This is a genomic window from Actinokineospora fastidiosa (assembly GCF_014648415.1).
GTDB lineage: Bacteria > Actinomycetota > Actinomycetes > Mycobacteriales > Pseudonocardiaceae > Actinokineospora > Actinokineospora fastidiosa.
The window spans coordinates 226820-282780 of sequence record NZ_BMRB01000006.1 but is presented as its reverse complement, the minus strand read 5'-3'; the positions used below and the strand labels follow the sequence as shown (position 1 = coordinate 282780).

The 55961-nt window shown below is 71.8% G+C and carries 60 protein-coding genes (2 of these 60 running past the window's edge); 37 read left to right on the top strand and 23 right to left on the bottom strand.

From position 1 onward, the window contains the following. From prfA to prmC, 3 genes are all read left to right on the top strand, one after another. A protein-coding gene (gene prfA, locus IEY98_RS27505; RefSeq protein WP_189213559.1) for a peptide chain release factor 1 crosses the window boundary here: on the top strand, positions 1-105 show its final stretch. Its footprint begins 975 nt before the window's first position; 105 of the gene's 1080 nt are visible here — the last part of the coding sequence; the start codon falls outside the window, past its left edge; the stop codon is at positions 103-105. Positions 106-200: 95 nt separating this feature from the next. After that, positions 201-1619 carry an alpha/beta hydrolase family protein gene (locus tag IEY98_RS27500; protein ID WP_229787569.1) on the top strand — a complete coding sequence of 473 codons (1419 nt, stop codon included), beginning with the start codon at positions 201-203 and terminating at the stop codon, positions 1617-1619. Between the two features lie 79 nt (positions 1620-1698). Next, positions 1699-2562: a peptide chain release factor N(5)-glutamine methyltransferase gene (prmC, locus tag IEY98_RS27495; RefSeq protein WP_189213558.1), complete on the top strand. Its 864-nt coding sequence runs from the start codon at positions 1699-1701 to the stop codon at positions 2560-2562. Here prmC and IEY98_RS27490 read toward each other — a convergent pair. Continuing rightward, on the bottom strand, positions 2559-3278 hold the full coding sequence (locus IEY98_RS27490; RefSeq protein WP_189213557.1) for a serine/threonine kinase C-terminal domain-containing protein: 720 nt from the start codon (positions 3276-3278) through the stop codon (positions 2559-2561). The two genes, prmC and IEY98_RS27490, sit on opposite strands and share 4 nt — an antisense overlap. 79 nt (positions 3279-3357) lie before the next feature. Between IEY98_RS27490 and IEY98_RS27485 the strand changes: the two genes are divergently transcribed. Genes IEY98_RS27485 through IEY98_RS27475 form a run of 3 tightly spaced genes read left to right on the top strand, consistent with a single transcriptional unit; the run spans position 3358 to position 5989 of the window. Beyond that, positions 3358-4152 carry a tetratricopeptide repeat protein gene (locus tag IEY98_RS27485; RefSeq protein WP_189213556.1) on the top strand — a complete coding sequence of 265 codons (795 nt, stop codon included), beginning with the start codon at positions 3358-3360 and terminating at the stop codon, positions 4150-4152. A 10-nt stretch (positions 4153-4162) separates the two neighbouring features. Then, entirely contained in the window at positions 4163-4813 is a 651-nt protein-coding gene (locus IEY98_RS27480; protein ID WP_189213555.1) for an L-threonylcarbamoyladenylate synthase, read from the top strand. Positions 4814-4843: 30 nt separating this feature from the next. Then, positions 4844-5989: a glycosyltransferase family 4 protein gene (locus tag IEY98_RS27475; RefSeq protein ID WP_189213554.1), complete on the top strand. Its 1146-nt coding sequence runs from the start codon at positions 4844-4846 to the stop codon at positions 5987-5989. On the opposite strand, the gene IEY98_RS27470 is transcribed toward IEY98_RS27475, so the two are convergent. Beyond that, positions 5990-6718 carry a class I SAM-dependent methyltransferase gene (locus tag IEY98_RS27470; RefSeq protein WP_189213553.1) on the bottom strand — a complete coding sequence of 243 codons (729 nt, stop codon included), beginning with the start codon at positions 6716-6718 and terminating at the stop codon, positions 5990-5992. A gap of 305 nt (positions 6719-7023) precedes the next feature. Here IEY98_RS27470 and IEY98_RS27465 point away from each other — a divergent pair, with 305 nt between their 5' ends. The 10 genes from IEY98_RS27465 (at position 7024) to IEY98_RS27420 (ending at position 15228) form a co-directional block, all read left to right on the top strand. Then, entirely contained in the window at positions 7024-7440 is a 417-nt protein-coding gene (locus IEY98_RS27465) for a Cg1360 family ATP-synthase-associated protein (protein WP_229787567.1), read from the top strand. A 211-nt stretch (positions 7441-7651) separates the two neighbouring features. Next, positions 7652-8434, top strand: coding sequence for a F0F1 ATP synthase subunit A (atpB, locus tag IEY98_RS27460; protein ID WP_189213551.1), 783 nt, complete (start codon positions 7652-7654; stop codon positions 8432-8434). Between the two features lie 80 nt (positions 8435-8514). Then, the gene (locus IEY98_RS27455; protein WP_189213550.1) at positions 8515-8757 is read left to right on the top strand and encodes an ATP synthase subunit C-like protein; all 243 of its coding nucleotides are present in this window, start codon (positions 8515-8517) and stop codon (positions 8755-8757) included. A 47-nt stretch (positions 8758-8804) separates the two neighbouring features. Beyond that, entirely contained in the window at positions 8805-9338 is a 534-nt protein-coding gene (locus tag IEY98_RS27450) for a F0F1 ATP synthase subunit B (protein WP_189213613.1), read from the top strand. Positions 9339-9353: 15 nt separating this feature from the next. After that, entirely contained in the window at positions 9354-10169 is an 816-nt protein-coding gene (locus IEY98_RS27445; protein ID WP_189213549.1) for a F0F1 ATP synthase subunit delta, read from the top strand. Between the two features lie 41 nt (positions 10170-10210). Next, on the top strand, positions 10211-11857 hold the full coding sequence (gene atpA, locus IEY98_RS27440) for a F0F1 ATP synthase subunit alpha (protein ID WP_189213548.1): 1647 nt from the start codon (positions 10211-10213) through the stop codon (positions 11855-11857). A 6-nt stretch (positions 11858-11863) separates the two neighbouring features. Further along, positions 11864-12814: a F0F1 ATP synthase subunit gamma gene (locus IEY98_RS27435; protein ID WP_189213547.1), complete on the top strand. Its 951-nt coding sequence runs from the start codon at positions 11864-11866 to the stop codon at positions 12812-12814. Positions 12815-12817: 3 nt separating this feature from the next. Beyond that, positions 12818-14251 carry a F0F1 ATP synthase subunit beta gene (gene atpD / locus IEY98_RS27430; protein WP_189213546.1) on the top strand — a complete coding sequence of 478 codons (1434 nt, stop codon included), beginning with the start codon at positions 12818-12820 and terminating at the stop codon, positions 14249-14251. Positions 14252-14400: 149 nt separating this feature from the next. Next, positions 14401-14766, top strand: a complete 366-nt coding sequence (locus tag IEY98_RS27425) for a F0F1 ATP synthase subunit epsilon (protein ID WP_189213545.1) — start codon at positions 14401-14403, stop codon at positions 14764-14766. Positions 14767-14796: 30 nt separating this feature from the next. Next, positions 14797-15228, top strand: a complete 432-nt coding sequence (locus IEY98_RS27420) for a DUF2550 domain-containing protein (RefSeq protein WP_229787565.1) — start codon at positions 14797-14799, stop codon at positions 15226-15228. Between the two features lie 23 nt (positions 15229-15251). Here the strand turns inward: IEY98_RS27420 and IEY98_RS27415 are convergent, their stop codons facing one another. From IEY98_RS27415 to IEY98_RS27400, 4 genes are all read right to left on the bottom strand, one after another. Continuing rightward, a complete protein-coding gene (locus tag IEY98_RS27415; protein ID WP_189213544.1) occupies positions 15252-16190 on the bottom strand; it encodes an ATP-grasp domain-containing protein in 939 nt (312 codons plus the stop codon). Between the two features lies 1 nt (position 16191). Beyond that, positions 16192-16431 carry a hypothetical protein gene (locus IEY98_RS27410; RefSeq protein ID WP_189213543.1) on the bottom strand — a complete coding sequence of 80 codons (240 nt, stop codon included), beginning with the start codon at positions 16429-16431 and terminating at the stop codon, positions 16192-16194. A gap of 231 nt (positions 16432-16662) precedes the next feature. Beyond that, entirely contained in the window at positions 16663-17655 is a 993-nt protein-coding gene (locus IEY98_RS27405) for a toll/interleukin-1 receptor domain-containing protein (protein ID WP_189213542.1), read from the bottom strand. Positions 17656-17839: 184 nt separating this feature from the next. Continuing rightward, entirely contained in the window at positions 17840-18412 is a 573-nt protein-coding gene (locus IEY98_RS27400) for a cob(I)yrinic acid a,c-diamide adenosyltransferase (RefSeq protein WP_189213541.1), read from the bottom strand. A 43-nt stretch (positions 18413-18455) separates the two neighbouring features. Here IEY98_RS27400 and murA point away from each other — a divergent pair, with 43 nt between their 5' ends. Further along, complete coding sequence (gene murA, locus IEY98_RS27395) at positions 18456-19742, top strand: UDP-N-acetylglucosamine 1-carboxyvinyltransferase (RefSeq protein ID WP_189213540.1); 1287 nt, start codon at positions 18456-18458, stop codon at positions 19740-19742. Here the strand turns inward: murA and IEY98_RS27390 are convergent. After that, a complete protein-coding gene (locus IEY98_RS27390) occupies positions 19721-20365 on the bottom strand; it encodes a response regulator (RefSeq protein ID WP_189213539.1) in 645 nt (214 codons plus the stop codon). The genes murA and IEY98_RS27390 overlap by 22 nt on opposite strands. After that, the gene (locus IEY98_RS27385) at positions 20362-21507 is read right to left on the bottom strand and encodes a sensor histidine kinase (RefSeq protein WP_189213538.1); all 1146 of its coding nucleotides are present in this window, start codon (positions 21505-21507) and stop codon (positions 20362-20364) included. The genes IEY98_RS27390 and IEY98_RS27385 overlap by 4 nt, the downstream gene beginning before the upstream one ends. Positions 21508-21634: 127 nt before the next feature. Between IEY98_RS27385 and IEY98_RS27380 the strand changes: the two genes are divergently transcribed. The 3 genes from IEY98_RS27380 (at position 21635) to IEY98_RS27370 (ending at position 24020) form a co-directional block, all read left to right on the top strand. Then, positions 21635-22198, top strand: coding sequence for a hypothetical protein (locus tag IEY98_RS27380; RefSeq protein WP_229787563.1), 564 nt, complete (start codon positions 21635-21637; stop codon positions 22196-22198). Further along, complete coding sequence (locus tag IEY98_RS27375) at positions 22195-22386, top strand: hypothetical protein (RefSeq protein WP_189213537.1); 192 nt, start codon at positions 22195-22197, stop codon at positions 22384-22386. Before IEY98_RS27380 ends, IEY98_RS27375 begins: the two co-directional genes overlap by 4 nt. 155 nt (positions 22387-22541) lie before the next feature. Continuing rightward, on the top strand, positions 22542-24020 hold the full coding sequence (locus IEY98_RS27370) for a chitinase (RefSeq protein ID WP_189213536.1): 1479 nt from the start codon (positions 22542-22544) through the stop codon (positions 24018-24020). A gap of 69 nt (positions 24021-24089) precedes the next feature. Here IEY98_RS27370 and IEY98_RS27365 read toward each other — a convergent pair whose 3' ends face one another. The 7 genes from IEY98_RS27365 to IEY98_RS27335 all read right to left on the bottom strand — a co-directional run bounded on the left by IEY98_RS27365 (position 24090) and on the right by IEY98_RS27335 (position 31449). Beyond that, on the bottom strand, positions 24090-24857 hold the full coding sequence (locus IEY98_RS27365) for an enoyl-CoA hydratase-related protein (protein WP_189213535.1): 768 nt from the start codon (positions 24855-24857) through the stop codon (positions 24090-24092). A gap of 102 nt (positions 24858-24959) precedes the next feature. Beyond that, on the bottom strand, positions 24960-26156 hold the full coding sequence (locus IEY98_RS27360; RefSeq protein WP_189213534.1) for a lipase family protein: 1197 nt from the start codon (positions 26154-26156) through the stop codon (positions 24960-24962). A gap of 187 nt (positions 26157-26343) precedes the next feature. Then, positions 26344-27108 (bottom strand): ectoine/hydroxyectoine ABC transporter ATP-binding protein EhuA, encoded by a 765-nt coding sequence (ehuA, locus tag IEY98_RS27355; protein WP_189213533.1) that lies wholly within the window; start codon positions 27106-27108, stop codon positions 26344-26346. Between the two features lie 4 nt (positions 27109-27112). Then, a complete protein-coding gene (gene ehuD / locus IEY98_RS27350; RefSeq protein WP_189213532.1) occupies positions 27113-27763 on the bottom strand; it encodes an ectoine/hydroxyectoine ABC transporter permease subunit EhuD in 651 nt (216 codons plus the stop codon). Continuing rightward, positions 27760-28446, bottom strand: coding sequence for an ectoine/hydroxyectoine ABC transporter permease subunit EhuC (gene ehuC, locus IEY98_RS27345; RefSeq protein ID WP_189213531.1), 687 nt, complete (start codon positions 28444-28446; stop codon positions 27760-27762). The genes ehuD and ehuC overlap by 4 nt, the downstream gene beginning before the upstream one ends. A 4-nt stretch (positions 28447-28450) precedes the next feature. Then, positions 28451-29332 (bottom strand): ectoine/hydroxyectoine ABC transporter substrate-binding protein EhuB, encoded by an 882-nt coding sequence (ehuB, locus tag IEY98_RS27340; protein ID WP_229787561.1) that lies wholly within the window; start codon positions 29330-29332, stop codon positions 28451-28453. A gap of 92 nt (positions 29333-29424) precedes the next feature. Next, entirely contained in the window at positions 29425-31449 is a 2025-nt protein-coding gene (locus IEY98_RS27335; protein ID WP_189213529.1) for an ethylmalonyl-CoA mutase, read from the bottom strand. 234 nt (positions 31450-31683) lie between these two features. On the opposite strand from IEY98_RS27335, the gene IEY98_RS27330 reads away from it, so the two are divergent. Then, the gene (locus IEY98_RS27330) at positions 31684-31974 is read left to right on the top strand and encodes a hypothetical protein (protein ID WP_229787559.1); all 291 of its coding nucleotides are present in this window, start codon (positions 31684-31686) and stop codon (positions 31972-31974) included. A 1287-nt stretch (positions 31975-33261) separates the two neighbouring features. On the opposite strand, the gene ggt is transcribed toward IEY98_RS27330, so the two are convergent. Then, positions 33262-35034 (bottom strand): gamma-glutamyltransferase, encoded by a 1773-nt coding sequence (gene ggt / locus IEY98_RS27325; RefSeq protein ID WP_189213527.1) that lies wholly within the window; start codon positions 35032-35034, stop codon positions 33262-33264. Positions 35035-35758: 724 nt separating this feature from the next. Further along, complete coding sequence (locus IEY98_RS27320; protein WP_189213526.1) at positions 35759-36304, bottom strand: NUDIX domain-containing protein; 546 nt, start codon at positions 36302-36304, stop codon at positions 35759-35761. Positions 36305-36320: 16 nt separating this feature from the next. On the opposite strand from IEY98_RS27320, the gene nucS reads away from it, so the two are divergent. The 8 genes from nucS to IEY98_RS27280 all read left to right on the top strand — a co-directional run bounded on the left by nucS (position 36321) and on the right by IEY98_RS27280 (position 44152). After that, positions 36321-36980 carry an endonuclease NucS gene (gene nucS, locus IEY98_RS27315; protein ID WP_189213525.1) on the top strand — a complete coding sequence of 220 codons (660 nt, stop codon included), beginning with the start codon at positions 36321-36323 and terminating at the stop codon, positions 36978-36980. A 64-nt stretch (positions 36981-37044) separates the two neighbouring features. Then, positions 37045-38718 (top strand): sodium:solute symporter family protein, encoded by a 1674-nt coding sequence (locus IEY98_RS27310; protein WP_189213524.1) that lies wholly within the window; start codon positions 37045-37047, stop codon positions 38716-38718. Between the two features lie 10 nt (positions 38719-38728). Next, a complete protein-coding gene (locus IEY98_RS27305; RefSeq protein WP_189213523.1) occupies positions 38729-39010 on the top strand; it encodes a hypothetical protein in 282 nt (93 codons plus the stop codon). Between the two features lie 91 nt (positions 39011-39101). Continuing rightward, positions 39102-40103 carry a dihydroxyacetone kinase subunit DhaK gene (dhaK, locus tag IEY98_RS27300; protein WP_189213522.1) on the top strand — a complete coding sequence of 334 codons (1002 nt, stop codon included), beginning with the start codon at positions 39102-39104 and terminating at the stop codon, positions 40101-40103. After that, positions 40103-40699, top strand: coding sequence for a dihydroxyacetone kinase subunit DhaL (gene dhaL, locus IEY98_RS27295; protein ID WP_189213521.1), 597 nt, complete (start codon positions 40103-40105; stop codon positions 40697-40699). Before dhaK ends, dhaL begins: the two co-directional genes overlap by 1 nt. Then, complete coding sequence (gene dhaM / locus IEY98_RS27290) at positions 40696-41358, top strand: dihydroxyacetone kinase phosphoryl donor subunit DhaM (RefSeq protein ID WP_189213520.1); 663 nt, start codon at positions 40696-40698, stop codon at positions 41356-41358. Before dhaL ends, dhaM begins: the two co-directional genes overlap by 4 nt. A 45-nt stretch (positions 41359-41403) precedes the next feature. After that, positions 41404-42276 (top strand): aminoglycoside phosphotransferase family protein, encoded by an 873-nt coding sequence (locus tag IEY98_RS27285; protein ID WP_189213519.1) that lies wholly within the window; start codon positions 41404-41406, stop codon positions 42274-42276. A gap of 97 nt (positions 42277-42373) precedes the next feature. Further along, entirely contained in the window at positions 42374-44152 is a 1779-nt protein-coding gene (locus IEY98_RS27280) for a 3-hydroxyacyl-CoA dehydrogenase family protein (protein ID WP_189213518.1), read from the top strand. Between the two features lie 4 nt (positions 44153-44156). Here IEY98_RS27280 and IEY98_RS27275 read toward each other — a convergent pair whose 3' ends face one another. Next, on the bottom strand, positions 44157-44357 hold the full coding sequence (locus tag IEY98_RS27275) for an FmdB family zinc ribbon protein (protein WP_189213517.1): 201 nt from the start codon (positions 44355-44357) through the stop codon (positions 44157-44159). 35 nt (positions 44358-44392) lie between these two features. Between IEY98_RS27275 and IEY98_RS27270 the strand changes: the two genes are divergently transcribed. Genes IEY98_RS27270 through IEY98_RS27255 form a run of 4 tightly spaced genes read left to right on the top strand, consistent with a single transcriptional unit; the run spans position 44393 to position 46849 of the window. After that, complete coding sequence (locus IEY98_RS27270) at positions 44393-44671, top strand: Rv1322 family protein (protein WP_189213516.1); 279 nt, start codon at positions 44393-44395, stop codon at positions 44669-44671. 18 nt (positions 44672-44689) lie between these two features. Next, entirely contained in the window at positions 44690-45373 is a 684-nt protein-coding gene (locus tag IEY98_RS27265; RefSeq protein WP_189213515.1) for a hypothetical protein, read from the top strand. A gap of 4 nt (positions 45374-45377) precedes the next feature. Beyond that, positions 45378-46082 carry an alpha/beta fold hydrolase gene (locus IEY98_RS27260; RefSeq protein ID WP_229787557.1) on the top strand — a complete coding sequence of 235 codons (705 nt, stop codon included), beginning with the start codon at positions 45378-45380 and terminating at the stop codon, positions 46080-46082. Beyond that, positions 46079-46849: a class I SAM-dependent methyltransferase gene (locus IEY98_RS27255; protein ID WP_229787555.1), complete on the top strand. Its 771-nt coding sequence runs from the start codon at positions 46079-46081 to the stop codon at positions 46847-46849. Before IEY98_RS27260 ends, IEY98_RS27255 begins: the two co-directional genes overlap by 4 nt. Positions 46850-47441: 592 nt before the next feature. Here IEY98_RS27255 and IEY98_RS27250 read toward each other — a convergent pair. After that, positions 47442-48521: an adenylate/guanylate cyclase domain-containing protein gene (locus IEY98_RS27250; protein ID WP_189213513.1), complete on the bottom strand. Its 1080-nt coding sequence runs from the start codon at positions 48519-48521 to the stop codon at positions 47442-47444. Continuing rightward, positions 48518-48970 carry a universal stress protein gene (locus IEY98_RS27245; protein ID WP_189213512.1) on the bottom strand — a complete coding sequence of 151 codons (453 nt, stop codon included), beginning with the start codon at positions 48968-48970 and terminating at the stop codon, positions 48518-48520. The genes IEY98_RS27250 and IEY98_RS27245 overlap by 4 nt, the downstream gene beginning before the upstream one ends. Before the next feature lie 84 nt (positions 48971-49054). Here IEY98_RS27245 and IEY98_RS27240 point away from each other — a divergent pair, with 84 nt between their 5' ends. Further along, a complete protein-coding gene (locus IEY98_RS27240; RefSeq protein ID WP_189213511.1) occupies positions 49055-49489 on the top strand; it encodes a nucleoside deaminase in 435 nt (144 codons plus the stop codon). 169 nt (positions 49490-49658) lie between these two features. Here the strand turns inward: IEY98_RS27240 and IEY98_RS27235 are convergent, their stop codons facing one another. Next, entirely contained in the window at positions 49659-50816 is a 1158-nt protein-coding gene (locus tag IEY98_RS27235) for a coiled-coil domain-containing protein (protein WP_189213510.1), read from the bottom strand. A 39-nt stretch (positions 50817-50855) separates the two neighbouring features. Beyond that, complete coding sequence (gene ccrA, locus IEY98_RS27230; RefSeq protein ID WP_189213609.1) at positions 50856-52163, bottom strand: crotonyl-CoA carboxylase/reductase; 1308 nt, start codon at positions 52161-52163, stop codon at positions 50856-50858. A gap of 199 nt (positions 52164-52362) precedes the next feature. Between ccrA and IEY98_RS27225 the strand changes: the two genes are divergently transcribed. Together IEY98_RS27225 and IEY98_RS27220 are read left to right on the top strand one after the other, a co-directional pair. After that, on the top strand, positions 52363-52734 hold the full coding sequence (locus IEY98_RS27225) for an SPW repeat protein (protein ID WP_189213509.1): 372 nt from the start codon (positions 52363-52365) through the stop codon (positions 52732-52734). A 69-nt stretch (positions 52735-52803) separates the two neighbouring features. Next, entirely contained in the window at positions 52804-54267 is a 1464-nt protein-coding gene (locus tag IEY98_RS27220) for a peptide MFS transporter (protein ID WP_189213508.1), read from the top strand. Between the two features lie 51 nt (positions 54268-54318). Here the strand turns inward: IEY98_RS27220 and IEY98_RS27215 are convergent, their stop codons facing one another. Continuing rightward, a complete protein-coding gene (locus tag IEY98_RS27215) occupies positions 54319-55578 on the bottom strand; it encodes a M64 family metallopeptidase (protein WP_189213507.1) in 1260 nt (419 codons plus the stop codon). 138 nt (positions 55579-55716) lie between these two features. Here IEY98_RS27215 and IEY98_RS27210 point away from each other — a divergent pair, with 138 nt between their 5' ends. Next, a protein-coding gene (locus tag IEY98_RS27210) for a LysR family transcriptional regulator (protein WP_189213506.1) crosses the window boundary here: on the top strand, positions 55717-55961 show its 5' end (the start). It continues 691 nt past the right edge of the window; the window shows 245 of its 936 coding nt (coding positions 1-245); its start codon is at positions 55717-55719; its stop codon lies beyond the right edge, outside the window.

Here is a 55961-nt window from a genome sequence, read left to right as displayed (position 1 = left end):
GCCCACAACCTCGACGCGGTGCTGGAAGGCGACCTCGACGGCGTCCTGGACGCGCTGATCGCCGCCGACCGCGCCGAACGCATGGCCGCGCAACAAAGCGGCTAGGCCCGCCTTGTGCGGGCGGTGACAAGTTCCGACACCGGCCTTGAACTGCGGGAACGCTGATCAATACGGTCGGCCTCGACCCAGGAGGCTGTTCCGTGATCCGTGCCCGCGTCATCGCCGCGCTTGTCCCGCTCGTGACGGCGCTCGTGCCCGCGCAGGCCGCGGCGGCCGACGCGCCCGGCAGCGTCGTCCGGATCGCGCCGCTGGCCGCCGACCGGCTGCCCGCCGCCGCGGCGAGCGGCTACTTCGTCGAGTACACCTCCACCGGCGCCGTGGGCGCCCCGGTCGCCGTCACCGGCACGGTCTACCTGCCGGAGGGGAGCGCGCCCGCGGGCGGCTGGCCGGTCATGTCGTGGGCGCACGGGACCACCGGGCTCGGCGACGCCTGCGCGCCGTCGGCGCGGCCGCTGGGCGGCATGGACGCCTACCTGTCGGCGTGGCTGGACGCGGGCTACGCGGTCACGGCGACCGACTACACCGGCCTCGGCACGCCGGGCGGGCACCCGTACCTCGACGGCAAGGCCCAGGCCTACGGCGTGGTCGACATCGTGCGGGCCGCGCGGTCGGTGACGCCGGAGCTGTCGCCGCACTGGCTGGCGGTCGGCCTGTCGCAGGGCGGGCACGCCGCCGTGCACACCGCCCACCTGGCCACCCGCTACGCGCCCGAGCTGGACTACCGGGGCGCGGTGGGCGTCGGGGTGCCGTCGAACCTCAGCGGGTTCGTCTCGCTCATCGGGCCGGCGTTCCCGCCGTCGCTGATCTCCGGCGGCACCAAGGTCCTCGTCGCGTACATCCTCGCCGGGCTGCGCGTGGCCGATCCGGCCTTCGACCTCGACTCCTACCTGACCCCGCTGGGCCGCGAGGTCGTCGCCGACGCGGGCGAGCTGTGCGGCGCGGCGATGGGCGAGCGGATGGCGTCGGTGAGCCTCGCCGACATGCTCACCAAGGACCTGGGCGCGCCGTTCGCGCAGGCGTGGGGCGCGGTCTTCGACGTCCCCGTCACCGGCTACGACCGGCCCCTGCTGATCGCCCAGGGGACCGAGGACCAGACGGTGCCGCAGTCGCTGACCGAGCAGCTGGTGCGGGACCTGCGCGACAACGCCCAGCCGGTGACCTACAAGACCTACCCCGCGGGCCACGGCGCGAGCCTCACCGCCGCCCTGGCGGACTCCCTCGCCTTCGCCGAGACCCTGTTCGAGGACGTCGAACCGCCCGCCGACACCACCGCGCCCACCGCGACGCTCGACCGCGTTCCGCTGTTCCTCGTCGGCGGCGCCCCGGTCACCGGCACCGCCGCCGACGACCGCGCCGTCACCGCCGTCACCCTCACCTTCACCGACCTGGTCACCGGCCGCCAGAGCACCCGCCAGGCCACCTGCGCCGACGCCTGCGCCACCTGGACGACCCCGACGACCGGCCTGCGCGGCCTCCACGCGGTAACCGCCACGGCCAGCGACGCCGCGGGCAACACCAGCGGGCCGACCCCGCGGGCGCTCGCCCTGATCTTCAGCTGACCGCGGGACGCCCGGTCGTGCCCGCACCCGGCGGGCACGTCGACGGCGTGCCGCCCGGCGGTCGTGCGAAGCTGAGCGCATGAACCGTCAGCCGCTTCGTCTGGCGATCCTCGACGCCGAGCGGATTCTGGCGCAGGCGGGGGTGGGGTCGCCTCGGGTCGACGCCGAGTTGTTGGCCGCCCATGTGCTGGGCGTCGAGCGCGGCAGGCTGCCGCTCGTGCCGCTGGTCGACCGGGCGGTGGTCGAGGCGATCGGCAGGCTGGTCGCGCGGCGGGCGCGGCGGGAGCCGCTGCAGCACCTCATCGGGAGCGCGGCGATGGGGGCCGTCGACCTGGCGGTGGGGCCGGGCGTGTTCGTCCCCCGGCCGGAGACCGAGCTGCTGCTGGAATGGGGGCTGAAGGCCACGGCGGGCAGGCAGGCGCCCGTCGTCGTCGACCTGTGCACCGGGTCCGGGGCGCTGGCGCTCTCCTACGCCGCCGCCCGCCCCGACGCGACCGTCCACGCCGTCGAGCGCGACCCGGCGGCCCTCTCCTGGGCCCGCCGCAACGCCGACGCGCGGGTGGCGGCCGGGGACACGCCGATCCGGCTGATCGCCGCCGACGTCACCGACCCCGACCTGCTCACCGACCTCGACGGGCGCGTCGACCTGGTCCTGTGCAACCCGCCCTACGTGCCCGAGGGCACCGAGGTCCCGCCCGAGGTCGCGGACCACGACCCGCACGACGCCGTCTTCTCCGGCGCCGACGGCCTCGACGTCATCCGCCCGGTGGTCGCCCTGGCCGCGCGCCTGCTCGCCCCCGGCGGCGGCGTGGCGATCGAGCACGACGACACCCACGCCGAGCAGGTGCCCGCCCTGCTCGCGGCGCGCTCGGTGCTCCGCGACGTCGCCGAGCACCGCGATCTCGCGGGCAGGCCCCGGTTCGCCACCGCCGTGCGGGCCTAGGGCGTGCTGTTGGCCATCATCGTGCGGTAGATGGGCTCCGTCTCGGCCCAGCGCTCCGCCGGAGCCGCCGCGTAGATGAAGAACTCGATCCCGTCGACCCGCCAGTACAGCGACTTCGCGTGCCGCGTGCCGCCATCGATCGCGTGCGCGAACTCCCACTCCACCGCGGCCATCCCCCGGTAGGTCACCGCGTCGAGCCGGATGGCGCGGTAGCCCGGCTTGGCAGCGCCGAACGCGCGGGCGTAGTCCACATGGGACTCGTTCAGCGACGCGGACGGCGGCGGCGCGCCGCCGTAGCGCACGAAGCGGCCGGGGTCGGCCGGGTCGGTGGCCTGCACCGAGCCGGGGCCGGTGGACCGGGTGATCGTCCAGCCCTGCGGGACCGTGGTCACCAGCCCGCCGGGGCCCACCACCCGCTGGTACCCCGCCGGGATCGGCAGCGCCACCATCGACGGGCTGGGTGTGGACAGCATCGGTCTGGGGAACTCCCCGCTAGACCGACCGGTCGGGCCGGAGGGTGACGGCGGCCCCGGCCGGTAGGAGTACGTCGTGCGCGGCTGCCCCGTCGCCTCCGGCACGGGCGGCGCGGCCAGCAGCATGGCGCCGAGCACCGCGCTCACCGCGATGTAGGCCGTGACTAGGACGGATGCCAGCCTGCGTGAGCTGAGCTGGAATCCGGTGCGCGGCGATCGGGGGCTCGTGAGGTCTCCTGTCATCGGATGTCGTGCAGGCGGCGAGGCCTACCGAGAGTAGCGTGCCGACCCGGGTGATCCAATGCTACGGACTTGGCAGGACGTGATCGAGAAGTGGCGGCTGGCGCCCGCCGCCGACCCGGCGGCGGCCGACGGCCACGCCGCCCGGGGCCGCGCCGCGCTGCTCGCGGGCGAGCTGGACGAGGCGCTGCGGGAGTTCCGCGGCGCGGGCGAGCTGCGCGTGCACCCGCACGACGAGGTGGGCGTCGGCGACGTCCTGCTCGCGCGCGGCCGCTGGCGTGCCGCGCTGCGCCGCTACCAGCGCGCCGCGAGGGTCGCGCCGGACGACCCGCTGGTCCTGTTGGGCCGCTCCCAGGCCCTGGTCGCCGCGGGCCTGGCGCGGGAGGCGGCCAGCGAGCTGGAGGCGCGCTTCGCCGACACCGACGACCCGGTCCTGCGCTACTACCTGGCCAGCACCTGGTGCTCGGTCGCCGACCAGGCCCGCACCCGCACCGCGGACGACGTCCTGGTCTTCACCAGCGCCGAGCAGCTGACCGAGTGCGAGCGCGCCGCCCGGCGCATGCTCGACCTCGACGTCGACGACCCGGAGCTGCGCCGCGGCGCGCGGCGGCTGCACGCCGAGGTCGTCGCGGCCCGCCGGTGGCGGTGGGAGCCGGAGGGCATCGCGGTGAGCCTGGCCGTGCTCGCGGTGTCGCTCGGCCTGCTCCTGGTCGCCATGGGCGGCCTGTCGGGCAACCCGGCGGTGGTCGTGGCCGGGGTGCTCGTCGGCGCGGTCCTGCTGGGCGCGATCGTGCTGCGCTTCCGCCGCCAGAACTGGCGCGTCCTGGCCGAGCGCCACGCCAAGGGGCGGCGGATCACCGGACCGGCAGAGGGATAGGGTCATCGCCGTGAGCATGGTCTTCGACTGTTCGGTCGCCGACGAGCGTGCGGACGGGCTCGCCGCGGCCGCCAGCGCGGTGCGCGCGGGACAACTGGTCGTGATCCCCACCGACACCGTCTACGGCATCGGCTGCGACGCCTTCTCAGCCGACTCCGTGGTGTCGCTGCTCGGCGCGAAGGGCCGCGGCCCGGACATGCCGGTCGGCGTGCTCGTCGGGTCGTGGTCGACCCTCGACGGGCTCGTGCTCTCCGTGCCCCCGCAGGCCAGGACCCTGGTCGAGGCGTTCTGGCCGGGCGACCTGTCCATCGTGCTGCCGCACGCGCCGTCGCTGTCCTGGGACCTCGGCCGCACCGGCGGCACGGTGATGCTGCGGATGCCGCTGCACCCGGTCGCGCTCGAACTGCTGCGCGAGGTCGGCCCGATGGCCGTCTCCAGCGCCAACCGCACCGGCCACCCGGCGCCCAACAACGCCCAGGACGCGCTCGACCAGCTGGGCGGGGCCGTCACCGTCTACCTCGACGGCGGGCCGTGCGGGGACCCGGTGCCGTCCACCATCGTCGACCTCACCGGGGACGAGCCGGTGATCCTGCGCGAGGGCGCGGTCAGCGTCGCCGAGGTCGCCGACGCGCTCGGCACCGAGGTGCGGACCGCGCGCTGACCACGCCCGAGCTGGAGAAGCGAGCCTGACATGCCGCCCAGTGGCTACGCAGCCGCAGGCCTGCCGGTCCGGGAGTACCTGCTGGTCGCGCTGATCAGCGCGGTGATCACCTTCCTGTCGACGGGCCTCGTGCGCGTCTTCGCCATCCGCATCGGCGCGGTGGCCTACCCCCGCTCCCGCGACGTGCACGTCGTGCCGATCCCGCGCATGGGCGGGCTGGCCATGTACCTGGGCGTCTGCGGCGGCATGCTGCTGGCCCACCAGCTGCCCCTGCTGCGCCGCGCGTTCGACTTCACCCTCGATCCCGTCGCGGTGCTCGTCGGCGGCGGCATCATCGTCCTGCTCGGCATGCTCGACGACCGCTTCGAGCTGGACTCGCTGACCAAGCTGGCCGGGCAGACCACCTGCGCGGGCATCCTGGTCCTGTTCGGCATCCAGTGGTTCATCTTCTGGGTGCCGTGGGGCGGAGCCGAGGGCTCGGTGCTGGTGCTCGACCAGAACCAGGGCGGCCTGCTGACCATCCTGCTGGCCGTCACCCTGGTCAACGCGATGAACTTCGTCGACGGCCTGGACGGTCTGGCCGCGGGCATCGGCATGATCGCCGCGGCCGCGACCCTGGCGTTCAGCCTCCACCTGCTCGACCAGTCCGGCGGCGACGTCAACAACTACCCGCCCGCCATCATCGCGGCCACGCTCGCGGGCGCGTGCCTGGGCTTCCTGCCGCACAACTTCCAGCCAGCCCGGATCTTCATGGGCGACACCGGGTCCATGCTCATCGGCCTGCTGCTCGCCGCGGCGTCCACCTCCGCGTCCGGCCGGGCGAACCCGTCGCTGTGGGGCGCGACCGAGACCCTGGCCGTGCTCTCCCCGCTGGTCATCGTCGCCGCGGTGCTGTTCGTGCCGATCCTGGACCTGCTGATGGCCATCGTCCGGCGCACCTGGCGCGGGGAGAGCCCGTTCGCGCCGGACAAGATGCACCTGCACCACCGGCTCATCGCCTTCGGCCACTCCCAGCGCCGCGCCGTCCTGCTCATCTACCTGTGGGTGGGCGTCATCGCCTTCGGCGCGGTGGCGGTCACGGTGTTCGACGTGCTGGCCGTGACGCTGGGCCTGATCGGCGCGGTCGTGGTGGCCGCGGCCGTGTCGTTCCTGCCGTCCGTGCGCCGCTCGAAGTAGCTACACCGCGTAGACCGAGACCAGGACGGTCGCGGGCGCGCGGACCGGCTCGCGCTCCCAGCCGCCGTAGCGGGCGACGCGGCGCAGGCCCGCGAGCCGGGCCATGAGGTCCAGCTCGGCTGGCCAGATGTAGCGGCCGGACTCCGACGCCGTGCGCACGCCGCCCTCGTCGTGGACGGCGAAGGACGCGGACACGCCCTGGGTCTCGAAGTCGGCAGCGGTCGTGTAGTAGGCGACAGCCGACCCCGAGAGCGTGCGCATGGTCATCGTCGGGTTCGCCTGGCGGTACAGCACGTTCGGGTCGAAGTGCTCGACCACGACCCGCCCGCCGTCGGCCAGCTGCTCGGCCGCCCTCGTCAGCGCCGCGATCTGGCCGTCCTGGGTGGGGACGGCGAACAGCGTGTTGACGGCGAACAGCACCACGTCGAAGTCCCGGCCGACGGTCTCGGTGGTGAAGTCGCCGAGCACCGCGTCGATCGTGTCGCCGCCCGGGCGCTCCTTGAGCACGGCGAGCATCTCGGGGTTGTTGTCGATGCCGTGCACCCGCACGCCTCGGCCGGACAGCGGGATCGCCACCCGGCCGGTGCCCACGCCCATCTCCAGCACCCGCCCGCCCGGTCGAGCCTCGGCGGCCAGGAAGCCGACCATCGCGTCGACCCGGGGGCCCGCCGGGTAGAGCAGGTCGTAGAAACCCGCCATCCCGGCGTTCGGGTGCACCTCTTCAGGCATGGCTGCTCCCTGCGAGTGGTCGCCACGGCGGAGATCACCTCAAAGTCTCCCCATCGGGAGGCCCCCGGCCAACCGGCAACTACCTCCGTACTGCCGGTAAGCCCCCATCCGGTGACGGCCACCGAACGCGATGCGATCAACACATAGCGCTGAATCGGTGAATTAATCTTCCGGCCTGTCGCGCAGGGTGCCGACCTGCTCGGCGATTTCCCGCGTTCGGCCCAGCCGCCGCATGTCGAGTGGAGCCGTTTAGACTGGGCGGCACGATGACCGAGAACTCCGCGCGTAATCCTCACACAGAGGCGTTGCTCACATTGGCGGCGGCGATGTTCCGCTACTCCATTTGGCCGTCGCTGGGCGTCGGCGTCGTGGGCGTGGTCGTGTTCGGCCTGATCAATGGGATGCCCGGAGTGCTGGGCGCGGCGATCGGCGCCGCGCTGGCGATCGGGTCCTCGATGCTCACGTTGTTCCTGATGCGCAAATCCGCGGGCGCGGGACCGCACATCGGGATGGCGGCGTCCTTGGGCGGCTTCATCCTGAAACTGCTGCTCCTGCTGCTGATCATGGCCGCGCTCAAGGACGTCGAGGCGCTGCACCGGGAGTCGCTGGGGATCACCATGGTCGCGGTGGTCGTCGTGGCGGCGGCCGCGGACGCGATGGCGTTCCGCGCCACCAAGCTCCCGACCATCATTCCCGCAGGTGAGAGCACGTCCGACAGTTAAGCAGTACGTCTGTCCCGGCTTCGGGTGTCCCCTGATAGGGTGCCGGTGAGGGCGGCGGCGCGGCCGTGGTCCCGGGTGGGTTGGTCAGGCCCCGGGATGAACCGGCAGCCGCCTGAAGACAGGCTGAGTTCATCAGGTACTTTACGTCCTGATCGTGACGATTCCCCCGGCGGACGCGACGCCGGCCGGGAGAACCGGAAGGAGCCCACAGTTGGGCAGGCTGGTGTTGGCGCAGGGCGAGGAGTTCAACCCGCCCGGTGTCCGGGACTTTTTCCTCCCGCCGATCTTCGGCGCGGTCACGAAGCCGATGGTGCTGGTGGTGCTCTCCGTCATCATCATCGCGGGCTTCTTCCTCTTGGCCACGCGCAACATGAAGATCGTCCCGAGCAAGTTCCAGTTCGCCGCCGAGTCGGTCTACGACTTCGGGCGCAACAGCATCGCCCGGGAGCAGATCGGTTCCAAGGATTTCAGGCCGTTCGTACCCCTGATTCTCACGTTGTTCACCTTCATCCTGGTGAACAACATCTTCGGCGTCATCCCGGTCATCCAGTTCCCGACGTTCTCGCACATCGCGTTCCCGCTGGCCCTAGCGGTTCTCGTGGTCTACCCGGTCTACCACTTCGTGGGCTTCCGGCGGCACGGCTTCAAGGGCTACCTGAAGAACCAGCTCTTCCCCGCGGGCGCGCCGAAGGCCGTCTACCTGCTGCTGACGCCGATCGAGTTCTTCCAGAAGTTCTTCATGAACCCGATCACGCTGGCGGTCCGGGTCTTCGGCGCCATGTTCGCCGGTCACCTGATCCTGCTGGTGTTCACCCTCGGTGGTGAGTTCCTGCTGCTGCACGCCGACTGGCCGCTCAAGCCGGTGTCGATCATCTCCTGGGTCTTCGCCATCGCGATGACCTTCCTGGAGGCGTTCATCCAGGTGCTGCAGGCCTACATCTTCGCGCTGCTGTCGGCCGTGTACATCGGCCAGGCACTGGCGTCGGACCACTGAGAAAGACCACTGAGGACACTCAGTAGAAGCCCCCGATCCGCGGGACACCCGCGGACCGAGTTGGAAAGGGATATACAGACGTGAGCGCAGTCGTTCTCGCCCAGCAGGCCGAAAGCATCAACTCCGGTCTCGCCGCCATCGGCTACGGCCTCGGCGCCATCGGCCCGGGTATCGGTGTCGGTCTGATCTGGGCGGCCGTCATCAACGGCACCGCTCGTCAGCCGGAGGCCCAGAGCAAGCTCATGGGCATCGCCTGGACCACGTTCGTCCTCACCGAGGTGCTCGCACTGATCGGTCTGGTCGTCTTCTTCATCGCTGGCTGACCAGGTCTGATCCGGCGTAGGGAGACATCATGAACCTGACGGCAGAGCTGATTCTGGCCGAGGGAGAGCTGAACCCGGTTCTTCCGCACACGTCCGAGATCATCCTCGGCATCGTGGCCTTCCTCCTGCTGCTGTTCGTCATCTCCAAGTTCGTGGCGCCGCGCTTCGAGAAGCTCTACGCCGAGCGGACCGAGAAGATCGAGGGCGGCATCAAGAAGGCGGAGCAGGCCCAGGCCGATGCCGAGGCCGCGCTGCAGCAGTACCAGGCGCAGCTGGCCGAGGCCCGGGCGGAGTCGGCGCGCATCCGCGACGACGCGCGGGCCGAGGCCGAGCAGATCAAGGAAGAGCTGCGCGCGCAGGCCCAGGAAGAGGCGGCGCGCATCGTCGCCCAGGGCGAGGCGCGGCTGGCAGCGCAGCGCGCGCAGATCGTCGCCGAGCTGCGGGCCGACCTCGGGCGGCAGGCCGTCGCGCTGGCCGGTCGGATCGTCGGCGAGTCCCTGGAGGACGAGGCGCGGCGCCGGGGCACCGTCGACCGCTTCCTGTCCGAGCTGGACTCGGTCTCCGCTCCCGCGAACAAGTAAGAGGGGCACACACCGATGGCACTGCAAGCTGCGAGCCGGGAAGCCCTGGCCGCCGTCGAGCTGAAGCTGCTCGACACCCTTGAGGGCGCCGCCGTCGACGACCTCGGCGAGCAGCTGTTCGCGGTCGTCGGCCTGCTCGACCGGGAGATCGGCCTGCGCAGGGCGCTGGCCGACCACTCCACCGACCCCGCGGACCGGGAGCGGCTGGTCCGCGGGCTGCTGGGCGGCAAGATCGGCGACGGCGCGCTCGACGTCGTGGTCGCCGCGGTGGTCGCGCGCTGGTCGAGCCCCCGGGGCCTGGTCGACGGGCTGGAGGCGCTGGGCACCACCGCGCTGCTGGTCCGCGCCGAGCGCGCGGGGCGCCTGGACGCCGTCGAGGACGAGCTGTTCCGGCTCGGCCGCATCATCGCGGGCCAGACGGAGCTGGAGCAGGTGCTCTCGGACCGGGGCGCGGACAAGGCGGGCAAGCTCGCCCTGATCCACGGGCTGATCGAGGGGAAGACCGACGCCACCACGGTGGCGCTGGTGGACAACCTGATCGGCCAGCCGCGCGGGCGGGACGTCGTGTCCGGGCTCGAGGCGCTGGCCGCCGAGGCGGCCAAGCGGCGCGAGCGCTCGGTCGCGCACGTCGTCTCGGCCACGGTGCTGTCGGCGGAGCAGCAGGACCGGCTCTCCACCGCGCTGCAGCGGATCTACGCCCGGCCCATCGCGCTGCACCTCGAGGTCGACCCCGGCCTGCAGGGCGGGATGGTCGTGCGGGTCGGCGACGAGGTCATCGACGGCAGCGTTGCGGGCAGGCTCGACGCACTGCGGCGCCGGTTCGCCGCCTAAGAACTTTCCACCCAGATACGAAGCGAGAGCAGGAATCCTCAATGGCGGAGCTGACGATCTCGTCGGACGAGATCCGCAATGCGATCGAAAACTACGTCTCCAGCTACTCCCCGGATGTCAACCGGGAGGAAGTCGGCGTCGTGGCCGACACCGGCGACGGCATCGCCCACGTGGAGGGCCTGCCCTCGGCCATGGCCAACGAGCTGCTGGAGTTCCCCGGCGGCGTGCTCGGTGTCGCGCTGAACCTCGACGCGCGCGAGATCGGCGCCGCCATCCTCGGTGACTACGACAAGATCGAGGAGGGCCAGGAGGTCAAGCGCACCGGCCGGGTCCTCTCGGTCCCGGTCGGCGACGGCTTCCTCGGCCGCGTGGTGGACCCGCTGGGCAACCCGATCGACGGGCTCGGCGAGATCACCGCGGAGGCCAGCCGCGCCCTGGAGCTGCAGGCGCCCACCGTGGTGCAGCGCCAGCCGGTCGGCGAGCCGATGCAGACCGGCATCAAGGCCATCGACTCGATGACCCCGATCGGCCGCGGCCAGCGCCAGCTGATCATCGGCGACCGCAAGACCGGCAAGACCGCGGTCTGCGTCGACACGATCATCAACCAGAAGAAGGCGTGGGCCACCGGCGACCCGAAGCAGCAGGTGCGCTGCATCTACGTCGCGGTCGGCCAGAAGGGCTCCACCATCGCGGGCGTCAAGTCCGCGCTGGAGGACGCGGGCGCGATGGAGTACACCACCATCGTCGCCGCCCCGGCGTCGGACTCCGCTGGCTTCAAGTGGCTGGCCCCCTACACCGGCTCGGCCATCGGCCAGCACTGGATGTACCAGGGCAAGCACGTCCTGATCATCTTCGACGACCTCACCAAGCAGGCCGAGGCCTACCGCGCGATCTCGCTGCTGCTGCGCCGCCCGCCGGGCCGCGAGGCCTACCCCGGTGACGTCTTCTACCTGCACTCGCGCCTGCTGGAGCGCTGCGCGAAGCTCTCCGACGAGGAGGGCGCGGGCTCGATGACCGGTCTGCCGATCATCGAGACCAAGGCCAACGACATCTCGGCCTACATCCCCACCAACGTCATCTCCATCACCGACGGCCAGTGCTTCCTGGAGTCGGACCTGTTCAACGCCGGTCAGCGCCCGGCCGTCAACGTCGGCACCTCGGTGTCGCGAGTCGGCGGCGCCGCGCAGACCAAGGCGATGAAGAGCATCTCCGGCACCCTGCGCCTCGAGCTGGCCCAGTACCGCGAGCTGGAGGCGTTCGCCGCCTTCGCCTCCGACCTGGACGCCACCTCCAAGGCCCAGCTGGAGCGCGGCACCCGCATGATGGAGCTGCTGAAGCAGGGCCAGTACCAGCCGATGCCGGTCGAGGAGCAGGTCGTCTCCATCTACGTCGGCACCAAGGGCTACCTGGACTCGGTCCCGGTCGCCGACGTGCGCCGGTTCGAGGCGGAGCTGCTGGAGAACCTGCGGCACCGCAACGCGGGCATCCTCGACGAGATCAAGACCACCGGCAAGCTGACCTCGGAGAACGAGGAGCGCATGGTGGCCGCGATCGAGGAGTTCAAGAAGGGCTTCCGCGCCTCCGACGGCTCGTCCGTCGTGGTGAACGAGGCGGAGGCCGAGGCCATGGACGCGGGCGCGGTCGGCCAGGAGACCGTCAAGGTCGCCAAGACCGCGCCGAAGAAGTGACCCGATATGGCCCAACTCCGTGAACTCCGCGCGCGGATCAAGTCCGCGCAGTCGTTCAAGAAGATCTTCAAGGCGCAGGAGCTGATCGCCACCTCGCGGATCGGCAAGGCGCAGGCGCGGGTGGAGCAGTCCAAGCCCTACGCCGACGAGATCACCAAGGTGCTGAGCCTGCTCGCCAGCGGCGTGGCCAACGTGGACACGCCGCTGCTGACCGAGCGCGCGCAGCCCAAGCGGGCGGGCGTCATCGTGGTCACCAGCGACCGCGGCCTCTGCGGCGGTTACAACGCCAACGTGCTGCGTGCCGCCGAGGAGCTGCAGTCGCTGCTGCGCGAGCAGGGCAAGACCCCGGTGGTCTACGTCGTCGGCCGCAAGGGCCTGAACTTCTACAAGTTCCGGCAGCGCAAGGTGGCAGCGTCGTGGACGGGCTTCTCCGAGAAGCCGTCCTACGCCGAGGCGGCCGAGGCCGGACGCACCGTCGTGGAGGCGTTCCTCGCGGGCGCCGACGATGACGGCGAGAACCCGGGTCCCGACGGCGTGCTGGGTGTCGACGAGCTGCACATCGTCTACACCGAGTTCGTGTCGATGCTGTCGCAGAAGCCGATCGCCAAGCGGATCGCGCCGCTGGCGCTGGAGTACTCCTCCGAGGAGGAGGCCGCGGCCGCGCGCGCCGAGCTGAGGTCGGCGTACTCGTTCGAGCCGGGTCCGGAGAAGCTGCTGGACGACCTGCTCCCGAAGTACATCAACACCCGCATCTACGCGGCGCTGCTGGAGTCGGCGGCGTCGGAGTCGGCGGCGCGGCGGACGGCGATGAAGGCCGCGACGGACAACGCCGACGAGCTGGTGCGCAGCTTCACCCGCGTGGCAAACCAGGTTCGCCAGGCGCAGATCACCCAGGAGATCAGCGAGATCGTCGGCGGTGTGGAGGCTCTTGCCGCTGCCGCAGGAAGTGATGACTAAGCCATGACTGCCATTCAGGAAACCAAGAACGCCGTCGGGCGAGTCGTGCGGGTGATCGGCCCCGTCGTCGACGTGGAGTTCCCCCGGGACTCCGTCCCCGAGCTCTTCAACGCCCTCAAGGCCGAGGTCACCTTCGAGGCGCTGAAGAAGACGCTGACCCTGGAGGTCGCCCAGCACCTGGGTGACAACATGGTCCGCACCATCTGCATGCAGCCGCAGGACGGCCTCGTGCGCGGCGCGCCGGTGGTCGACACCGGCGAGGCCATCTCGGTGCCGGTCGGCGACGCGGTCAAGGGCCACGTGTTCAACGCCCTGGGCGAGTGCCTGGACAAGCCGGGCCACGCCGCGGACGCCGAGCGCTGGGCCATCCACCGCAAGCCCCCGGCGTTCGACCAGCTCGAGGGCAAGACCAAGATGCTGGAGACCGGCATCAAGGTCATCGACCTGCTCACCCCGTACGTCGAGGGCGGCAAGATCGGCCTGTTCGGCGGCGCTGGCGTCGGCAAGACGGTGCTCATCCAGGAGATGATCACCCGTATCGCCCGCAACTTCGGTGGCACCTCGGTGTTCGCCGGGGTCGGCGAGCGCACCCGTGAGGGCACCGACCTCTTCCTGGAGATGGAGGAGATGGGCGTTCTCCCGGACACCGCGCTGGTGTTCGGCCAGATGGACGAGCCGCCGGGCACGCGTATGCGCGTCGCCCTGTCCGCGCTGACCATGGCGGAGTACTTCCGCGATGTGCAGAACCAGGACGTGCTGCTGTTCATCGACAACATCTTCCGGTTCACCCAGGCCGGTTCCGAGGTGTCGACCCTGCTGGGCCGCATGCCGTCGGCCGTCGGTTACCAGCCGACGCTGGCCGACGAGATGGGCGAGCTGCAGGAGCGCATCACCTCGACCCGTGGTCGGTCCATCACGTCGATGCAGGCGATCTACGTGCCCGCCGACGACTACACCGACCCGGCCCCGGCGACGACCTTCGCGCACCTGGACGCCACGACCGAGCTCTCGCGTCCGATCTCGCAGAAGGGCATCTACCCGGCGGTCGACCCGCTGTCCTCGTCCTCCCGCATCCTCGACCCGGCCGTGGTCGGCGAGGAGCACTACCGGGTGGCCCAGGAGGTCAAGCGGATCCTGCAGAAGTACAAGGAGCTGCAGGACATCATCGCGATCCTCGGTATGGACGAGCTGTCCGAAGAGGACAAGGTGACGGTCAACCGGGCGCGGCGCATCGAGCGCTTCCTGTCGCAGAACTTCTTCGTCGCGCAGAAGTTCACCGGCGAGGAGGGCTCGTTCGTCAAGGTCGCCGACACCATCGAGGCCTTCGACAAGGTCGCCAAGGGCGACTACGACCACGTGCCGGAGCAGGCGTTCCTGTCCATCGGTGGGCTGGACGACCTGGAGCGCAAGTACCAGCAGCTGACCGGCAAGAAGTAAGACTCTCGCCGTCTGGGGGCCGGTGTCCGTTGTGGACACCGGCCCCTGGTCACTGGGAGTGCACGGCCCGGGACCGACCCGGGTGGCCTCGGACGGGTGTCCGGGCGCCGACTAGACTCCGCGTTAACCGCGAGCCGAAGGAGAGACGCGTGGCTGAGATGTCCGTCCAGCTGGTCGCCGTGGAACGCCGCCTGTGGTCGGGCTCCGCGTCGTTCGTCGTCGCGCAGACCACCGAGGGCGAGATCGGCCTGATGGCCGGGCACGAGCCGGTGCTGGGCCAGCTGGTCGAGGGTGGCGTCGTCAAGATCACGACGACCGCGGGCGAGACCGTCATCGCGGCCGTGCACGGCGGCTTCCTGTCGGTCAACGCCGACAACGTCAGCATCCTGGCCGAGTCGGCCGAGCTGTCCGGCGAGATCGACGTCGCCGCCGCCCGCCGTGACCTGCAGGCCGAGGACGCCGACGAACGCGCCCGAGCCGCCGCCCGCCTCCGCGCCGCGGACTCAGCGGCCTGATGCGACGCTGACGAGCGGGGGGAGCGGCCGGTGAACGTCAGCGACGTGGTGGTCCTGGCCCTGGCCGCGGTCATGCTCGCCCTCCTCCTGCTCGTCTTCCGCCGCGTGCGCCTGCTCCGCATGGGCGGCGTCCACGTCTCGGTCCGCACCCGCGTGGACGACACCGGCAAGGGCTGGCACCTCGGCGTGGGCCGCTACCAGGGCGACGAGTTCGCCTGGTTCCGCGCCTTCAGCCTCCGCGCGGGCCCCAACCTGGTGATCCGCAGGGACCGCCTGGAGATCGCCGACCGCCGCGACCCGCAGCGCGCCGAGATCCCCCTGATGCCCTTGGGCGCCCGAGTCCTCCACGTGGCGCTGGGCGAGACCCGCTACGAGATCGCGATGGGGCCGGACACCCTGACCGGCTTCCTGTCCTGGCTGGAAAGCGCCCCGCCCGGGCGACGGCTGCCCTGGGCTTCGTAGACCTCCCTTGCCTCCGGCGGTGTTCAGGCCGCGGTGTGTTCGGTGATGAGGAAATCGAGGAAGTGCTGGGTGAGCGGTTCGCCGATGAGAGGTTCCAGGAAGAGGAACTGACCCTGCGGGTTGACCTCCAGCCACACGGCTTCGCCCTGCGGCGTGAGTTTGAGGTCGATGACGCCCATGCGCAGCCCGAGGTGGCGCAGGACGCGGAGGACAAGGTCGGCGATGTCGTCGGGCACCGGCCACCGGGAGATCGGGACGTTGAGGTTGGGCCGCCAGTCCAGATCGCCGGTCTCGATGAGGGCAGCGTGCATGCGCTCGCCGAAGCAGTTGAGGCGGATGTGGCGGGTTCCGGGGATGTATTCCTGGTAGATGGCAGGGCACACGCCGAACGACGCGTCGGGGATGGCCGCCGGGTCGTCGATGTGCTGGGTGAACACCAGGGGGCCGCTCGCGCCCACCACCGGTTTGACGATCACGCGTCCCACCTCGCGGACGAAGGCCACCACCTCGTCGCGGGACTGGGACACCAGGGTCTGCGGCACCCGGAAACCCGCTCGTGCGGCGACGGTGAGCTGGTAGAGCTTGTCGGCGGCGCGGTCAGTGGCTTCCGGCGCTGACACCCACCGGCCGTGGAAGCCCGCGGCCAGCGCCCCGGCGAGCGCGCCTCGGCAGTCGTTGTTGACGAGCGCGCGCTGGTGGTCGTCAGCGGCGTGCACGCTCGCCCGCTGATCGGCGCGAACCCGGCGCCACCACAGGACGGACACCTCGTCCAGGGGCAGCGACACGCCGTCGGCGGTCCGCACGATCGCCGACGGCGTGCCGTGGGAGCGCCAGGTCACACTCGCCCGCCCACTGAGGTGGTCGCACTCGACGATGTGGAAGTCGGTGATCCCCCGGCTCCGCGCCGCGTGCTGGACGGCGATGGTGTGCAGGTCGTCCCGGATCGTGATCGTCAAGATCACGTCACATCATGCCGCAGTCGTCGGTGCACCCGGCCGAACACGTCTCGCACGCGGTGCCGCGCAGGTTGGCGGCGTCGATCTTGACCCCGGTGGTCTGGCGGACGGCGTCCTCCCACGCCCGCAGGTCCTCGGGGCTCTCCAGCGGGATGAACGAGTCGGGCTGCGCGCGGAGGACCACCGGCGGCGCCATCTGCTTGACCTCGCGCTTGTCCGGAACCGGGTCGCCGAGCGTGAACGTCATGGTGTGTCCCCTTTCCTCGGGGGCGCCCGACGCGCCCGCCTCCCGCCATGAAGCGCCTGAGCGCAGGCGTCAGCCAGGGCCGAAGGTCCCACCGGGCCGCGAGATCAGCCGATCGGGGCGGCACTTCGCCCCGACTGGACTACCGCTCCGGCCCCGGGCTTCCACAGCACCGGGGTCCCGTCCTGGCTGGAAAGCGCTCCGCCCGGGCGACGGCAGCCCTGGGCGTCGTAGCTAGACCTTCCATCTTCTCTCGCGCCACGACTGCACGCCGGGCGGCAGGGCCGAATCCGGCCCGATCCCCCGGCCGTCCAGCAGTCTCTCGACGTTGTCGATGAACCCGGTGGCGAAGCGGCGCTCCCACGCGCGGATGGCGGGCCAGGTGAGGCCGAGCACCGGGTTCGTGGCGAGCGCGAGCGCGGTGCCCGCGGCGAAGAACCTGCCCCGCACCGAGGTGAAGCTGACTTTGAGGGTCGAGTTGCCCGCGGTGCCGTCGACTACCGCCGCCCGCACCTCTTTGCCGAGGACCGTGAACACGACTTCCGCCGCATCGCGGTCCACTCTGAGCTGGGGATACCGCAGTTGTTGGACTGCGCTGACCAGCTTGGAGAAGGTCTGCCGAGGCAGGGCGGGGAGCGTCCGCTCGAACCTGCGGACGTCGGTGAGCTGCTTCTTGAGGGCTGTGGGCTCCTCGGCCCTCGGGCTCCGGGAGGGAAGCACGCCGTGGTTGTCGAGCGCGTGCAGTAGTTGGTGGAAGTCGTGCTTCCAGTGCCGGTCGGTGAGCGAGATGCCCTGCGAACGCGAGAGCGACCGCAGGCTCTCGGGCAGTTCGTGCTCGGCGGGCATCGTGGCGCCGTCGACCAGGACCGGAACCAGCGTGGTTCCTTTCCTGAGGGCGGTCTCCAACTCCAGCCGGACGAGGTCGTCCGGGTCATCCAGACGGCGTCGGCCCTTCTCATCAACCGCGTGAAGCCACTGCCTGCCCAGAACGGCGATGACAGCATCTGCCGACGAGAGTGCTTCGATGATCTGCCGGACGTAGTCCTGCGCCGAGCGGTTCGAGTCCGTGTAGCGGTAGACGCGGTCGGGCCCGAAGTAGTCGCGGAGGTCTTCGACAAGCCGCCCGACCCAAGGGGTGGAGTCGGTCTGGCGGTAGGACACGAAGATGCCGAAAGACGACCGGGCTCGGTTTCCCGGGACCCCGGCTGCCTCGAACTCCTCCTGCACGTCACCCTCCGGTCGCGGTCGGGGAGCCACAGATGGAACGCCGGGCAGGCTGCTCGCCACGGACCGGCTCCGTGCGGCCAAGATCCACTTGGGTATCGCGGGATCTCGGGTCCTGTTACAGGCGGTGCGGTCGCCTCGCGGTCACGACCGGCCGGGTGTGGCGGCGACGACCACTAGGCCCGCGCTACCGCCCCGCACCCGGCTTCCACAGCACGTCCCCGTCCGGGTTGGCCACGCGGCCCAGCACGAACAGCAGGTCGGACAGCCGGTTCAGGTACTTCGCCGCCAGCACGTTCGTCGTGTCCGGCTCGGCCTCCACCAGCGCCCAGGCGCCGCGCTCGGCTCGGCGGGTCACCGTCCGCGCCTGGTGGAGGAAAGCGGCGGCGGCCGTGCCCCCGGGCAGGATGAACGAGTTCAGCTTCGGCAACCGCCCGTTGAACTCGTCGATCCACCCCTCCAACCGGGCGATGTAGGCCTCGGTGATCCGCAGCGGCTCGTACGGCGGGTCGGGGACCACCGGCGTGCACAGGTCCGCCCCCACGTCGAACATGTCGTTCTGCACCGCGCCCAGGACGGCCGCGACGTCGTCGGCGGGCGAGCCGACCGCCAACACCAGGCCGATCGCGGCGTTCGCCTCGTCGACGTCGGCGTACGCGGCCAGGCGGGGGGACGTCTTGGGGACGCGGGTGCCGTCGCCGAGGGCGGTGGTGCCGTTGTCGCCGACCTTGGTGTAGACGCGGGTGATGTGGACGGACATACCCACAGCCTAGGGTCTGGAGCGGTCAAGGCATGATGCTCGCGTGACTGAGCATTTCCAGGTGCACGGCGGCGCCCGGCTCGTCGGCGAGGTCGAGGTCGTCGGGGCGAAGAACAGCGTGCTGAAGCTGATGGCCGCCGCGCTGCTCGCCGAGGGCACCACGACGGTGACCAACTGCCCGGAGATCCTCGACGTCCCCCTGATGGCCGACGTGCTGCGCAGCCTCGGCTGCGAGGTGTCCATCAGCGGGGACACCGTGGCCATCACCACCCCGGCCGAGCTCGACCACCGCGCGGACTCGCCGTCGATGGGCAAGCTGCGGGCCAGCGTGTGCGTGCTGGGGCCGCTGGTCGGCCGGTGCAAGCGGGCCGTGGTGGCGCTGCCGGGCGGGGACGCGATCGGGTCGCGTCCGCTGGACATGCACCAGAACGGGCTGCGCCAGCTCGGCGCGCGCACCGAGATCGAGCACGGCTGCGTCGTCGCCGAGGCCGAGGGCCTGCACGGCGCGCAGATCTGGCTGGACTTCCCGAGCGTGGGCGCCACCGAGAACATCCTCATGGCCGCCGTGCTGGCCGACGGCACCACGGTGATCGACAACGCCGCGCGCGAGCCGGAGATCGTCGACCTGTGCGTGATGCTGCAGCAGATGGGCGCCAAGATCGAGGGCGCTGGCACGTCCACGCTGACCGTGCACGGCGTCCCGTCGCTGCGGCCCACCGAGCACCGCGTGGTCGGCGACCGGATCGTGGGCGCGACCTGGGCGTTCGCCGCGGCCATGACGCGCGGCGACATCACCGTGCGCGGGGTCGACCCGCACCACCTCGACCTGGTGCTGGAGAAGCTGCGCACGGCGGGCGCGGAGGTGACGCTGCTCGACCACGGCTTCCGCGTGGTGCAGAACGACCGGCCGACGGCGGTGGACTTCGTGACGCTGCCCTACCCGGGCTTCGCCACCGACCTGCAGCCCTTCGCCATCGCGCTGAGCGCCATCTCCGACGGCACGTCGATGATCACCGAGAACCTCTTCGAGGCGCGGTTCCGTTTCGTCGAGGAGATGGTCCGCCTGGGCGCGGACGCGCGCACCGACGGCCACCACGCCGTGGTCCGGGGCGTGCCGATGCTGTCCAGCGCGCCGGTGTGGGCCTCGGACATCCGCGCGGGCGTCGGGCTGGTGCTCGCGGGCCTGTGCGCGGACGGTGTCACCGAGGTGTGGGACGTCTTCCACATCGACCGCGGCTACCCGCGGTTCGTGGAGAACATGGTGCGCCTCGGCGCGGACGTCCGGCGGGTGGAGACCGACCCGGACCGTCACACCAGCCCGGCCTCCTGAGCCAGCACCGCGGCCTGCACCCGTGAGCGCAGGTCGAGCTTGGTCAGCACCCGGGAGACGTGCGTCTTCACCGTCGCCTCGCCGATGCCCAGCTTGCGGCCGATCTGCTGGTTCGACAGGCCCTCGCCGAGGCCGACCAGGACGTCGCGCTCGCGGTCGGTCAGCAGGTCGAGGCCCGGCGGCGGCTCGGGCACGCGCGGCGCGGCCTCGGCGAAGGCGCGGATGAGGCGGCGGGTGACGCTCGGCTCGATGACGCCGTCGCCGCCCGCCACCAGCCGCACCGACTCGATCAGGCGGGCGGAGTCCACGGACTTGAGCAGGAAGCCCGCCGCGCCCGCGCGCAGCGCGCCGTAGACGTACTCGTCCATGTCGAACGTCGTGAGCACGAGCACGGCGCAGACGCCATCGCCGACCAGCCGCCGGGTCGCCTCGATGCCGTCGACCTCGGGCATGCGCACGTCCATGAGCACCACGTCCGGGCGCAGCGCGCGGGCCTTGCGGACGGCGGCGGCCCCGTCGCCCGCCTCGGCGACGACCTCGATGCCCTCGGCGCCGTCGAGGATCAGGCACAGGCCCGCCCGGATGGCGGCGTGGTCGTCGGCGACCAGGACGCGGATGCTCACGACTCCTCCAGCGGCAGGTCGGCCCGCACGTGCCAGCGGCCGCCGCGCGGACCGGCCGACAGCGCGCCGCCGACCGCGGCGGCGCGCTCGGTCATGGACAGCAGCCCGGTGCCGTCGCCGCGCTCGCGAGGCGTGGGGACGTCGTTGACCACCTCGACGACCAGCCTGCCGTCGGCCTGCCGGACGTTCACCTCCGCGCGCGAGCCGCCGTGCTTGACCGCGTTGGTCAGCGCCTCCTGCACGATCCGGTACGCCGAGAGGTCCACCGCCGCGGGCAGCTCGCCCACCTCGGCGGAGGCCGCCACGTCGAGGCCCGCCGCGCGCGCGGACCCGACCAGCTGGGCCAGGTCGCGCAGCCGGGCGGGCGCGGTCAGCGCGTCCGGGGACTCCGAGCGCAGCAGGCCGATCATGGCGCGCATCTCGGTCAGCGCCGCGACGCTGTTCTCCCTGACCGAGCGCAGGACCGCGCGCGCGGTCGCGTCGCCGTCCGCCCTGCTCAGCAGGGCCTCGGACTGGATGGCGACCGCGGAGACGTGCCCGGCGATGACGTCGTGCAGGTCGCGGGCCATGGCGGCGCGCTCGCGCTGGACGGCCGCGGCCCGGTCGAGTTCGACGATGTGGGCGAGCTGGTCGGCGCGGGCGCGCTCGGCCTCGGCGGCCTCGCGCTGGCGGCGCACGTTGGTCGCCCACCACACGGGCAGCATCGGGATGGGCGCGAAGGTGAGGAAGTACAGCGTGGAGTCGCGCAGGTCCTTGCCGATGGTCAGCGACACCGCCGCGGCGACCGCGACGCAGGCGAAGGCCGCGCCGAGCAGCACCCGGCTGGCCCGCCGGGGTCCGTTGAGGACGGCGGAGTAGAGCAGGTCGCCCGCGGCCAGCAGCGCGGGCAGGGACAGGCCCATCGCGGCGTCGAGCAGCAGCAGGGGCTGGCCCGCGATCAGCGCGGGCACCGGGTGGGTGTCCCTGGCCAGGTGCAGGGCGCAGAGCGCGGCGAGCACCAGCAGCCGGGCCCAGTGCGGGGCGGGCAGGACCGCCGCGTCGAGCACCAGCGGCACGTCCACGGCCAGCAGGACGCTGCCGAACCCGAACCAGATGACGGCGTGCCACACCGGCAGCTGCCACGGTCGTCTCCTGCGCTCCACCCGGCTATCACAGCACAGCGGCGGCGGCGCGGGCGTCCGTCGTTGGTCGGACGTCCGTCGAAGTGATGACCCCGGGATCGCCAGGTCGTCCGACGCGAGGAAAGGGGAGCGCCAGCACGCTGGGAGCGTGGAATGGATCGCGGAGAACCGCATGGTCGCGCTCATCGCGGCGTGCGAGGTCGGCTTCTGGGTGGTGCTGGGCGCGGGCCTGCTCGCCCGGTACGTGCTCAAGTGGCGCAGGACCAGCGTCGTGCTGCTGCTCTGCACGCCGGTGCTCGACGTCGTGCTGCTCGTGGCCGCGGCCGTCGACATCGGCGGGGGCGGCGAGGCGGGGCTCCAGCACGCGCTGGGCACGATCTACCTCGGGTTCAGCGTCGTGTTCGGACCCGGCCTGATCCGCTGGGCGGACGCGCGGGTGGCGCACCGCTTCGCAGGCGGGCCGCCGCCGAGGAAGGTGCCCAAGTCCGGCCCGGTGCGGCTGGCCCACGAGTGGCGCGAGTGGGGGAAGTGCGTTGCGGCGTGCGCGATCGCCGCCGCGGCGATCCTGTTCCTGTCCTACGTCGTCGGCACGCCGGACCGCACGGAGGCGCTCTGGCGCGACTGCCTGCCCCGGCTGGAGCTGCTCATCGGGGTGTGGTTCGTTCTCGGTCCACTGTGGAAGCTGCTCGACCGGAGGAAGGTGTCCGCGTGAGGGAAGTGCTGGGGATCCTGGTGTGCGTCCAGGCGGTGGGCGGGGGCGTCTCCGCGGTGCTCGACGGCTCGCGCAGCTGGTTCATCCAGCGGCACGTGGTGCCCGAGGCGCTGCAGGTGCCGGTGAGCGTGGCGATGCTCGTCGTCGGGCTCGCCCTGCTGTGGTCCAGCCGCAAGCGCGCGTCGTGACCGGGGGTGGTCCAGGGCGGCGGACCGCGCCGTTGCCTCGTTCCTCGAGGTAATCGACCCGGGACCGGGTTGGGGCGATTCGCCCGGATGGCTTGACACCGCGCAATGGTCTAGTCCATTTTGAGGGCACCCTGCATGCCCTCTGGAGGCAAGCCATGACGTCCCAAGCCAAGCGGGCGCTCGCCGCACTGGTCGCCGCGCTGACGGTGTGCGCCGGGCTGGTGCTGTCGTTCTCCGGCAGCGCCGCCGCGGCCAACCTGCTCGTCAACCCCGGGTTCGAGACCGGGAACCTCACCGGATGGACCTGTTCGGGCTCGGCGTCGGCCACCTCGGCGGACAAGAAGAGCGGGAGCTACGCGGTCAGCGCGGCCCCCGGCGGGCAGGACAACGCCCGCTGCTCCCAGTCCGTCACCGTCCAGCCCGGCCAGCGCTACACCCTGACCGCGTGGGTCAAGGGCTCCTACACCTACCTCGGCGCGTCCGGCACCGGCACGACCGACGTCAGCACCTGGACGGCGTCGACGGCCTGGACCCAGCTGACGACCTCGTTCACCGCGGGCGCCTCGACCCGCCAGGTGACCGTGTACGTGCACGGCTGGTACGGCCAGCCCGCCTACCTCGCCGACGACATCAGCCTCGACGGCCCCGGCAACCCGCCCACCACCACGCCGACGACGCCGACCACGTCGACGACGACCACCACAACCACCACGACGACGACCACCCCGGTGCCGCCGACGGGCCTGCCCCGGCACGTGCTCACCGGCTACTGGCACAACTTCGACAACGGCGCGCGGGTGCTGAAGATCTCCGACGTGCCGACGACCTACGACATCATCGCCGTGTCCTTCGCCGACGCCGTGCCCGGCGTGCAGGGCGCGGTCGACTTCACCCTCGACCCCACCCTGGCGAGCAAGCTCGGCGGCTACACCGACGCGCAGTTCAAGGCCGACATCCGCGCCGCCCAGGCGCGCGGGCAGAAGGTGATCATCTCCGTCGGCGGCGAGAAGGGCACGATCTGGGTCGGCTCGTCCTCGGCGGCCACGGCGTTCGCCAACTCCGTCATCGCGCTGATCAACGAGTACGGCTTCGACGGCGTCGACATCGACCTGGAGAACGGCATCCAGCCGACCTACATGGCCCCGGCGCTGCGCCAGATCCACGCCGCGGGCGGCCGGATCATCACGATGGCCCCGCAGACGATCGACATGCAGTCCACCCAGGGCGGCTACTTCCAGCTCGCGCTCGCGGTCAAGGACATCCTGACGATCGTGAACATGCAGTACTACAACTCGGGCACGATGATGGGCTGCGACCAGGGCGTCTACGCCCAGGGCTCGGTCGACTTCCTGACCGCGCTGGCCTGCATCCAGCTGCAGAACGGCCTGCGCCCCGACCAGGTCGGCCTCGGCCTGCCGTCCTCGACGCGCGCCGCGGGCGGGGGCTACCAGTCGCCCGCCAACGTCAACCGCGCGCTGGACTGCCTGACCAAGGGCACCAACTGCGGCGCCTTCCGCCCATCGACCACCTATCCCTCGCTGCGCGGGGCGATGACGTGGTCGATCAACTGGGACGCCTCCAACGGGTACGCGTTCGCCAACTCGGTGGCCGCGCACCTGGACACCCTGCCGTAAGAGAAGAGGCGGTCCCGGGGGACGTGCGCGGCGGTGCGAGGGCGTCCGCCGCGCACGTCCCTGGGTGTTCTAGTCCGGCCAGACCGGCGCGCGCTTCTCCAGGAAGGCGGCCATGCCCTCCTTGGCGCCCGGCAGCTGGGCGGCCTCGGCCATGACGTCGAGCGCGATGTCGTAGGCGTCGTCCTCGGGCCGGTCGAGCTGGGCGTAGAGGGTGCGCTTGCCGAGCGCCTTGCTGGCCCGGCTGCCCCGGGTGGCGCGGCGCAGCAGCTCGTCGACGGCGGCGTCGAGGTCGGCGTCCGGGACGACCCGGTTGACCAGGCCCCAGTCGGCGGCGGTCGCGGCGTCGATCGGGTCGCCGGTGAGGGCGAGCTCCATCAGGCGCTTGCGCCCCACGGCGCGGGCCACGGGGACGGCGGGGGTGTGGCAGAACCAGCCGCCCTTGCCGCCGGGCAGCGCGAACCCGGCGCTCCGCGCGGCGACGGCCAGGTCGCAGGACGCGACGAGCTGGCAGCCCGCGGCCGTGGCCAGGCCGTGGACCCGCGCGATGACGATCTGCGGGATGTCCTGGATGGTCCGCATGACCTCGGTGCACAGCCGCAGGAGGTCGCGGACGCCGACCTGGTCGCGCGCGGCCACGTCGGCGAAGTCGTGCCCCGCGGAGAAGACCGGCCCTGCGCCGCCGACGACGACCCCGGTGGCGTCGGACTCGCCCGCCTGCTGGAAGGCGTCGAGCAACTCGGCGAGGTGGTCGGCGGACAACGCGTTGCGCCGCGACGGCCGGTTCATGGTGATGCGGACGGTGTCGTCGGTGCGGTCGACCAGGATGTGCTGGTACATGCGCTCGACCGTATCGCTTGATCGGCGAATCGCCCATCACCTGCGTACGCATGGGGGAGGAGTGATCGCCGTCGGCGAACCACTCCTCCACCCGGACGGCCGCTAGAGGATCGGGGCGGCCCAGCAGTTGTTCGGAGCCGGGAGACCGGCGAAGCGGCCCTCCAGCCAGGCGAAGGTGGCCGGGTAGGCGGCGACGGCGCCGCCGACGTGGGTGGGCGCGAGGTTGGGGTCGAACTTGACCCGCGCGCCCTTGCCGCACCAGTCGAGGACGACCTTCTTGCCCACGCCGTACGGGATGACGTCGTCGAGCCTGCTGTGGGAGACGAACACCGGGACCGACGGCTTGACGCGGCCCATCAGCTGCTCGTCGACCATCGCCTTGAACTGCGGGTTGTCCTCGAGGAGGTCGGTCAGCGGCTCGCCGTCGGCGGTCAGCGACGCCGAGCGGGTGAAGGCGTACCTGCCGACGGCCTGGATCGTGCAGTGGTCCTCGAGTTCGGCGAACAGGGCTCGGCCCCGGTCGTTGAGGAACGGGTCCATGTCGATGCCGTAACCAGCGGACAGCCCGACCGCCGCGTAGCCGAGGAAGGCCGCGTACAGCCCGCCGTCGAGGTTGACGCCGACCTTCTGCAGGTCGGCGGGGATGGCGCTGGCGGCGACCCCCTTGAGCTTGAGCTCCGGGGCGTAGTCGGCGGCCAGCTCGGCCGCTGCGGCCGCGGCGCCGCCGCCCTGGGAGTAGCCCGCGATGGCGACCGGGCCGTTGTCGGGCAGGTCCGCATCGGGCAGGCGCTGCGCTGCGCGGATCGAGTCCAGGACGGCGCGGCCGGAGACGACGCGGTTGACGTAGGTGTGGACGCCGGGCGTGCCCAGGCCCTCGTAGTCGGTGATCGCCACGCCGTAGCCGCGCAGGAGCAGGCCCTGCAGGAAGGGGCCCTCGTACTCGCTGCCCATCGCCAGCTGCCGCGACGGCGCGCAGTGGTCGCCGAGGCCCTGGGTGCCGACGGCGTAGCCGATGACCGGGCGCTCGCCCGCGCCCTTCCACTCCCCGCGCGGGGTGATCACCGTGCCGGTGATCGCGATCGGGGAGCCGTCGCGGTCGGTGGTGCGGTACATGACCCGGTTGACCTCGGCGTCGACCTTCAGCAGCTTCAGCGGGTCGAGGTAGAAGTCGGCGGGCTCGGCGCGGATGACGTCGCCGTCGCGGGCGGGCAGGGTCGCGGGCGGGTCGTAGAACGAGCCTGCCGCGGCGACGGGCGCGGCCACGACGCCCGCGGCGACGGCCGTGGCCAGCGCGAGCATGCCCAGCCGAGCGCGGTGTGCCCGAGCGTGGTGTGCCCGAGCGTGGTGTGCCCGAGGAAGTGCCACTGTGAACTCCCTGGTTACGGTACCGAAGGCTACCGAGCAGTAGCATTAGCTCGGTCACAGTGACCTGTCCCGCCCGCCGGTGTCAATGCCGGTTGTCGCCGGGGACAACCGCGGTTGTCGCTCAGGACCGGTCGAGGACCGCCTGCAGGAACTCCCGGGTCCTCGGCTCGCGCGGGTCGGTGAACAGCTGCTCGGGCGGGGCGTCCTCGATGACCCGGCCGTGGTCGAACATCATCACCCGGTCGGACACCTGCCGGGCGAAGCCCATCTCGTGGGTCACGCACAGGAAGGTGATGTCGGTGGTGCGCGCGATGTCGCCGAGCAGGTCGAGCACGCCCGCCACCAGCTCCGGGTCCAGCGCCGAGGTCACCTCGTCGAGCAGCAGCACGTCCGGGCGCATCGCCAGCGCCCGCGCGATCGCCACGCGCTGCTGCTGGCCGCCGGAGAGCCGGGAGGGGTGCTCGTCGCAGCGGTCGCCGAGGCCGACCAGCTCCAGCAGGTCCCGCGCGCGGGCCTCGGCCTCGGCGGGGGACAGGCCCAGCACGTGCACCGGGGCCTCGGTGATGTTGCGCAGCACGCTCATGTTCGGGAACAGGTTGAACTGCTGGAACACCATGCCGATCCGCCGCCGGGCGGCGGCCAGGTGCTTGTCGTCGGCGGGCACGAGCCGGTCGCCGCGCCGCATGTGCGACAGCGGCTCCCCGCCGACGGTGATGACGCCCTCGCTGACCCGCTCCAGCGTCATCAGCAGCCGCAGGATCGTCGTCTTCCCCGACCCGCTCGGCCCGATCAGCGTCACGAACTCGCCGGGGGCGACGGTGAAGTCCAGCTGGTCCAGCACGACGTTGTCGCCGAAGCGCTTGACCACGCCGTCGAAACGGACCATCGGCTCAGGTGTGTGCGACACGGCGCTCCAGTTTCCTCACCAGCAGGGACGCGGGGTAGCTCAGCAGCAGGAACAGCAGGCCCGCGATGGTGTAGACCTCGACGTACTTGTAGGCGTACGCGCCTTCCTCCTTGGCCGCGTTGACCAGGTCGAACACGCCGATCGCCAGCAGCAGCGGCGTCTCCTTGAACATCGAGATCGTGTAGTTGCCCAGCGCGGGCACCACGCGCGGCACCGCCTGCGGCAGCACCACCGACGTCCACACGCGACGCTTGGGCAGGCTCAGCGCCGTCGCCGCCTCCCACTGTCCCTTCGGGACCGCGTCGATGCCCGCCCGGTACACCTCGGCGGTGTAGCAGGCGTAGTGGATGCCGATGACCACGACGCCCGTGACGAACGGCGACATCCGCACGCCGATCGCCGACGGGAACAGGAAGTAGACCGCGAAGATCTGCACCAGCAGCGGCGTGCTGCGGACGAACTCGATGAACGCCTGCATCACCACGCCCACCTTGGGCACGCGGCGGACCAGCGCGAACACCAGGCCCAGCGCGTAGGCCACCAGCGAGCCGAGGACGGTGATCTCCAGCGTGGTCAGCAGGCCGCGCAGGATCCCGGGCATCGCGCCCGCGACGAACTCCCAGTCCCAGTTCATGCCGTGGTCCCCACCTTCATCGGGGTCCGGCCCACCCGGCGGGCGGTCAGCCGCTCCAGCAACCGCATGACCAGGGTGATCACCAGGGCCAGCACCAGGTACATGACCAGCTCGACGCCGTAGATGAAGGCCAGGTCCGGGCCGAAGTTCGGCACCAGCGACTGGCCGCGCTGGGTGATCTCCTGGACCTGGATGAACGACAGCAGGGCGGTGCCCTTCAACAGCTGGATGAACAGGTTGTTGAACGGCGGAACCATCTCCACAAGCGCTTGCGGCAGCACCACCCGGCGCATGCGCTGGGCAGGGCTGAAGTTGAGCGCCACCGCGCCCTCGACCTGCGCCTTCGGCACCGACTGGACGGCGCCGCGGACGATCTCCGCGCCGTAGGCGCCGTGGTTGAGCCCCAGCACCAGCACGCCTGCGAACAGCGGCACCAGCTGGAAGCCGAGCAGGATCGGCAGCGCGTAGAACAGCCAGAACAGCTGGACGACCTCGGACGTGCCGCGGAAGATCTCGACGTAGGTGCGGCTGATCCCGCGCACCACGCGCGAGCGCGACAGCATCGCCAGCCCGGCGATCAGCGACAGCACGATCGTCAGCGCGATACCGCCCAGCGTGGCCACCACCGTGAACGGCAGCCCTTGGAACAGGACCTCGACTATGCGCGAGTGGTTGTCGGACACGAGATCAGGCGGCGCACAGCTTCTCGGTCGTCAGCTCGGGGCCGGGCAGGTTGTCCGCCCCGAAGCCGAAGGGCTCGACGATGCGCAGCCACTCGCCGTTCTCGTGCAGCTTCCTGAGCTCGGCGTTGAACGCGTCGCGCAGCGCGGTGTCGCCGCTGCGGAAGACGAACCCGCCCGCCGAGACGACCTCCTGGCCGTCCTTTGTGGGCACGAAGCCCGGGGTGACCTCGACGGCCACGCCCTCGTTCTTCTTGACCAGGTCCTTCAGCGAGATGTCGGTCAGCGCGGCGGCGTAGACACGGCCGTCGGCGACCGCGCGCAGCAGGGTGTCCTGGCTGTCGAGGGTCTGGATGTCGGTGACCCCGGCCTCCTCGGCGTAGCCCTTCTCCACCGCTGCGGAGAGGACCGCGAGGGACACGCCCTCGGCCTTGACGCTCGCGAAGTCGGTGACGCCCTTGGGGTTGCCCTTCGGCACGAGCAGCGCGGTCAGCGCGGTGTAGTCCGGGATGGAGAACGCGACCTGGCCGCAGCGCTCGGGCGTGATGTTCATGCCCGCGGCGACCATGTCGAACTGGCGCGCGTTGATCCCCGGGATCAGGCCGTCGAACTTGCTGGCGACGGCCTCGACCTCGGGAATCCCCAACGCCTTGAACACCGCGCGGGCCACCTCCGGCGCCTCGCCGGTGACCCGGCCGCTGGCGTCGGTGTAGCCGTAGGGCGCCTCGTTGGCGATGCCGATCCGGATCTTCCCGTTCTGGCGGGCGGTCTCCAGCGTGTTGCCGGGCTCGGCGACCTGGCTGCACGCCGCGAGCGCCGGTACCGTCAGGGCCCCCGCCAACGCCGTTCTCCGGAAGAAGTCCCGCCGCGTCCAGCCCTGATCGACCACCGTTCGCCCCTTTTCGTGCATGCCTGCCAGTTCCGTGTGAGGGCACCGAACGTAACGGCATACTCCGATCGGGTCAACCGAATCGGCACAAATCAGGCGTTGACCAGGCCGTTCGCCTCCCGGATGACGGTCACGATCTCGGCCATGATCTGCGTCATCTCGTAGTCCTTGGGCGTGAAGACGCGCGCGACACCCTGATCGAGCAACACCTTCGCGTCGTCCGGCGGCACGATTCCCCCGACCACCACGGGGATGTCGCCCGCGCCCGCGGCGCGCAGCCCCTCGACGACCGCGGGAACTGCCTCCAGGTGCGAGCCGGACAGGATCGAGAGTCCCACCACGTGCACGCCTTCCTGCACGGCGGCGGCCACGATCTGATCGGCCGTGAGCCGGATTCCCTGGTACACGACCTCGAACCCGGTGTCCCGCGCGCGCACCGCGATCTGCTCGGCGCCGTTGGAATGCCCGTCGAGGCCGGGCTTTCCGACGAGCATGCGCAGCCGCTCGCCCAGTTCCTCGCCGGTGGCCTTGACCCGCTCCCGCACCTCGCCGAGCGCGGCGCCCGCCTCGCCGGAGGCCGAGACGCCGGAGACGCCCGTGGGGGCGCGGTATTCGCCGAACACCTCGCGCAGGGCGGCCGACCACTCGCCGGTGGTCACGCCCGCGCGGGCGCAGGCCAGCGTGGCGTCCATCAGGTTGGCGTCGGTCTTGGCGGCGTCGCGCAGCGCGGCAAGGGATTCGGCGACGGCGTTACCGTCCCTTTCGGACCGCCACGCGGCGATCGCGTCGACGGCCTCGCGCTCGGCGACCGGGTCGACGGTCTCGATCGCCTTGACGCCGCCGGACTGCAGCGGGCTGGGCTCGGTGTTCTCGAACCGGTTGACCCCGACGATGACCTCCTCGCCCGCCTCGATCCGCCTGCGGCGGTCGGCGAGGGAGGACACCATCTGGGTCTTCATGTAGCCGTTCTCGACGGCGACCACCGCGCCGCCCATCGCCTGCACGCGGTCGATCTCGGCCTTCGCGCCCTGCACGATCTCGTCCACTTTGGCCTGGATGACCGGCGAGCCGTCGAAGATGTCCTCGTACTCCAGCAGGTCGGTCTCGTAGGCGAGGACCTGCTGCATGCGCAGTGCCCACTGCTGGTCCCACGGGCGGGGCAGGCCAAGCGCCTCGTTCCACGCGGGCAGCTGGATGGCGCGGGCGCGCGCCTTGCGCGACAGCGAGACGGCCAGCATCTCCAGCACGATGCGCTGGACGTTGTTCTCGGGCTGGGCCTCGGTCAGGCCGAGGGAGTTCACCTGGACGCCGTAGCGGAACCGGCGCTGCTTGGGGTCGGCGATGCCGTAGCGGTCGCGGGTGATCTCGTCCCACAGCTCGGTGAACGCCCGCATCTTGCACATCTCCTCGACGAAGCGGACGCCCGCGTTGACGAAGAAGGAGATGCGCGCGACGACCTCGCCGAAGCGCTCCTCGGGCACCTGCCCGGAGTTCTTGACCGCGTCGAGCACGGCGATGGCCGTGCACATGGAGTAGGCGACCTCCTGGACCGGGGTCGCGCCGACCTCCTGCAGGTGGTAGCTGCAGATGTTGATCGGGTTCCACTTGGGCACGTTCGCCACGGTCCAGGCCACCATGTCGGTGATCAGCCGCAGGCTGGGGCCGGGCGGGAAGACGTAGGTGCCCCGGGACAGGTACTCCTTGATGATGTCGTTCTGGGTGGTGCCCGCCAGCGTGGCGACGACCTCGTGCCAGTCGCGCCCCTCCGCCTCGGCCTGCTCCTGCGCGACGGTCACGTAGAGCGACAACAGCCACATGGCGGTCGCGTTGATCGTCATCGAGGTGTTGGCGCTGTTCAGCGGGATGCCGTCGAACAGCGTCCGCATGTCGCCGATGTGGCTGACCGGCACCCCGACCTTGCCGACCTCACCCCGGGCGAGCTCGTGGTCCGGGTCGTAGCCGGTCTGGGTGGGCAGGTCGAAGGCCACGGAGAGCCCCGTCTGCCCCTTGGCCAGGTTCCGCCGGTACAGCTCGTTGGACTTCCGCGCCGACGAGTGGCCCGCATAGGTCCGCATGACCCACGGACGGTCTCGCTCGCGATCAGTGGGGTACGGCACCGGTTAACCTCCGTTTACGCGCCCTTTCGGCGAAGCGTACTGGCCAGTAACGCGACTCCAGCGGTGCAATTGCTCACAGGATCGGTCGAGACGCCTCCAGCATCGGCGCTCGCCCCCCGCCTCGCCACTTCGCTCGTCGGGTCGCGCCCGGTGAGGTGCTCTGGGCGAGCGACCCCCAGTCGGACGGGTGTCGCCCTCTCCCTTCCCGGGGTCGGAACGCGCATCATGGGGTCTGTGAACCTGCCCGGCCCGTATCTGACCCTGGTGTCGTTGCTCGTCATCGGCCTACTGGGTCTGGTCCTGCGCTGGGCGTTCGCCGGAGACCGCAACCGCGACTACGGGATGCTGCGCGAGGTGGCGAAGGTCCCCAGCCAACGCGCCGCCGAGGTCGTCTCCGAACGCCTCCGCCTAGCAGGCGTCCGAACCACCACCGTCCCCTCCCCGGACGGCGAGTCGCTCAGCATCATGGTCTTCCCCGCCGACGAACACCGCGCCATCACCACCCTGCTCGACGACACGCCGTAGTCGTGTCTCGGGCGAGCCGTGGCGGGTCCGCCGGCGCTCGATGACCGAGTCAGCAGGTCGCCGGTGATCCCAGGGATGCGAGAGAACTGGCGATGGCCGCAGGGGTGAGTGGGGCAACTCCCACACGCAGAAACCACTGCCAGTCCCCGTGCAGATCCGGGACCCCGCCAGCGCCCCGACACGACCACCCCGGACCAGCACACCGACGAGAGCGATTCAGCGCCAGGACCCCGCCCTCCCGGCCCGAGAGCCACCGGCCCACCCTCACCCCCGGCGACCACCGCCAGCTCTCTCGCACCCGTGGGACTGCCCGCCAACGGGCCAGCCAGGACGCGCGCGGGCACCCGGACCAGCAAGGCGGCCGACGCACGTCTCCCGCCCACCTCGCACCCCAGGAGGCCGCCGCCCGCCCACGTCGCACCAGCTCCGGCGAGCACCGCCAGCCGCGCCCTACGGGCCCACCTGCACTCCCGGCGTGTGCTGCCAGCCGCGTCCCACAGGCCCACTTGCACTCCCGGCGAGTGCCGCCAGCCCTCTCATACCCATGGGACCGCGAGCCAACGGGCTGGTGCGCGTCCCGGCCTACTCGCACCCCGGGAGACCACCGCCAGGCCACGCCCCCATCGGCCCACTTGCACCCCTGAGATCGTCTCCGCTGCTGGGGCCTGGGGAAGTGGGTGGGCTGGTGAGGCCGAGGGGGCGGTGGGGCGGTGATCCCAGGGTGGGAGAGAGCTGCGGCGGATGGGCTTGGGCTGGATTGGCCGGGGTGTGGGCGGGGTGCTGGGTGCCGTGGTGGGCTGGGGAGTGGGGTGCTGGGGGCCGGGGAGTGGGATGCCCGCCGTGGCGGTTAGGGGGAATGGGATGCCGGGGCCGTGGTGGGCCGGGGAGTGGGACGCTGGCCGTGGCGGGCAGGGGGAATGGGATGCCGGGGCCGTGGTGGGCCGGGGAGTGGGACGCTGGCCGTGGCGGGCAGGGGGAATGGGGTGCCGGGGCCGTGGTGGGCCGGGGAGTGGGACGCTGGCCGTGGCGGGCAGGGGGAATGGGGTGCCGGGGCCGTGGTGGGCCGGGGAGTGGGGTGCTGGGGGCGGGAGTGGAATGCCGCGGCCATGGTGGGCCGGGGGTGTGGGGGCGAGTGCCCGAGGTGTGGGGCGGAGTGCTTGGGGGTGTTGTGGGCCGGGGTCGGGGTATGGGCTGGCGGTGGCCTCCTGGGGTGCGAGTGGGCTGGTGGGGCGAGGGGTGGGCCGGTGGTGGTCCATGGGGGGAGGGCGGACCACCACCGGAGTTGGGTTAGGGGTGGGGGGTTACCACTCCTGCATGGGTTCCGCCTCGGCGGGTGGGTTCGCCTACTGCTTGGGTTTGGGTGGGGGTGAACTCCAGGGCGGCGGCTGCGCCGATGGTGGGTTGTGCGGTGAAGACGTGGCCTAGGGCGGTGAGGTCGCCTGCGGTGGCGATGAAGGCGGGCTCGGCGACGGTGGTGGGGGTGTTGCGTTGGGAGGCCCGGGGGGCGGCCACGGCGTCGCGCAGGGGCATGTTGAAGTCGATGCGGTTGACCAGGATCTGCAGGACCGTGGTGATGATCGTGGAGCCGCCGGGGGAGCCCAGGGCCAGGAACGGCTTGCCGTCGCGCAGGACGATGGTGGGGGACATGCTGGAGCGGGGGCGCTTGCCGGGGGCGGCCAGGTTGGGGTCGGGGGCGTCGCCCTGGGTGGGGGTGAAGTTGAAGTCGGTCAGCTCGTTGTTGAGCAGGAAGCCGCGGCCGGGGACGACGATGCCGCTGCCGCCCACCTGCTCGATCGTGTTCGTGTAGGAGACGATGTTGCCGCGGGCGTCGGACACCACGAAGTGGTTGGTGTGGGCCTCGTTCTCGCTGGACGCGGTGCCGGGCGGCGGCGGGACGCACTCGTGGTCGCCGTACGGGTTGCCGGGGGCGGCCGGGGCCGGGAGCACGCGGATGGGGTCGATCAGGCACGAGCGGGACTTGCCGTAGGACTCCGACAGCAGCGCCCGCTGGGGCACGGCGACGTACGCCGGGTCGCCGATGTAGCGGTTGCGGTCGGCGTAGGCGAGCTTGCTGGCCTCCAAGTAGTAGTGCAGCGCCTGCGACCGGTCGAGCGAGCCGAGGTCAAACGGCTCCAGGGTGTTCAGCGCCATGCCCACCGTCATGCCGCCGCTGGACGACGGAGCCATCCCGTACACGTCGTATCCGCGGTAGTTCACGTGCGTCGGCTTGCGGTCGATCGTGCGGTAGTGCCGCAGGTCGCTCAGCGTCATCAGACCCGCTGGCGGGTCGATGGTGGCGTCGCGGGCCAGCGGCGGGTGCTGCACGGCGTCGACTACGTCGCGGCCGATGGCGCCGCCGTAGAACGTGCGCGTGCCGTGGCGGGCGATCTCGCGGTAGGTGGCGGCCAGGTCGGGGTTGCGCATGATCGTGCCCACCGCGGGCACCTTGCCGCCGGGCAGGAACAGCTCCGCGGTCGAGCTGAACTGGCGGAACCGGGGCTCGTTGTCCACGATCTCCTGGCGCAGCACGGGCGTCAGCGGCCAGCCGCGCTCGGCGACCTCGATGGCGGGCTGGAGCGCGTCGTCGAGGCCGAACCGGCCCCACTTGCGCAGGGCGCGCTCCCAGGTGGCCAGCATGCCGGGCGTGCCGACGGACAGCCCGCTGGTCACCGCGTCCCAGAACGGGTACGCCCGGCCCGTCGCCGGATCGACGAACATGCGTTCGTGCCCGGCGCGCGGGGTCGTCTCCCGCCCATCGATGGTGGAGACGCGGCCGGTGCGGGCGTCGTAGTGCACCCAGTACCCGCCGCCGCCCAGGCCCGCCATCATCGGGTCGGTGACGCCGAGCGTGGCGGCCACGGCGACGGCCGCGTCGGCAGCGGTGCCGCCCGCGCGCAGCACGCGCAGCCCGGCCTCGGTGGCCTCCGCGGTGTCGGACACGACCGCCCCGCCGGTCCCGACGGCGTAGTGGGTCGACGCCGCCGCCTGCACGGGCGCGGCGACCAGCCCGCAGCCGACGAGCAGGGTCGTCACGAGCGCTGTGGAGCGAGGTTTTCGCATCTCTTGCCTCTTCCCTGGTCCGGTATCGGTGCCTCCATCCTGGACCGGCGCGTGTGGCTCGGGCCACAGGAAGGCGCGGGCCTGTGGATAACTCCACGCCTGTCGGTGACAGTCGTTCCTGGACAAAACAGGTCGCCGAGAAGACCCGCAAGGGCTACCGGACGACCACCGACGGGGTGACGCAGCAGCAACCGCAACCGGGCGCACAGAAGGCCGGCGCACCGAGACCCAGCGCACTGCCGCCGAGCCCGCCGAGCCTGGGGCGGCACAGACGCCCCACCGCCTGGGTCGACGCGTCGATCCGACTCCTCACGGCCGCCGAGCTTCGCTGAGAAGCAGGGGCTGCGCTGGGCACAGGTTCACCCGCTGCACCGGGGGTTCCGGGGTGAGCCTTCACGCGCCGCGGAATTTCGGTGGGGAGTAGGAGGGTGGCCAGACTCGCCTGCTGCGCTGGGGTTCAGCGCGTCCGAGGTGACGCGACGGTGGGTGGAGGTGTCGATGAGGTCCTCGCGGCCGCTGAGGCTCGGTGGGGCAGGAGGGGCGGTCAAGGTGGTGCGAGCTCGCCTGCTTTGCCGCCGGTTATGCCTCGGGCGGCGGTGACCTGATTGCCCGGCTGGGTGGGGTGCCGATCAGGCTCCCCGCAGCCGCTCGATCGGTGAGGCGCAGGAGTGCGCGGGCGGCCAGGCCGACGCCGGACATGGCCGCCTCAGTGCGATCCGCCTCCTCACCGCCGCTGGGCTTCGGTCAGGAGCAGGAGCGCATAGGCGGCCAGTGACTGGGCGTCGGTGATCGTGCCTGCGCGGACCATGGTCTCGAAGTCCGTGCGGGGGAACCAGGCGCAGCGCATGTCCTGTTCCTCGGGTTCGCGTTCGTGCGGGCCCTCGGTCAGGTCGGTGGCCAGGAAGACGTGGCCGCGCTGGCTGGACATGCCGGGGGCGCAGTCGAGGCCGCCGATGCGGGTGATCGCGCCAGCGCGCAGGCCGGTCTCCTCGCGCAGTTCGCGGGCGGCCAGTTCCTCCGGCGGGCTGTCCGCGCGGTCCGGGGCGGTGCCCTGGGGGAACTCCCAGCGGCGCTCGCCCAGCGGGTAGCGGTACTGCTCGACCAACATGAGGCGGTCGCCGTCGAGGGGGATGATCAGGGCGTAGTCGGGCTTGTCGACCACGCCGTAGATGCCCGCGCTGCCGTCGGCGCGGCGCACATCGTCCTCCCGCACCGTCATCCACTGATTCGCGTACACCTGCCGAGTGCCCAGAGACTCCACGGGGCTCATTGTTAACCTGCTCCGCGTGCGTCTCGTGATCGCCCGGTGCCAGGTCGACTACGTCGGCAGGCTGACCGCCCACCTGCCGATGGCCAACCGACTCCTCCTCGTGAAGGCCGACGGCTCCGTCTCGGTCCACTCCGACGACCGCGCCTACAAGCCGCTGAACTGGATGACGCCGCCGTGCTGGCTCATCGAGGACCGCGGCGTGTGGACGGTGCAGAACAAGGCGGGGGAGAAGCTGGTGATCACCATCGAGGAGATCCGCCACGACTCCGCCCACGAGCTCGGCCCCGAGCCCGGCCTGGTCAAGGACGGTGTCGAGGCCCACCTGCAGGAACTGCTCGCCGAGCACATCACCACCCTCGGCGACGGCTACACCCTCGTCCGCCGCGAGTACCCGACGGCGATCGGCCCGGTCGACATCCTCTGCCGCGACCAGTCCGGCGCCTCCGTCGCCGTCGAGATCAAACGCCGGGGCGAGATCGACGGCGTCGAGCAGCTGACCCGGTACCTGGAGCTGCTCAACCGAGACCCCCTGCTGTCCCCCGTCCGCGGGGTGTTCGCCGCCCAGCAGATCAAGCCCCAGGCCCGCACGCTGGCCGAGGACCGGGGCATCCGCTGCGTCACCCTCGACTACGACGCCCTCCGCGGCATCGAGCCCGACGAGTTCCGGCTGTTCTGAGCCCGCTCATCGTGCGGGAGCGCGCCCACCGCGCCATGCTTGGCCCGATCACGGGAGGGTGGGCATGGATGTCCTCGCGCAGGCGGATCTGCGGCTGGACGCGGGCTGGGTGGACTACGCCCTGCTCGCGGTCTACTTCGTCGTCGTGCTCGGGATCGGGTACATGGCGCGGCGGTCGGTGTCGAGCAGCCTGGACTTCTTCCTGTCGGGACGGTCGCTGCCCGCCTGGGTGACCGGGCTGGCGTTCATCTCGGCCAACCTGGGCGCCGTCGAGATCTTCGGGATGACGGCCAACGGCGCGCAGTACGGCATCCCGACCGTGCACTACTACTGGATCGGCGCGATCCCGGCCATGGTGTTCCTCGGCCTGGTGATGATGCCGTTCTACTACGGCTCCAAGGTGCGCAGCGTCCCGGAGTTCCTGCTGCGCCGGTTCGGCCGCCTCGCCCACCTGGTCAACGGGATCAGCTTCGCCACGGCGCAGGTGCTGATCGCGGGCATCAACCTCTTCGCCCTCGGCACGGTGGTCAACCTGCTGCTCGGCTGGCCGCTGTGGCTGTCGGTCGTGGTCGCCGCGGCGATCGTGCTGGCCTACACGTCGCTGGGCGGGCTGAGCGCGGCCGTCTACAACGAGGTCATGCAGTTCTTCGTCATCGTGGCGATGCTGCTGCCGCTGACGTTCATCGGCCTGCACCGCGTCGGCGGGTGGGACGGGCTGGTGGACAAGATCGCCGGGGACGCCGGGGCGCAGGTCAGCAGCTGGCCCGCGACGAACCTGACCGGCATCGGCGACGCGACGCTGTCGGTGCTCGGCATCGTCTTCGGCCTCGGCTTCGTGCTCAGCTTCGGCTACTGGACGACGAACTTCGCCGAGGTGCAGCGGGCCATGTCGGCCAAGTCCATGTCGGCGGCCCGGCGCACGCCGCTGATCGGCGCCTACCCGAAGACGCTGATCGCGCTGATCATCATCATCCCGGGCATGATCGCCGCGGTGCTCTCCCCCGAACTGGCCGCCTACAAGGCCGGGGAGAACACCGGGGTCGACTACAACGACGCGATCATGCTGCTGATCCGCGACCTGCTGCCCAACGGCATGCTCGGCATCGCGATCACCGGCCTGCTGGCCTCGTTCATGGCGGGCATGGCGGCCAACGTCAGCTCGTTCAACACCGTCTTCACCTACGACATCTGGCAGTCCTATATCCGCAAGGACAGGCCGGACGACTACTACCTGCGCGTCGGCCGCATCGTCACCGTCGTCGGCTGCCTGGCCGCGATCGGCACCGCGTTCATCGCCGCTGGCTACAACAACATCATGAACTACCTGCAGGCGTTGTTCAGCTTCTTCAACGCCCCGCTGTTCGCCACGTTCATCCTGGGCATGTTCTGGAAGCGGATGACGCCGCTCGCGGGCGGCCTCGGCCTGATCGCGGGCACGCTGGCCGCGATCACCATCGACGTGCTGAACCGGGCGGGCGTGCTGGACCTCGCCGGGCAGGGCGCGAGCTTCATCGCCGCGATCACCGCGTTCGTCGTCGACATCGCCGTCAGCGTGGCGGTCTCGCTGGCGACCCGGCCGAAACCGGACCGCGAACTGGTCGGCCTGGTGTGGTCGCTGACCCCGCGCGACCAGTGGAAGGAGACCCACGGCGACGCGAGCGGCTGGTACCGGCGGCCCGCCGTGCTCGCGGTGGGCGTGCTCGCCCTGACCGCCGCGCTCAACGTCATCTTCTGGTGAGGGGGACCCCATGGCCAAGAAAGCCGGACTGTTCGACCTGCGGGGCATCCTGGCCCTGCTCTTCGCCGTCTACGGAGTGGTCCTCACGATCATGGGGCTGTTCTCGACCTCGGCGGAGGACCTGCGCAAGGCGGGCGGGATCAACGTGAACCTGTGGGTTGGTCTGGGGATGCTGATCGCCGCGGCGCTGTTCGCGCTGTGGCAGTGGCTGCGCCCGCTGGCGATCCCCAGCGAACCCGCCGAACCCACAGAGCCCACCGAGTCCGCAGAGCCCGCGGAGCCGACCGGGTGATCCGGTCGATAGCTTGCACGCTGAATCGGGCGCTACCGCCACGCCGGGCCCCGGGTGTAGGAACGAAGCCGGGACTCAAGGAGGCGACCCGATGAAGAAGATCATCAACCGGCCGGACACGGTGGTCGTCGACAGCCTGCGCGGCCTGGCCGCCGCGCACGCGGACCTGCTGCGCGTGATCGCCGACCCGGCCCAGGTGCTGCGCGCCGACGCGCCCGTGCGCGGCAAGGTCGCGCTGGTATCCGGCGGCGGGTCGGGGCACGAGCCCCTGCACGGCGGGTTCGTCGGTCCGGGCATGCTCGACGCCGCCTGCCCCGGCGCGGTGTTCACCTCCCCGACGCCCGACCAGGTGCACGCGGCGGTCACCGCGGTCCACGGCGGCGCGGGCGTGCTGCTGCTGGTCAAGAACTACACCGGCGACGTGCTGAACTTCGAGACGGCCGCCGAGCTGGCCGCCGCCGACGGCATCGACGTGCGGACGGTGGTCATCGACGACGACGTGGCCGTGCGCGACTCGACCTTCACCGCGGGGCGGCGCGGCGTCGGCGGGACGGTGCTGCTGGAGAAGATCGTCGGCGCGGCCGCGGAGTCCGGCGCCGACCTCGACACCTGCGAGCGCGTCGCGCGCGCCGTCGTCGCCGAGGTCCGGTCGATGGGCATGGCGCTGACCGCGCCGACCGTCCCGCACGTCGGCTCGCCGAGCGTCGAGCTGGGCGCGGACGAGATGGAGGTCGGCATCGGCATCCACGGCGAGCCGGGACGCGCGCGGACACCGCTGGTGGGCGCCGAGGGGATCGTCACCGGGCTGCTGGACCCGATCCTGGAGGACCTGCCGTTCGCCGAGGGCGACGACGTCCTGCTGTTCACCAACTCCATGGGCGGCACGCCGCTGCTGGAGCTGTACCTGGCGCACGGCATCGCCGAGGACCTGCTGGCCGCGCGCGGCATCGAGGTCAGGCGGCGGCTGGTGGGGCCGTACATCACCAGCCTGGAGATGCAGGGCGTGAGCCTGACGCTGCTGCGCATGACCGACGAGCTGCTGGAGTACTGGGACGCCCCGGTGCGCACGGCGGCGCTGCGCTGGGGGTGCTGATGCGCTGTGACACCGCCGGGGTCATCGCTGGCGTGCGGCGGGCGGCCGAGGCCGTCGCCGCGCACCGCGACGAGCTGGTCGACCTGGACAAGGCCATCGGCGACGGCGACCACGGCGAGAACCTCAAGCGCGGCTTCGGGTTCGTCGTCGACGCGCTCGACTCGTCCACTTTCGACACACCCGGCGCGGTGCTCAAGATGGTCGCCACGACGCTGATCTCCAAGGTCGGCGGCGCGTCGGGCCCGCTGTACGGGACGGCGTTCCTGCGCGCGGCGACGCTGGCGGGCGAGGCGCCGGAGATCGACGTCGTCGCGGCGCTGCAGGCCGCGCTCGGCGGGATCGTCGACCGGGGCAAGGCCGTGGTCGGCGACAAGACGATCGTGGACGCGCTCGCGCCCGCCGTCGAGGCCGGGCTCGGCGGGGCGACGCTGGCCGGGATCGCCGACGCCGCCGACGAGGGCGCCGCGTCCACCGTCGCGCTGGTGGCGCGCAAGGGCCGCGCGTCGTACCTGGGCCAGCGCAGCGCCGGGCACCTGGACCCGGGCGCCCGCTCGACGGCGATCATGCTCCGCGCGTTCGCCGGGGGCGGCTCGTGACGCGCGTCGGCCTGGTGCTGGTCTCCCACAGCGCCCGGCTGGCCGACGGCCTGGCCGAGCTGGCCGCGCAGATGGCCCCGGACGTGGCGATCATCCCCGCAGGCGGGTCCGACGGCGAGCTGGGCACGGACTTCGACCTGGTCTCCGACGCCCTGTCCCGGGCGCAGTCCGGCGCGGGCGTGGTGCTGCTGTACGACCTGGGCAGCGCCAAGCTCGTCGCCGACATCGCCGTGGAGATGCTGGGCGACCCGACGAGCGCGGCGGTGGTCGACGCGCCGCTGGTCGAGGGCGCGATCGCGGCGGCCGTGGCCGCCCAGTCCGGCGCGGACCTCGACGCGGTGCTGTCGGCCGCGGCGTCCGCGCTGAGCGCGGGCGCGGACGGCCCGACCGCCTCGGGCAACCGGGTGGAGATCGAGCTGACCAACGACGTCGGCCTGCACGCGCGCCCCGCGGGCCTGCTGGTCCGCGCCCTCGCCGACCTCGACGCCGAGGTGACGGTCGAGTACCAGGGCCGCACCGCCGACGCCCGCAGCGTCCTGGGCCTGCTGGGCCTCGGCGCCCCCGGCGGCGCCCGGGTGAGCGTCACCGCGGACGGCCCCGACGCGACGGAGGCCCTGGGCCGGGTCGAGGACCTGGCCGCCCGCCGCTTCGCGAGCTAAAAAACCGGGTGCGGCGGAGGGGCTCGGACGGCGACGCTGTCGGCGATGGAACTCGACGAACTGCTCGCCCGGCGGCTGGTGCGTGACCAGTTCCCGGCGTGGGCCGACCTGCCGGTGACCCCGGTCGAGGTCGGCGGCTGGGACAACCGGACCTTCCGCCTGGGCGACGAGCTGAGCGTGCGCCTGCCCAGCGGGAAGTGGTACGCGCTGCAGGTGGCCAAGGAGCAGCGCTGGCTGCCGGTGCTGGCGAAGGGCCTCCCGCTGCCCGTCCCGACCCCGGTCGCGCTGGGGCGGCCCGCGCTCGGCTACCCCTACCCGTGGTCGGTCTACCGCTGGCTCGACGGCCGCAGCGCCAACACCGCGCCGATCGTCGACCACACCCGCTTCGCCACCGACCTCGCCGGGTTCCTGGCAGCACTGCGCCGGATCGACGCCACCGACGGGCCCGAGCCGGGCAAGCACAACTTCTTCCGCGGCGCGCCCGTCGAGGTGTACGCGGAGGAGACGCTGCGGGCGATCGACGCGCTGGGCGCGGAGATCCCGCGCGACGCCGTGCGCGCGGTGTGGGACGACGCCGTGGCCAGCCGGTGGACGGGCGCGCCGGTGTGGTTCCACGGCGACGTCGCCGTGGGCAACCTCCTGGTGCGCGACGGCAGGCTGAGCGCGGTGATCGACTTCGGCACCAGCGGGGTCGGCGACCCCGCCTGCGACGTGGTCATCGCCTGGACCCTGCTCACCGGCGGCAGCCGCGACGCCTTCCGCCGCGCGCTGGACGTCGACGCCGCCACCTGGGCCCGCGGCCGGGGGTGGGCGCTGTGGAAAGCCCTGATCACCCTGGTCGACGCCCTGGAGCGCGGCGAGGAGGGCACGCTGCCGCGCCGGGACATCCGACGGGTGCTGGCCGACGCGGCGGGCTGATTCGGTACCGGTCCAGTGGCGGAGTTCACCCGTCACGCCCGCGAACGCGTGGCAGGATCGACCGAAAGTTACCCGCAGGTAGCAATCGGAGGTCGTTGTGGCGCGAGAGTTCTCCACCATCGGTGTTGTCGGCCTGGGGACCATGGGCGCGGGCATCGCCGAGGTACTCGCGCGCACCGGGCTCACCGTCGTCGCGGTCGAGGTCGACGAGGCCGGGATCGAGCGCGGCAAGGGCCACATCACGCACTCCACGGCCCGCGCGCTGGCCAAGGGCAAGCTCGACGAGGCCGCGCACGCCGAGGTGCACTCCCGCATCAGCTACACCACCGAGCTGGCCGACCTGGCCGACGCCGACCTGGTGATCGAGGCCATCCCGGAGAGCCTGGCCGACAAGGCGGCGCTCTTCGCCGAACTCGACAAGATCGTCAAGCCGGAGGCGATCCTGGCCTCCAACACCAGCTCGCTGTCGATCACCGAGATCGGTGTCCACACCGGACGCCCGGGCAAGGTCGTCGGCCTGCACTTCTTCAACCCGGCCCCGGTCCTCAAGCTGACCGAGATCGTGCGCACCGTCGTCACCGAGCCCGACGTGGTCGCCGACGTGGTCGAGTTCGCCAAGCGGCTGGGCAAGGAGCCGGTCGTGATGGGCGACCGGGCGGGCTTCATCGCCAACGCGCTGCTGTTCGGCTACCTCAACCACGCCGTGTCGATGTACGAGCAGAAGTACGCCACCCGCGAGGACCTCGACGCGGCCATGCGCTTCGGCTGCGGCTACCCGATGGGCCCGCTGGCGCTGCTGGACCTGATCGGCCTCGACACCGCGTACGAGATCCTGGAGACGATGTACGCGCAGTCGCGCAACCGCCTGCACGCGCCGTCCCCGATCCTCAAGCAGATGATCACCGCGGGCCTGCTCGGCCGCAAGACCGGCCGCGGCTTCTACACCTACGACGCCCCCGACTCGCCCACCGTCGTCGCCGACGCCCAGACCCCGGCCGCCGCCGCGGACGGCGACGTCGCCCTGCGCGAGGTCCGGCGGGTCGGCGTCGTGGGCACCGGCACGATGGCCACGGGCATCGTGGAGGTCTTCGCCCGCAAGGGGTTCGACGTCATCCTGCGCGCCCGCACCGCCGACAAGGCCCAGGCCGCGCTCGGCAAGGTCCGCAAGTCCCTGGACCGCCAGGTCGCCAAGGGCAGGCTCGCCGAGGACGCGCGCGACGAGATCCTGGCCAGGGTCACCCCGGCGGTGGAGTTCGAGGAGCTGGCCGACTGCGACCTGGTCATCGAGGCCGTGGCCGAGGACCTGGCCGTCAAGCAGGCCGTCTTCGGCGCGCTGGACGAGGTGGTCAAGCCGGGCGCGATCCTGGCCACCACGACCTCGTCGCTGCCGGTGATCGAGTGCGCCGCGGCGACCTCCCGCCCGGCCGACGTCGTGGGCCTGCACTTCTTCAACCCGGCCCCGATCATGAAGCTGGTCGAGATCGTCGAGACCATCTCCACCTCGGCCGACGTCGTGGCCACCGCGCACGCGCTGTGCCAGCGGGTCGGCAAGCACCCCGTGCACTGCGGCGACCGCGCGGGCTTCATCGTCAACGCGCTGCTGTTCCCGTACCTCAACGACGCGGTGAAGATGCTGGAGGCGCACTACGCCGACGCCGACGACATCGACACCGCGATGAAGGTCGGGTGCGGGCTGCCGATGGGCCCGTTCGAGCTGCTGGACGTGGTCGGCCTCGACGTCTCGCTGGCCATCCAGCGCACGCTCTACAACGAGTTCCGCGAGGCGGGCTTCGCGCCCGCCCCGCTGCTGGAGCACCTCGTCACCGCGGGGCGCCTCGGCCGCAAGACCGGCAAGGGCTTCCGCGACTACAGCTGAGCGGCTAGCCGCAGCACCCGCCCCCGCAGCAGCCGCCGCCGGGGGCGGGCGCCGCGGCCCCGCCGGAGAGCCCGGCCATGGTGAGCAGCTTCACGGTGTCGTCGTGCCCGTCGGGACACGACGCGGGCGCGGCGGACTCGCTCATCGGCCGCTTCACATCGAAGGTGGCGCCGCACTCGCGGCACCGGAACTCGTAGGTGGGCACGCACTCATTCTGCCGCACGCATAACCTACAGACCCGTGCCCCGTCGCAACCGCAGCCAGCCGACCGGTCCCCGCCCGCTCAGCGGCGCCCTCGCCGACCAGCGCCGCGAGTCCGGACCCGACGGCGAGTGGTTGGTGCGCAACGTGCCCGGCACCCACGCGACGAAGACCTACCGCTGCCCCGGCTGCGACCACGAGATCCGGCCGGGCACCGCGCACGTCGTGGCGTGGTCGGCCGAGGACGGCGGGACCGTGGCCGACCGTCGGCATTGGCACACCGGATGTTGGTCGGCTCGGTCGCGTCGGCGCTGGTAATGGACGATCATGGAGGGTATGCGCACCCTTCCCTGCCCCAAGCCGTGGCGCCGCCCCGACGGGACGCCCCGGCAGGACACCATCCCGACCGGCGCGGCGTGCACCGTGGCCGTCGACGGCGAGACGGGGCTGCTGCTCCCCAGCAGGGGGACCAGCCGCACGGCCGCGTTCGTGCTGGTGGGCGTGGGACTCGCGCTGGCGGTGCTGTCCGGGTTCCTGGTGACGGCCAGCCCGGTGATCGCGGTCGCAGGCGGGGTCGTGCTCGGGCTGCTCGGCGTCCTGCTGATCGCCGCGGGGCTGTTCGCGCTCAAGCACCGGCCGGTCGCCACCGGCTTCATGCTCACCCCGGACGCCGTCGTGCTCACCTGGCTGCGGCCCGTGGTCCGGTTGCCGTGGGACGTGATCAGCGAGATCCGTCCGCTGGCGCTGCGCATGGGCCGGTCCCCGGACGCGCCGAGCCGCAACTACCTCGGCCTGGTCTCGCGGGGCAAGCCCGACGTGGGCGAGCGGATGCGGAAGGTGGCGGTGCGGTTCGGGCCGGACGTGGCGTGCGCGGTGCCGGTGGGGTCCCTGAACGTCGACCAGCTGGTCGTGCTGCACACCCTGGAGTTCTACCGCGACCACCCGGAGGCCCGCGCCGAACTGGCGGGCGACGCGGCGGTGCTGCGGGTGCGCGAGGCGCGGCTGCACGACGCAGAATGACGCCGTGACGACTCTCGTTCTGCTGCACGCCTTCCCCATGGACTCGCGGATGTGGGACGGGGTGCGGTCGCTGCCCGGCCTGATCACCCCGGACCTGCCCGGCTTCGGTTCCGCCCCGCTGCCCGCGTCCGAACCGGACCTCGGCGCGATGGCCGACGCCGTCATCGCCAGCATGGACGACGAGGGCGTGGAGCGCGCGGTCGTCGGCGGCTGCTCGATGGGCGGCTACGTGGCGATGGCGCTGCTGCGCAAGGCCCCGGCGCGGGTGTCGGGCCTGCTCCTCGTCGACACCAAGGCCACCGCGGACGCCCCGGAGGCGGCGGCGAACCGGCTCGCGGTGGCTGATCGGGCCGAGCGCGAGGGCATCACGCCCTGGCTGGCCGACGCGATGCTGCCCTCGCTGGTGACCGACCCGGCGCACGCGGGCGTCGTCCGCGAGCTGATGGAGTCCCAGGACCCCGCCGCCGTCGCCTGGGCCCAGCGCGCGATGGCGGCCCGCCCGGCGTCCCACGACGTGCTGCGCACGAGCGTGCCGACACTGGTCGTGCACGGCGCGGAGGACCGGATGATGCCGGTGGCGCTGGCGGAGGAGCTGGCCGACCTCACCTCCGGCACCCTGACCGTCCTGCCCGGCGTCGGCCACCTGCCGCCGATCGAGGCGCCCGAGGCGTTCGCCGCCGCCGTGCGCCCGTGGCTGGCGGGCCTGTGAACGCCATCGCGCGCGGCTGGGACGAGGCAGCGGACGGCTACCTGGACTACTTCGTGCCCCGCTTCGCCCCGTGGGTGGCCGCCGCTGTCGACGCGCTCCCGGCTGCCCTCCCCGACGGCCCGATCCTGGTCCCGTGCTGCGGCCCGTTCCCGGAACTCGACCTGCTCGGGGCCCGGTTCCCCGGTCGGGAGATCGTCGGGGTCGACCTGTCGGAGGGCATGGTGAGCCGGGCGCGGGAGCGGGCGCGGCGCTGGCCGTCCGCGCGCGTGGTCCAGGGCGACGCCACCGACCTCGCCGCGTGGTCCGGATGTGCCGCCGTGGTGTCGGTGTTCGGCTTGCAGCAGATGCCCGACCCGGAGCAGGCGGCCCGCTCGTGGGCGTCGGTGCTGCGGCCGTCGGGCTGGCTGTCGATCGTGTACTGGCCGGAACAGACCGAAGAGGACGGCCCCTTCGCCCGCGTCCGCGCGGTGCTGGGCGGGAAGACGTCGGACAGGACATGGGAAACCCGCCTGCTGACGAACACCCCCACCACCATCGAGCGCGACGAGACCATCACCTTCCCGATGACCCACCCGAGCGCCGAGGAGTTCATCGACGCCTACACCACCTCCGGCCCCATGCGAGCCCGAGCCCTGACCGAGGGCGAAGCCTTCGTCGAGCGAATCCGAACGCACTTCCTCCGCGACACCCCCCAGGGCGAGTGGCGACACCACCCCCAAGCCCGCCACCTCCTCGCCCGCCGCGAGTTGTCCACAGGCGCGGAGTAACGCCTGCTTGCCGTCCCTGTGGCGCGGATAACGTGGTGGCAGGGAGGTGATAGCGCTCCAGCCGCTTTCGTGGGGTGGAGCAACCGTCGATCAGCCGCGCCTGCGCACACGAGAACGCTGACCGTCAGCGCCCGGTGCGGGGGATGGTGTGGCAGCGCCGGTGGAGAGCACGGTGCCACAGCAGTGCACGCGGCCCAACCGACGGTTCACCGGCCAGGGATGTCCGCGATGTGACCTCCTCGCCGCGCCGCCCGCCGCCCGCCGCTCGCAGTCGCCGCAGCCGCTGCCCGCAGCCGCTGCCCGCAGCCGCCCGTCGCCGTCGCAGCCCGTCGCAGCAAGCCGCTGCTGGACGCTGCCGTTGTTGCTGTCGGAGCGGCCGCAGGCAGCCGCTGCTGTTTGTCGCCGCTGGCGCTGCTGGCGTCGCTGCAGGCGTGGGCTGCGGGCGTGCGGCAGCGCCAGGGTGGAGCGTCAGCGGGGCAGCTCGAATCGCGGTGTGGTTTCCCCACAGGTCTTCCGCACTCGGCGGCGCTCAGCGAAGGAACCATCCATCCAGTGCTGGCTGTCCCCGTGTGGGGCTTGGGTGTGTTGGGCGTCAGCGTTTGCGTCTGCGGCGGTGGCGGTCTGGTTGTAGGGGGATCGCGGGCAGGGAGTCGTCCTCGTCGCGGGTGAGGAGTTTGGTGGCGCGGTGGACGGTGTCGATCAGGGTGGGGTCGGTGGCTCGGCGGAGGACGGCTAGGCGTAGGCGGCTGTAGCCGCGGACCGAGACGGGGCGGCGGTGGCGGATGAGGTACTCGTCCAGTGGCTTGAGCTCGTCGGCCAGGGCGCGGTCGATCAGGACGGTGCCGGGGCGGGCTACCGAGGTCAGGCGGGCGGCGATGTTGACCACCGAGCCGTAGACGTCCCCGAAGCGGCTGAGGACTCGGCCGTAGGCCAGGCCCGCGCGCAGGGCGGGGAGATCGGGGTCGGCGTCGGCGGCGGCGAGCAGGCCGAGGGCGATCTCGGCGGCGTCGCGCGGGGTGTCGGCGACGAACAGGACCTCGTCGCCGAGCATCTTGACGATGCGGCCGCGGTTGTCGGCCACCACCTCGGCGGTGATCGCGTCGAACCGGTCGACGATGTCGACCAGGCCCGCGTCGTCGGTGCGGCGGGTCAGGGTGGTGAAGCCGACCATGTCGGCGAACCCGACGACGGCGGTGCGGTTCTCCTGGATCTCGCCGGGCCGGGCCAGGGCGCGACCAGCGTGGGCGGAGAGGTGGCGGCGCCACGCGTAGTCCTGCAGCCGCTCCAGCTCGGGCACCAGCCGCTCGATCAGGGCGGTGACGTGGCGCTCGTCGGTGAGCAGCTCCGGGTTGGCGGTCAGCACCTCGCGCAGGACGTCGACCTGCCACTCGGCCAGCCGGGACAGGTGCTGGCCCAGCATCCTGGCCGTCGCGGTGGCCGTGTCCGGGTCGAGCAGGCCCTGGTACATCAGGTCGTGCGTGGCGCGCAGCGCGTCGGCGTCGGCGTCGGTGAACACGACGGCGTCCTCGCCGACGGTGGCGAAGCCGAGCGAGCGCCACAGCGCGGTCGCCCGCTCCTGCGGCACGCCCGCCTTCTCGCACACCTGCGCACGGGTGTACTTGCGCTCCCCGCCGAGCAGCAGCTCCTCGACCCGCGCCGCCTGGTCGCTCACGTCGTGTGGACGATCAACACGTCGACGTCGGCCTTGCGGGCGGCCTCCGACGGCACCGAGCCCAGGATGCGGCCCGCGAGCGTGTTGAGCCCCCGGTTGCCGACGACCAGCAGGTCGGCCCGGTGGTCGTGGACGACCTTGGCCAGCGCGGGCACGGGCTCGCCGTCGACGACGACGGTCTCGATCGACGTCGCACCGGCCCTCCGCGCCCGCTCGGCGGCCGAGCGCACGGCCTCGTCGGCCGGGTTGGAGCCGACGACCTGGTAGGCGACGTCGTCGCCGAGGTCGTCCTGCGCCTTGCGCACGTCGCGCTCGCTGGCCGGGTGGTAGGCGCAGGCGATGACCAGCGTGGCCCCGGTGTCCGCGGCGATGCCCGCGGCCCGGTCGACCGCGCGGTACGAGGAATCCGATCCGTCGGTCCCGACGACGACGGTCTGGTAGGCGCCCATGGTCCTCCCTCGGTAGCTACTTGTGGGTAAAGGTACCCAGCACAACGAGACACGGGGCTGCGGGACGCGCCACAATCCCGAGCCATGGACGCACTGCTCGCCGTGGCCGTCGCCGAGGCCAGGGCCGGGCTGGCCAGCGGGGGCATCCCCATCGGGGCCGCGCTGGTCGGGCCGGACGGCTCGGTGTGGGGACGCGGCCACAACCGCCGCGTCCAGGACGGCGACCCGTCCGCGCACGGCGAGACCTCGGCCTTCCGCGCCGCCGGACGCCGCCGGTCCTATCGGGGGACGACGATGGTGACGACCCTGTCGCCGTGCTGGTACTGCAGCGGCCTGATCCGCCAGTTCGGCATCACGTCGGTCCTGATCGGCGAATGCCGCACCTTCAGCGGCGGCCACGACTGGCTCGCCGAGAACGGCGTCTCCGTGCGCATCCTCGACGACCCGGAGTGCGTCTCCCTGATGACCGACTTCATCGCGGCCCGCCCGGAGCTGTGGTTCGAGGACATCGGCGAGTAGCGGACACGACCACCCGGTCACCGGTGTTCGGGAGAGCCGGAGGCCGCCGCCCCTCGTCCCGGCAGGGTTGCCGACGGAGGACGTCGGCTGGAGGCGCGGATGGAAAGGGCCACGCGGTTGCCAGGACGCGCTCTACACGGCGGACGGAGCAGGCGGTAGCGGCCGTCGGCTAGCGGCGGGGCGATTTCACCGGGGCCGACTTCTTGGTCTTCTCCCCGTCGTCCTTGGCCGCGTCCGGCACCGCCATCACCTGGGTCTGGCCGCCGTCGGGGTCCTTGGGCTCCCAGGACTCGCGCGGGGGCCCGGAGGTCTCCGACGCGGGCTTCACCGGGGTCAGCATGGTGCGCGTGGGGGAGTTGTCGGCGGGGGAGCCGTCGACGGTGGTGGGGACGCGCTCCTCGGGCAGGGGGTCCAGCGCGGGGGCGGCGTCGGCCAGCTGCACGTGCGCGTCGGCGATGAGGTTGCGGGCGGCGTTCAGCTGGTCGGCAACGCGGGCCCGCAGCTGCCGCAGGGCGGCCACGCGCTGGGCGGCGTGGGAGATGCGGCGGTTGGACTCGTCCGTCGCCTCGCGGACGCGGCGGTGGGCCTCCGAGGTGGCCTCCTCCAGCCGCGCCTTCGCCTCGGTGATGGCCTCGTGGCGGCGGCGGTTGGCCTCCTCGGTGGCCTCCCGCACGCGGCGCTCGGCCTCGGACTTGCTGGTGGCCTCCTGCTCGGCCAGCGCGCGCATGGCCTCGGTGCGGCGGCCGGACATCGCGATCTCGAAGTCCTCCTCCACCTGCTCGCGGCGGCGCTGGGCGGCGGCGTCGAGCCGCTCGGCCTCCGCCCGCGCCTCGGCGACGGTGTGCTCGGCCTCGGCGCGGGCCTTGGCCAGCACCTCGCGGTGCTCGGCCTCCATCTCGGCGCGGCGCTTCTCCAGGTCGGCGAGCATGCGCTCGTAGCGCTGGCGCAGCTCGGCGCCGTCGGCCTCGGCCTTGGCCCGGATGTGGCCCGCCTCGGCCTCGGCGCGGGCCTTGGTCTCGGCGGCCTCCTCCTGGGCCAGGCGCAGCATGCGCTGCAGGCGCTCGCTCAGGCCTTCCAGCGTGGTGGGGGGCAGGGAGAGGCGGTCGACCTGCTTGCGCAGGTCGCCGATCTCCGTGCGGCTGTGTTCGAGCTGCTTGGCCAGGTCGGCCGCCTGCGCCACCGCCGCGTTGCGGTCGGCGTGCAGCAGCTGCAGTTCGGCCTCCATGCGCTCCAGGTGCTCGTTCACCTGCGCGGTGTGGTAGCCGCGCTTGGTGATGTCGAACCCGGGGCCCAGAGGCACCAGCTCGCGTTCCTCGCCCAGACCCATACCCACTACGCTACCCGGAAGGCCTGCGCCCTACGCTCCCTACACGCCCCGGAACCGGTTGATCTTGTCCAGGTGGCGTGCCCGCAGCTGGTGGTCGCGGACCCCGAGGCCCTCCTCCGGAGCCAGGCACAGCACGCCGACCTTGCCCTGGTGGGCGTTGCGGTGGACGTCCAGCGTCGCCTGCCCGGTCTCGGCCAGCTCGTAGGTCTTCGACAGCGTCGGGTGGATCAGGCCCTTGGCGATGAGCCGGTTGGCCTCCCACGACTCGCGGTAGTTCGCGAAGTGCGAGCCGATGATGCGCTTGAGGTTCATCCACAGGTACCGGTTGTCGTACTGGTGCATGAACCCCGAGGTCGACGCGCACGTCACGATCGTGCCGCCGCGGCGGGTGACGTACACCGACGCGCCGAAGGTCTCCCGGCCCGGGTGCTCGAAGACGATGTCGGGGTCCTCGCCGCCGGTCAGCTCGCGGATCCGGGCCCCGAAGCGCTGCCACTCCTTCGGGTCCTGGGTCTCCTCGTCCTTCCAGAACCGGTAGCCCTCGGCATTGCGGTCGATGATCAGCTCCGCGCCCATCGCGCGGCAGATCTCGGCCTTCTCCGGGCTGGACACCACGCACACCGGGATCGCGCCGCCGTTGAGCGCGAACTGGGTGGCGTAGGAGCCGAGGCCGCCGGAGGCGCCCCAGATCAGCACGACGTCGCCCTGCTTCATGTTGGCGCCGTTGGTCGAGACGAGCTGCCGGTACGCCGTGGAGTTGACCAGCCCGGGGGAGGCGGCCTCCTCCCAGGTCAGGTGGTCCGGCTTCGGCATCAGCTGGTTGGCCTTGACCAGCGCGATCTCGGCGAGGCCGCCGAAGTTGGTCTCGAAGCCCCAGATGCGCTGCTCGCTGTCCATCATCGTGTCGTTGTGCCCGTCGGGGCTCTCCAACTCGACGTTGAGGCAGTGCGCGACGACCTCGTCGCCGGGCTTCCAGTTGTGCACGCCGGGGCCGGTGCGCAGCACGACGCCCGCGAGGTCGGACCCGACCACGTGGTAGGGCAGGTCGTGCCGCTTGGCCAGCGGCGAGACCTTGCCGTAGCGCTGCAGGAACTTGAAGGTGGACACGGGCTCGAAGATCGAGGTCCACACGGTGTTGTAGTTGATGGCGCTGGCCATCACGGCCACGAGCGCCTCACCGGGGCCCAGCTCGGGGGTCGCCACCTCGTCGAGGTGCAGCGACTTGCGCGGGTCCTTGTCGCGGGACGGCACCCCGGCGAACATCTCGACCTCGTCGGCGTGGACCGTGACCCCGCGATAGGTGTCGGGGACCGGCAACTCGCCGATCGTGTCCAGCTCATCGGCCATGATGGCGTCGAGGATCTTCTGCACGGCGCTCCTCCAGTGACGGCACGGGTTTGGTGGAGGTTACTGTCGAGTAGCGATTCAGAAGCGCACGATGTGAGCGATGGCACCCGATCGGTGGGACCGGATTCGCCGGTTGACCCCGTGTCGGGAGCGGCGGAGGATTTGAGCGGGATCTCCTGTCTCGGTGGAGGTGGTCTCGATGAGCACACCCGTGCACGCTCGCCCGTGGACCCGCCCGCACGACTGGGCGGAGGTGGTGTTGGGCCTGGTGGCGCTGCTGTCGCCGCTGTGGATGGCCACGGACACCGCCGCGACCTGGACCATGGTGATCCTCGGCGCCCTCATCGCGCTGGACGGGCTGGTGTCGCTGGCCCGGCCGGGCATGGTGGCCGGTGAGGCGATGCAGATGGTCCTCGGCGTCCTGCTGTTCATCTCGCCGTGGGTGATGGGCTACTCCGACCTGGAGGGCATCGCCTGGACGTCGTGGATCCTCGGCGCGCTGACCTTCATCGTCGGCGCCGCGGCCCTGCCGATGGCCCAGGCCGCGCACCGGATGGCGGGCTCGCACTAGGTGAGGTAGGACAACCGCGACCGGGGCGCGCCCCGGTCGCGGGTTGCCGTGTGTCGTACGGTCACCTACATGGCAACCTCTACCGAGGAAACGAAGCCGAAAGGTTTTTTCGGACACCCACGAGGGCTGGCGAACCTCTTCGGCACCGAGATGTGGGAGCGCTTCTCCTACTACGGGATGCAAGCGATCCTGCTGTACTACCTGTACTTCAGCGTCAACGAGGGCGGTCTCGGCCTCGATGAGGCCGTGGCGGCGGGCATCGTCGGCGCGTACGGCGGATCGGTCTACCTGGCGACGATCGCGGGCTCGTGGGTCGCCGACCGCCTGTTCGGACCCGAGCGCACCCTGCTCTACAGCGCCGTCCTGATCCTCTGCGGCCACATCGCGCTGGCCGTCGTGCCGGGCGTCGCGGGCGTGGCCATCGGCCTCATCTGCGTGGCGCTGGGCTCCGGCGGGCTCAAGGCCACGGCGACGGTCCTCGTCGGCCTGCTCTACGCCGAGGGCGACGACCGCCGCGACGCCGGGTTCTCGATCTTCTACATGGGCGTCAACATCGGCGCGCTCGCCGGACCGCTGCTGACCGGGCTCCTGCAGGACAAGGTCGGCTTCCACTGGGGCTTCGGCCTGGCCGCGGTCGGCATGGCGTTCGGGCTGGGCCAGTACATCCTGCAGCGGCGCAACCTGCCGCCCGCGGGCCGCGAGGTGCCCAACCCGATCGCGGGCGCCGAGCGCGTGCGGGCGTTCGCGGTCATCGCCCTGGGCGCGGCCGCCATCGTCGTGCTGGTCGTGACCGGCGTGGTCGGGCCGGACAACCTGGCGACCGTGGTCACCTGGGTCATCTCGGTGGCGGCCGTGATGCTGTTCGCGATGCTGCTGACGAGCAAGCGGGTGGACCGGGTCGAGCGGCAGCGGGTGGTGGCGTTCATCCCGATGTTCCTGGTCAGCTTCGGGTTCTGGTCGCTGTTCCAGCAGCAGTTCACCGTGCTGGCCATCTACGCCGAGCAGCGGCTGGACCTCGACGCGCTCGGCTTCTTCAGCATCCCGCCCGCGTGGTTCAACTCGGTGGAGCCGCTGTTCGTGGTGCTGCTGGCGCCGGTGTTCGCGGCGCTGTGGGTGCGCCTGGGCGACCGCCAGCCGTCGACGCCGATCAAGTTCGGCATGGGCGTCGCCGCGATGGGCGTGGCGTTCCTGGTGATGGCGCTGATGGGCTTCACCAAGGGCGACGGCGTGGTCAACCCGCTGCTGCTGGTGCTCGTCCTGGTGATCTTCGTGCTGGGCGAGCTGTGCCTGTCCCCGGTGGGCCTGTCCCTGTCGACGAAGCTGGCCCCGCGCGCGTTCGGCGCGCAGATGGTCGCGCTGTTCTACCTGTCCATCGCGCTCGGTTCCTCGGTCGCGGGCGCGCTGGCGGAGTACTACACCAAGGACAGCGAACCGGCCTACTTCGGCCTGCTGGGCCTGGGCGCGCTGGTCATCGGCGCGATCATGTTCGCGCTCTCCCCGGTGGTCAAGCGCCTGATGAACGGGGTGCGATAGCTCGAACCACGGGGTGGCGGCGGGCGCGGGCCGCCGCCACCCCGCTGGCCGTCACGGGGCGCTGTAGCCCACGGTGTAGGAGCCGGAGCCCGTGGCCGAGGTGATCCGGTAGACGTAGTAGCCGGACGTGCCCGTGTAGGCCAGGGTCTCGTCGGCGCTCGACGTCCGCGCCGAGGCGACCGTCTGCCAGGCCGAGCCGCTCCACTTCAGCAGTTCGAGGTCGAAGTTCGCGCCCGACGGGCCGTCCAGGCAGGCGCGGTGGGCGCCGGACGCGGCCTGGAAGTACGAGCCGTCGGGCTGGTAGGCGGAGCCGCCTGCCGACAGCGAGCCGGTGCGGGTGGCCGGGAAGGCGGTGCAGCCGCCGCCACCGCCGCTGATCCTCGCGGCGATCGCCCGGTCCATCACATCCAGGCTCACCGAGTTGAACGGCTTGGTGATGTTGCGCATCAACGAGTCCTGGGACGGCCGGTAGATGCCGTACTCGTACTGGTGCCCGCCCTGGTACGCCCCGATCGTGCCGCCGTCGGGGGTCGTGCGGCCCAGGTAGGACGCCCACTTGCCGCCGCGCGGGTCGGTGGTGACGTTGGGCTCCCTCGGCTCGCCGCCCCGGTAGGTGGTGCCGGGCGTGTAGTACTCGTCGGCGAGGCCGCCGACGGAGTGGCCCAGCTCGTGGATGGCGATGCGGCCCGCCTGCTCGTTGCCGCCGGAGACCGTCGCCAGGCTCGGATAGCCCGCGCCGCCGTACTTGGTGGTGTTGCCCACCGCCACGATGGCGTCGACGCCGGGCGCCTGCGCTGCGTACGCCTGCGCCTTGGACTCGCTCAGGCACAGCAGCCGCTCGATGCCGCCGCACCAGAAGTGCATGTCCAGCGCGGTGTCGCGGTAGACGCCCTGTTGCGGGTCGTTGTCCACACCGGACTGGTTGGACACGACGTTGACCAGCCACACGTTGACCGAGCCTCGGTACTTGTTCCACGGCGCGGTCGCGGCGATCTCGGCCCACTTCGACTCCGCGTGCTGGCGCAGCAGGCCCAGCTGCGACGAGGTGTAGCCGTCGCCGACGATCACCATGTCGAAGCGCGAGTCGGACGGGCCGGTGTCCTGGATCGGGATGACGTCGGCGGCCTGCGCCTGGACGGTGTCCTGCGGGGTGAGCGGCGGGTCGACCTCGACGGGGACGCGCACCCGGGTGATGGCGCCGTCGGGGGAGAACACCTCCCGCCATTCCGTCGCGACGGGCTGCGACACCGCGGGCAGGGGTGTCAGGCCGACGGCGGCTGCCAGCGCCAGGGCCGGGTAGAGGATGCGCATGGGAACGCCTCCGGGGGTAAGGGGCAGGGTAGAGCCCTACCGTTCCCAGTCGCGGCGTCGCCGGAAAATCCCAGTGGGGATAACTGGGGCGCTATGGATCTGTCGGGACCGCGCCCGTGCGTCCTATCCTGCGGGTCGATGGAGCTGGAACTGCGTCATCTCACGTCCCTGTGCGCGATCGCCGACGCGGGCAGCGTGTCCCGGGCGGCCGCGCTGCTCGGCGTGTCCCAGCCAGCGCTGACCGCCCAGCTGCAGCGCGTCGAGCGGGAGCTGGGCGCCCAGGTCTTCGTCCGCGACCGCAAGGGCGTCACCCCGACCCCGCTGGGCCAGTCCCTGCTCACCCGCGCCCGCGGCGTCCTGCTGGCGATGGACGAGCTGCGCCG

Coding starts and splice junctions, on each gene's coding strand:
- prmC (WP_189213558.1), top strand. CDS start 1,699: ATGAACCGTCAGCCGCTTCGTCTGGCGATCCTCGACGCCGAGCGGATT.
- IEY98_RS27490 (WP_189213557.1), bottom strand. CDS start 3,278: ATGACAGGAGACCTCACGAGCCCCCGATCGCCGCGCACCGGATTCCAG.
- IEY98_RS27475 (WP_189213554.1), top strand. CDS start 4,844: ATGCCGCCCAGTGGCTACGCAGCCGCAGGCCTGCCGGTCCGGGAGTAC.
- IEY98_RS27470 (WP_189213553.1), bottom strand. CDS start 6,718: ATGCCTGAAGAGGTGCACCCGAACGCCGGGATGGCGGGTTTCTACGAC.
- IEY98_RS27445 (WP_189213549.1), top strand. CDS start 9,354: ATGGCACTGCAAGCTGCGAGCCGGGAAGCCCTGGCCGCCGTCGAGCTG.
- atpA (WP_189213548.1), top strand. CDS start 10,211: ATGGCGGAGCTGACGATCTCGTCGGACGAGATCCGCAATGCGATCGAA.
- IEY98_RS27435 (WP_189213547.1), top strand. CDS start 11,864: ATGGCCCAACTCCGTGAACTCCGCGCGCGGATCAAGTCCGCGCAGTCG.
- atpD (WP_189213546.1), top strand. CDS start 12,818: ATGACTGCCATTCAGGAAACCAAGAACGCCGTCGGGCGAGTCGTGCGG.
- IEY98_RS27410 (WP_189213543.1), bottom strand. CDS start 16,431: ATGACGTTCACGCTCGGCGACCCGGTTCCGGACAAGCGCGAGGTCAAG.
- IEY98_RS27400 (WP_189213541.1), bottom strand. CDS start 18,412: ATGTCCGTCCACATCACCCGCGTCTACACCAAGGTCGGCGACAACGGC.
- IEY98_RS27370 (WP_189213536.1), top strand. CDS start 22,542: ATGACGTCCCAAGCCAAGCGGGCGCTCGCCGCACTGGTCGCCGCGCTG.
- IEY98_RS27365 (WP_189213535.1), bottom strand. CDS start 24,857: ATGTACCAGCACATCCTGGTCGACCGCACCGACGACACCGTCCGCATC.
- IEY98_RS27360 (WP_189213534.1), bottom strand. CDS start 26,156: ATGCTCGCGCTGGCCACGGCCGTCGCCGCGGGCGTCGTGGCCGCGCCC.
- ehuA (WP_189213533.1), bottom strand. CDS start 27,108: ATGGTCCGTTTCGACGGCGTGGTCAAGCGCTTCGGCGACAACGTCGTG.
- ehuD (WP_189213532.1), bottom strand. CDS start 27,763: ATGAACTGGGACTGGGAGTTCGTCGCGGGCGCGATGCCCGGGATCCTG.
- ggt (WP_189213527.1), bottom strand. CDS start 35,034: ATGCGAAAACCTCGCTCCACAGCGCTCGTGACGACCCTGCTCGTCGGC.
- IEY98_RS27320 (WP_189213526.1), bottom strand. CDS start 36,304: ATGAGCCCCGTGGAGTCTCTGGGCACTCGGCAGGTGTACGCGAATCAG.
- IEY98_RS27310 (WP_189213524.1), top strand. CDS start 37,045: ATGGATGTCCTCGCGCAGGCGGATCTGCGGCTGGACGCGGGCTGGGTG.
- IEY98_RS27305 (WP_189213523.1), top strand. CDS start 38,729: ATGGCCAAGAAAGCCGGACTGTTCGACCTGCGGGGCATCCTGGCCCTG.
- dhaK (WP_189213522.1), top strand. CDS start 39,102: ATGAAGAAGATCATCAACCGGCCGGACACGGTGGTCGTCGACAGCCTG.
- dhaL (WP_189213521.1), top strand. CDS start 40,103: ATGCGCTGTGACACCGCCGGGGTCATCGCTGGCGTGCGGCGGGCGGCC.
- IEY98_RS27285 (WP_189213519.1), top strand. CDS start 41,404: ATGGAACTCGACGAACTGCTCGCCCGGCGGCTGGTGCGTGACCAGTTC.
- IEY98_RS27265 (WP_189213515.1), top strand. CDS start 44,690: ATGCGCACCCTTCCCTGCCCCAAGCCGTGGCGCCGCCCCGACGGGACG.
- IEY98_RS27245 (WP_189213512.1), bottom strand. CDS start 48,970: ATGGGCGCCTACCAGACCGTCGTCGTCGGGACCGACGGATCGGATTCC.
- IEY98_RS27240 (WP_189213511.1), top strand. CDS start 49,055: ATGGACGCACTGCTCGCCGTGGCCGTCGCCGAGGCCAGGGCCGGGCTG.
- IEY98_RS27235 (WP_189213510.1), bottom strand. CDS start 50,816: ATGGGTCTGGGCGAGGAACGCGAGCTGGTGCCTCTGGGCCCCGGGTTC.
- ccrA (WP_189213609.1), bottom strand. CDS start 52,163: ATGGCCGATGAGCTGGACACGATCGGCGAGTTGCCGGTCCCCGACACC.
- IEY98_RS27225 (WP_189213509.1), top strand. CDS start 52,363: ATGAGCACACCCGTGCACGCTCGCCCGTGGACCCGCCCGCACGACTGG.
- IEY98_RS27220 (WP_189213508.1), top strand. CDS start 52,804: ATGGCAACCTCTACCGAGGAAACGAAGCCGAAAGGTTTTTTCGGACAC.
- IEY98_RS27215 (WP_189213507.1), bottom strand. CDS start 55,578: ATGCGCATCCTCTACCCGGCCCTGGCGCTGGCAGCCGCCGTCGGCCTG.